The sequence below is a fragment of the Oxynema mangrovii CENA135 genome, from assembly GCF_016632315.1.
Classification (GTDB): Bacteria; Cyanobacteriota; Cyanobacteriia; order Cyanobacteriales; family Laspinemataceae; genus Oxynema; species Oxynema aestuarii.
In genome coordinates this window covers 580,879-634,047 of sequence record NZ_JAEOXH010000003.1, presented here as the reverse complement: position 1 = coordinate 634,047, position 53,169 = coordinate 580,879, and the positions used below count along the sequence as shown (strand labels likewise).

At 54.0% G+C, this 53,169-nt stretch carries 36 protein-coding genes and 2 pseudogenes (1 of these 38 only partly in view); 16 read left to right on the top strand and 22 right to left on the bottom strand.

Going from position 1 to position 53,169, the window contains the following annotated elements; genetic code table 11:
- The 4 genes and pseudogenes from JJD41_RS22295 to JJD41_RS22280 all read left to right on the top strand — a co-directional run.
- Positions 1 to 1,549 (top strand): annotated as a pseudogene (locus JJD41_RS22295) (S-layer family protein); the annotation flags it as partial.
- Positions 1,550 to 1,659: 110 nt separating this feature from the next.
- Complete coding sequence (locus JJD41_RS22290) at positions 1,660 to 3,693, top strand: carotenoid oxygenase family protein (RefSeq protein WP_200669700.1); 2,034 nt, start codon at positions 1,660 to 1,662, stop codon at positions 3,691 to 3,693.
- 182 nt (positions 3,694 to 3,875) lie between these two features.
- Positions 3,876 to 6,401 (top strand): two-partner secretion domain-containing protein, encoded by a 2,526-nt coding sequence (locus tag JJD41_RS22285; protein ID WP_200669699.1) that lies wholly within the window; start codon positions 3,876 to 3,878, stop codon positions 6,399 to 6,401.
- A gap of 30 nt (positions 6,402 to 6,431) precedes the next feature.
- Complete coding sequence (locus JJD41_RS22280; RefSeq protein ID WP_234489060.1) at positions 6,432 to 8,450, top strand: CHASE2 domain-containing protein; 2,019 nt, start codon at positions 6,432 to 6,434, stop codon at positions 8,448 to 8,450.
- Between the two features lie 102 nt (positions 8,451 to 8,552).
- Here JJD41_RS22280 and JJD41_RS22275 read toward each other — a convergent pair whose 3' ends face one another.
- The gene (locus JJD41_RS22275) at positions 8,553 to 9,860 is read right to left on the bottom strand and encodes a M16 family metallopeptidase (protein WP_200669697.1); all 1,308 of its coding nucleotides are present in this window, start codon (positions 9,858 to 9,860) and stop codon (positions 8,553 to 8,555) included.
- A 191-nt stretch (positions 9,861 to 10,051) separates the two neighbouring features.
- Here JJD41_RS22275 and crtD point away from each other — a divergent pair, with 191 nt between their 5' ends.
- Positions 10,052 to 11,575 carry a C-3',4' desaturase CrtD gene (gene crtD, locus JJD41_RS22270; RefSeq protein WP_200669695.1) on the top strand — a complete coding sequence of 508 codons (1,524 nt, stop codon included), beginning with the start codon at positions 10,052 to 10,054 and terminating at the stop codon, positions 11,573 to 11,575.
- A gap of 53 nt (positions 11,576 to 11,628) precedes the next feature.
- On the opposite strand, the gene JJD41_RS25835 is transcribed toward crtD, so the two are convergent.
- Positions 11,629 to 12,381: a 4'-phosphopantetheinyl transferase family protein gene (locus tag JJD41_RS25835; RefSeq protein WP_200669693.1), complete on the bottom strand. Its 753-nt coding sequence runs from the start codon at positions 12,379 to 12,381 to the stop codon at positions 11,629 to 11,631.
- Between the two features lie 323 nt (positions 12,382 to 12,704).
- On the opposite strand from JJD41_RS25835, the pseudogene JJD41_RS22260 reads away from it, so the two are divergent.
- A pseudogene (locus JJD41_RS22260) lies at positions 12,705 to 13,178 on the top strand (IS701 family transposase); the annotation flags it as partial.
- A gap of 173 nt (positions 13,179 to 13,351) precedes the next feature.
- On the opposite strand, the gene JJD41_RS22255 reads toward JJD41_RS22260, so the two are convergent.
- The 4 genes from JJD41_RS22255 to JJD41_RS22240 form a co-directional block, all read right to left on the bottom strand.
- Entirely contained in the window at positions 13,352 to 14,563 is a 1,212-nt protein-coding gene (locus JJD41_RS22255) for a M20 metallopeptidase family protein (RefSeq protein ID WP_200669691.1), read from the bottom strand.
- Between the two features lie 159 nt (positions 14,564 to 14,722).
- On the bottom strand, positions 14,723 to 15,421 hold the full coding sequence (bioD, locus tag JJD41_RS22250) for a dethiobiotin synthase (protein ID WP_200669690.1): 699 nt from the start codon (positions 15,419 to 15,421) through the stop codon (positions 14,723 to 14,725).
- Between the two features lie 496 nt (positions 15,422 to 15,917).
- Positions 15,918 to 17,918 carry a serine/threonine-protein kinase gene (locus JJD41_RS22245; protein ID WP_200669689.1) on the bottom strand — a complete coding sequence of 667 codons (2,001 nt, stop codon included), beginning with the start codon at positions 17,916 to 17,918 and terminating at the stop codon, positions 15,918 to 15,920.
- Positions 17,919 to 17,957: 39 nt separating this feature from the next.
- Complete coding sequence (locus tag JJD41_RS22240) at positions 17,958 to 18,416, bottom strand: GatB/YqeY domain-containing protein (RefSeq protein WP_200669688.1); 459 nt, start codon at positions 18,414 to 18,416, stop codon at positions 17,958 to 17,960.
- Between the two features lie 519 nt (positions 18,417 to 18,935).
- On the opposite strand from JJD41_RS22240, the gene JJD41_RS22235 reads away from it, so the two are divergent.
- Complete coding sequence (locus JJD41_RS22235; protein WP_200670260.1) at positions 18,936 to 19,928, top strand: ribose-phosphate pyrophosphokinase; 993 nt, start codon at positions 18,936 to 18,938, stop codon at positions 19,926 to 19,928.
- A 144-nt stretch (positions 19,929 to 20,072) separates the two neighbouring features.
- Here the strand turns inward: JJD41_RS22235 and JJD41_RS22230 are convergent, their stop codons facing one another.
- Complete coding sequence (locus JJD41_RS22230) at positions 20,073 to 20,540, bottom strand: hypothetical protein (protein ID WP_200669687.1); 468 nt, start codon at positions 20,538 to 20,540, stop codon at positions 20,073 to 20,075.
- A gap of 400 nt (positions 20,541 to 20,940) precedes the next feature.
- Between JJD41_RS22230 and JJD41_RS22225 the strand changes: the two genes are divergently transcribed.
- Entirely contained in the window at positions 20,941 to 21,135 is a 195-nt protein-coding gene (locus JJD41_RS22225; RefSeq protein WP_200669685.1) for a hypothetical protein, read from the top strand.
- A 93-nt stretch (positions 21,136 to 21,228) separates the two neighbouring features.
- On the top strand, positions 21,229 to 22,191 hold the full coding sequence (locus tag JJD41_RS22220; protein ID WP_168568036.1) for a protochlorophyllide reductase: 963 nt from the start codon (positions 21,229 to 21,231) through the stop codon (positions 22,189 to 22,191).
- Between the two features lie 117 nt (positions 22,192 to 22,308).
- Here the strand turns inward: JJD41_RS22220 and JJD41_RS22215 are convergent, their stop codons facing one another.
- The 3 genes from JJD41_RS22215 to patD form a co-directional block, all read right to left on the bottom strand.
- A complete protein-coding gene (locus tag JJD41_RS22215) occupies positions 22,309 to 23,973 on the bottom strand; it encodes a dipeptide ABC transporter ATP-binding protein (protein WP_200669684.1) in 1,665 nt (554 codons plus the stop codon).
- A gap of 87 nt (positions 23,974 to 24,060) precedes the next feature.
- Positions 24,061 to 24,672, bottom strand: coding sequence for a zf-TFIIB domain-containing protein (locus JJD41_RS25830; RefSeq protein ID WP_200669683.1), 612 nt, complete (start codon positions 24,670 to 24,672; stop codon positions 24,061 to 24,063).
- A 118-nt stretch (positions 24,673 to 24,790) separates the two neighbouring features.
- Entirely contained in the window at positions 24,791 to 25,159 is a 369-nt protein-coding gene (gene patD / locus JJD41_RS22205) for a heterocyst frequency control protein PatD (RefSeq protein ID WP_200669682.1), read from the bottom strand.
- 297 nt (positions 25,160 to 25,456) lie between these two features.
- Here patD and JJD41_RS22200 point away from each other — a divergent pair, with 297 nt between their 5' ends.
- A complete protein-coding gene (locus JJD41_RS22200) occupies positions 25,457 to 27,742 on the top strand; it encodes a RelA/SpoT family protein (protein ID WP_200670258.1) in 2,286 nt (761 codons plus the stop codon).
- An 83-nt stretch (positions 27,743 to 27,825) separates the two neighbouring features.
- Here the strand turns inward: JJD41_RS22200 and JJD41_RS22195 are convergent, their stop codons facing one another.
- The 6 genes from JJD41_RS22195 to JJD41_RS22170 all read right to left on the bottom strand — a co-directional run bounded on the left by JJD41_RS22195 (position 27,826) and on the right by JJD41_RS22170 (position 35,763).
- A complete protein-coding gene (locus JJD41_RS22195; protein WP_200669681.1) occupies positions 27,826 to 28,197 on the bottom strand; it encodes a hypothetical protein in 372 nt (123 codons plus the stop codon).
- A gap of 66 nt (positions 28,198 to 28,263) precedes the next feature.
- Positions 28,264 to 29,421 (bottom strand): gas vesicle protein GvpN, encoded by a 1,158-nt coding sequence (gvpN, locus tag JJD41_RS22190; protein WP_370583926.1) that lies wholly within the window; start codon positions 29,419 to 29,421, stop codon positions 28,264 to 28,266.
- A gap of 70 nt (positions 29,422 to 29,491) precedes the next feature.
- Positions 29,492 to 30,436, bottom strand: coding sequence for a hypothetical protein (locus JJD41_RS22185; RefSeq protein WP_200669680.1), 945 nt, complete (start codon positions 30,434 to 30,436; stop codon positions 29,492 to 29,494).
- A 406-nt stretch (positions 30,437 to 30,842) separates the two neighbouring features.
- Positions 30,843 to 32,657: an AAA family ATPase gene (locus JJD41_RS22180; RefSeq protein WP_200669679.1), complete on the bottom strand. Its 1,815-nt coding sequence runs from the start codon at positions 32,655 to 32,657 to the stop codon at positions 30,843 to 30,845.
- 377 nt (positions 32,658 to 33,034) lie between these two features.
- Positions 33,035 to 33,628: an alpha/beta fold hydrolase gene (locus JJD41_RS22175; RefSeq protein ID WP_200669678.1), complete on the bottom strand. Its 594-nt coding sequence runs from the start codon at positions 33,626 to 33,628 to the stop codon at positions 33,035 to 33,037.
- 17 nt (positions 33,629 to 33,645) lie between these two features.
- Positions 33,646 to 35,763, bottom strand: coding sequence for a DUF4139 domain-containing protein (locus JJD41_RS22170; RefSeq protein WP_200669676.1), 2,118 nt, complete (start codon positions 35,761 to 35,763; stop codon positions 33,646 to 33,648).
- A gap of 150 nt (positions 35,764 to 35,913) precedes the next feature.
- Here JJD41_RS22170 and JJD41_RS22165 point away from each other — a divergent pair, with 150 nt between their 5' ends.
- Positions 35,914 to 37,047, top strand: a complete 1,134-nt coding sequence (locus JJD41_RS22165; protein ID WP_200669674.1) for a saccharopine dehydrogenase family protein — start codon at positions 35,914 to 35,916, stop codon at positions 37,045 to 37,047.
- Positions 37,048 to 37,154: 107 nt separating this feature from the next.
- Here the strand turns inward: JJD41_RS22165 and JJD41_RS22160 are convergent, their stop codons facing one another.
- The gene (locus JJD41_RS22160) at positions 37,155 to 40,208 is read right to left on the bottom strand and encodes a hybrid sensor histidine kinase/response regulator (RefSeq protein WP_200669672.1); all 3,054 of its coding nucleotides are present in this window, start codon (positions 40,206 to 40,208) and stop codon (positions 37,155 to 37,157) included.
- A 433-nt stretch (positions 40,209 to 40,641) separates the two neighbouring features.
- Here JJD41_RS22160 and JJD41_RS22155 point away from each other — a divergent pair, with 433 nt between their 5' ends.
- The 3 genes from JJD41_RS22155 to kaiC all read left to right on the top strand — a co-directional run bounded on the left by JJD41_RS22155 (position 40,642) and on the right by kaiC (position 43,615).
- The gene (locus JJD41_RS22155) at positions 40,642 to 41,577 is read left to right on the top strand and encodes a circadian clock protein KaiA (RefSeq protein ID WP_200669670.1); all 936 of its coding nucleotides are present in this window, start codon (positions 40,642 to 40,644) and stop codon (positions 41,575 to 41,577) included.
- A gap of 67 nt (positions 41,578 to 41,644) precedes the next feature.
- Positions 41,645 to 41,956, top strand: coding sequence for a circadian clock protein KaiB (kaiB, locus tag JJD41_RS22150; RefSeq protein WP_168568047.1), 312 nt, complete (start codon positions 41,645 to 41,647; stop codon positions 41,954 to 41,956).
- Positions 41,957 to 42,058: 102 nt separating this feature from the next.
- Positions 42,059 to 43,615: a circadian clock protein KaiC gene (kaiC, locus tag JJD41_RS22145; protein ID WP_200669668.1), complete on the top strand. Its 1,557-nt coding sequence runs from the start codon at positions 42,059 to 42,061 to the stop codon at positions 43,613 to 43,615.
- A 738-nt stretch (positions 43,616 to 44,353) separates the two neighbouring features.
- Here the strand turns inward: kaiC and JJD41_RS22140 are convergent.
- From JJD41_RS22140 to JJD41_RS22130, 3 genes are all read right to left on the bottom strand, one after another.
- A complete protein-coding gene (locus tag JJD41_RS22140; RefSeq protein ID WP_200669666.1) occupies positions 44,354 to 45,805 on the bottom strand; it encodes a coiled-coil domain-containing protein in 1,452 nt (483 codons plus the stop codon).
- Positions 45,805 to 46,182, bottom strand: coding sequence for a hypothetical protein (locus tag JJD41_RS22135; RefSeq protein ID WP_200669665.1), 378 nt, complete (start codon positions 46,180 to 46,182; stop codon positions 45,805 to 45,807). The genes JJD41_RS22140 and JJD41_RS22135 overlap by 1 nt, the downstream gene beginning before the upstream one ends.
- Before the next feature lie 465 nt (positions 46,183 to 46,647).
- Positions 46,648 to 49,602, bottom strand: coding sequence for a CHAT domain-containing protein (locus JJD41_RS22130; RefSeq protein WP_200669663.1), 2,955 nt, complete (start codon positions 49,600 to 49,602; stop codon positions 46,648 to 46,650).
- Between the two features lie 237 nt (positions 49,603 to 49,839).
- On the opposite strand from JJD41_RS22130, the gene JJD41_RS22125 reads away from it, so the two are divergent.
- Positions 49,840 to 50,205: a hypothetical protein gene (locus JJD41_RS22125; RefSeq protein ID WP_200669661.1), complete on the top strand. Its 366-nt coding sequence runs from the start codon at positions 49,840 to 49,842 to the stop codon at positions 50,203 to 50,205.
- A gap of 418 nt (positions 50,206 to 50,623) precedes the next feature.
- Complete coding sequence (gene pirA, locus JJD41_RS22120) at positions 50,624 to 51,034, top strand: arginine synthesis PII-interacting regulator PirA (protein WP_200669660.1); 411 nt, start codon at positions 50,624 to 50,626, stop codon at positions 51,032 to 51,034.
- A gap of 214 nt (positions 51,035 to 51,248) precedes the next feature.
- Here the strand turns inward: pirA and JJD41_RS22115 are convergent, their stop codons facing one another.
- Together JJD41_RS22115 and JJD41_RS22110 are read right to left on the bottom strand one after the other, a co-directional pair.
- A complete protein-coding gene (locus tag JJD41_RS22115) occupies positions 51,249 to 52,133 on the bottom strand; it encodes a F0F1 ATP synthase subunit gamma (protein WP_200669658.1) in 885 nt (294 codons plus the stop codon).
- A 23-nt stretch (positions 52,134 to 52,156) separates the two neighbouring features.
- Positions 52,157 to 53,169, bottom strand: partial view of an alternate F1F0 ATPase, F1 subunit alpha gene (locus tag JJD41_RS22110; RefSeq protein ID WP_200669656.1) — the 3' portion only. It continues 517 nt past the right edge of the window; 1,013 of the gene's 1,530 nt are visible here — the last part of the coding sequence; its start codon lies off the right edge, out of view — the gene reads right to left on this strand; the stop codon is at positions 52,157 to 52,159.

Genomic DNA, 53,169 nt, shown 5'->3' with positions numbered 1-53,169 from the left:
CGAAGCCGTCGGATCCGGCTTATTCGGGGCTACCCTCGCCAACGGTCGGGCGGGAAACCTCGAACTCGACGCCCGACGCCTGGTGATTCGGGACGGTGCAAACGTCTCTACCGTCACCTTCGGTTCATCTCCCGGAGGCAATATCAAGATTCAGACCACGGACAGCGTCGAGATCCGATTTACACCGCCGGGGAGTTTGACTCCGACGGGCATTTTTACCAATACCATTGGGGGAACCGGGGCGGCGGGGGATCTCGAAATTGCTACGGCCCGCCTGCAAGTCGCTCAAGGGAGTCAGGTACTGACCAATAGCGGCGCCAATACCCGGGATGGGGCGATTCCCTTCGGCGGTCCCGGGGGCAATTTAACGGTTAATGCCTCCGAATCGATGGAACTGAGCGGTATTGCTCCGGACGCGCGGGTATCGACTTCTCTGGGAACTTCGACCTTCAGCGCATCGGATGCGGGCGCTTTGAATATTTCTACCGGACGACTGCTGATCGAGGGCGGGGCTGGGGCGTTTGCTTCGACGGAAGGATCCGGACGGGGCGGGAGTATGACCGTGACCGCTTCCGAGTCGGTGGAAGTGAGGGGGATTGAAACCCGAGGTCGCTTGCGCCGTAGTGGATTAGTCGCTAACTCCGGGCGCAATTTGGTGCCGCAACCCGCCACGGGGGTTGCAGGAGACTTGCGACTGACCACTCCGAGATTGGTGATTCGCGACGGTGGCGAGATTGCGGTCAACAGTCGCGATTTGGGCGATGCGGGGACGTTATTTATCGAGGCGCAGACGATTCGCCTGGAGAATGGCGGACAGATTAACGGGGCGACGGCGGCGGGGAGTGGCGGTAACTTGACTCTAGAGGCGCGCCAAATCCAATTGCGCGATCGCAGTCAAATTACCACCGACGCGGGCAGTAGTAACGGCGGTAATATCGCGATCGCCGCCGACACCTTGATCGCCCTGGAAAATAGCGACATCACCGCCAACGCCCGGGAAGGACGGGGCGGACGGGTCACGATCGCCGCCTCCGGCATTTTCGGTACCGCCTTCCGGGAAGTCCAAACCCCCCAAAGCGATATCACCGCCAGTTCCGAACTCGGGCCGGAGTTCGGCGGAACCGTCGAAATTAACGCCCCCGAGGTGAACTTACTCGACGCCTTGGCCCAACTGTCTACCGAGTTCGTCAATGCGGAACAATTGGTCGCCGAAAGTTGTTTGGCGCGCCGCAACCGCGACAGTGGCAGCTTTACGGTGACCGGAACCGGGGGCTTACCCGAGGATCCTTACGGTGCGACGAGCGATCGCTACGACCTCAGTCCGATTCGGGGAATTGGGGACAACCCCTCCAATTGGCGCCAGAGACCCCCTTCGAGTTCCGGATCTGCTCGCGAAACGACCTGGAAAATCGGCCAACCGATCCGCGAAGCCCGGGGCATCGCGACCACCGCCGACGGACGCACCCTGTTGAGAACTTCCCCACGGGCGATCGCCCCCGAATTACTCGATCCCGACGTCTGCGACCGCGTTGGACAGAGCGATTTATAGTCGGACGGGCGATCGGCTTCCATTCTGCTTCAATTTTCCCCAACTTTTCTCGACGATCGGCGATCGCGCGACGACAATAAGACGAGTTGTTGTATTCTCCCAAACCTCTTATGAGTCAAGTTCCGCGCGACCCTTGCACCAGCGCCCCCCTACCCGAAGGCTTGATGAACCTCGGCGCCGAGGAAATCGACGTGCGCCTCGATGTCATTGAAGGCGAACTGCCCTCGGATTTGTACGGTCACGCCTTTCTGATTACCGCCGCCGGATCCGTCGCCGCCAAACCGCAATCCCCCAACGCCGTGTTTACCTCCGGCGGCGGCAATTCCCTCTTTAATGGAGACGGGTTGATTTACCGTTTCGACTTCGATCGCCCCGGAGAAGTCCATCTCAAAACCCGCCTCGCCAAAACCCCCTGTTATTATGCCGATTTAGCCAGCACTCCCGGCAATCCCGACGCGAATTTAGGCTTTGACAATCTCGGACTGGCCCGCCTGTCGTTCCCCTTGGGATTCCGCAACGAAATCAATACGGCGTTTGTCCCCATCAAGCGATCGGATGAGGAACATTGGCGACTGGCGGTGACCTGGGACGCCGGACGCCCCTATGAAATCGACCCGGCGACCCTGGAAGTCGCAACCCCCATCGGACGTACCGACGAATGGAAGGCGGCGGATTTGCCATTAGGCATGAATAACGTTCCTTTTCAGTTAGCTCTCACGGGCGCTCACTGCTTTTTCGACCCCAAAACCGACGAATTTTTTGCCGTCAATTGGTCGTTTTCTTTCTTCAGCTTATTTGCGAAGATCATTGCTTACGACTGGACTAAACATATTTCAATAAAATGGTTGAAGTATGCGATCGCCCGTTTAGTGATGACCGTCACTCGTTTTATCGAATGGCTGTTGAAACCAATCCTGCACGGCAAATTTGAGGGATTTTTATATCTGCTTCGCTGGGACGGCTGCGAGCAAGATTTGAAATTCTGGAAGGTCGTGTTACCCAATGGCCGAGCGGTGGAAATTCAACAAAGTTTGCATCAGTTGGGCGTCACGGAAGATTATGTCATTTTAATGGATACGGCGTTTAAAATTGGGCTGGAACAACTGCTCAATTATCCCTTTCGCCGGAATCTGGATTTAGATAGTAAATTACGCAATATTATCGATACGCCCCAGTTGAAAGATACGCCGATTTATATTATTCGTCGTCAAGATTTAACGGGCGATCGCGATACGGTCACCGCCCGCAAAGTCAAGCTCAAACGAGAAGCCGCTCATTTCCTCGTCGATTACGAGAATCCCGAGGGTAAAATTATCCTCCACACGGCCCATAATTGCGCCTGGGATCCGTCGGAATGGGTGCGGGATTGCGATCGCACCGAACGGGCGGCGGACAACCCTCACACCTTCGTCGGGATGCCCGTCGGCAGTACGGATGTCAACTGGGTGGGCCGCTACGCGATCGACGGCGAAACGGGTCGCATCGACGAGGTGCGATCGCACTGTTTTTACGACCGACAATATACCTGGGCGACGTCCCTGTACGCTTACAATGGCGTTTTACCGCCGAACAAACTCGAATCCGTTTATTGGATTTCCTGGGGATGTTGGCCGGAATTATTAACCGAATTCATGCTCGATATGTATGCAGGTTACAAGTATCGGGAAATTCCGGTGGAGGAGGTGAAACGGATTACAGGGGAAGGACTACAAACCAATTTATGTCGGTTAGATACTACCTCGAAAGAGGCATTTGCGATCGTCGATTCCTATCAGTTTCCGCCGGGGTATTTTGCCAATTCGCCGCAGTTTATCCCCCGCAAAGATAGTGAAGGAGAACCGGACGCGGGTTACCTCGCTTGCGTCGTGGTTTATCATGACGAATCCTCGGCCAAACACGGCGAGGTTTGGCTGTTTGATGCGGCGAATTTACAAGCCGGACCGCGCTGCAAGCTCGCCCATCCTCAAGTGAATTTGGGGATTAGCATTCATACCACTTGGCTGCCGGAAATTGCACCACGGAGTGCCCTTTACTCGATTCCCGTTCGGGAGGATTATGGGGAGTTAGTGGCGAAGTGTTCGCCGCAAGTTCGCGAGTTTTTTGAGAAAGCGGTCTATCCTTATTTCGAGCGATCGCCCATCTAATTGCGATCGCTCGAATCGAAGCTGAAAGATTGGATCTCCGCCGAAATCGACTATAGAATTAATTTATAGATCGATTTGCGGCGGGTTCCTGGATTGGCGAACGAACGTATAAGACGTGCATCTACCCCGACTCGTCGCGAGAGTGCGATGGTTCGTCGAGATCGATTGAGGGTAGACTTTTGATGCAAAAGATAAATCTCGTAAAGACTGTAAGCGTTAGCACTTGGACGATCGCCACGATCGCGATCGCCGTACCGGGGACGACACAAGTACTTCCCGATCGCAGTTTACCGGAGAACTCCCGGGTGACCGCCGTGGGCGATCGCCTCTCGATAGACGGTGGGACGGCGCGGGGAACCAATCTATTTCACAGTTTCGCCGAGTTTTCAGTTCCGGCGAATGTCACGGCGGTGTTTGAAAATGGGCCGACGGTCGAGAATATTTTTACCCGGGTCAGTGGGGGACAGATCTCGCGCATTGACGGGGCGATCGCCACTCAAGGACTGGCGAATCTGTTCCTACTCAATCCCCAGGGCATTGTCTTCGGTGCTAACGCCCGTTTAAATGTGGGCGGTTCGTTCGTGGCGACCACGGCGGACCGCTTCGTATTTGCCGACGGGAGTGAGTTTGGCGCCGTTGACGCGACGACGGCGACGCCGATTTTGACCTCTAGTGTTCCCGTAGGCTTGGGATTCGGCAGTCTGGGGGCGAACGGGGCGATCGCCGTGGGCGGACCGGGGAACAGTACGATTTTATCCGACGGCGTGCAAGCCCCCATTCGCAGTAATTCGCCGTCGGGGTTAAAAATGTCGCCGGGTCGCACGTTAGCCCTGATCGGCGGCGATTTAGTCCTGGATGGCGCCGTCATCGAAGCGCCCCAAGGACGGGTCGAACTCGGCAGTATCGCCAGCGAGGGGGTCGTCTCCGTCGTCCCCGATCCGGCGGGATGGGCGATCGATTACGAAGGCGCGGGTACGCCGACGGGCTACGGTAATATTACCTTAGAGAATCTGGCGGTAGTCGATGCGAGCGGTCCGGGAGGCGGCGATCTTCAAGTGCGGGGGAACCGCATTCTCCTCACCGACGGTTCCCAACTGATCGACAATACCTTGGGTCCGGTTCCCGGCGGGACGCTTTCGGTTTATGCGGCGGATACCTTAGAACTGGTGGGCAAAACGGCGATCGAGCAGCCGACCTATAGCGGCTTATTTGCCAGTAGTTTCGGACCGGGGGCGTCTCCGGATATCGACGTGCGGGCGCGACGGGCGATCGTCCGCGAGGGCGCCCGGATTTCGGCGTCGAATTTCGGCGACGGACCCGGTGGCGATTTATCGGTGCGGGCGACGGATTCCCTAGAGGTGGTCGGTGCGGCGCCGGGGGGCGAGTTTCGTCAGGGGTTCGAGGTCGAAATTTTTGCGTCGAGTTCGTTAAATGCGGGGGCATTTGCAGGGGGCCCGGCAGGGAATACGATGGTGGAAACCGGACGCTTGAGCATCCGCGACGGCGGTTATATCGCCACTTCGACCTTTGGTTCGGGCACGGCGGGCAATCTGACCGTGCGGGCGAGGGAATCGGTGGAAGTGGCGGGGGTTTCGGCCAATTTCCAAAGTCGTTCCGCCCTGGCGTCGAATTCCTTTGCCGGGGCCGTGGGTAACTCCGGCGAATTAAGGCTGGAAACCCCCCGCTTGAGCGTTCTCGATGGGGCGGTGGTCTCCTCGTCTACGGCGTCGCCGGGGCGGGGAGCGAATTTGACGGCGATCGCCCCGGAATCGATTCTCGTGAGCGGTTCCCAACTCGACGGGGTGTTTGTCAGTGGGATTATTGCCAGTTCGGAGGGGGTCGGACCTTCCGGGGAGATCCGCTTGGAGACCGGGCGCCTGACGGTCGATCGCGGCGGCGAAGTCGCGGTTTCCGGCTTGGGAAGCGGGGATGCGGGACGCTTGACGATCGCCGCCAACGAGATCGAGTTGAATCGAGGGGGGACGATCGATGCGAGTACGGTATCCGGTCAGGGGGGCAATATCGACCTCCTCGCCGAGGCGATCGCCTTGCGCGGGGGCAGTCGGATTGCAACGAATGCGGGCAATACCGATGGGGGCAATATCGCGATCGCGACGGACACGTTAATCGCTTTGGAGAACAGCGATATTACCGCCAACGCCCGCGAGGGTTTCGGCGGTCGGGTGGAAATCTCCGCCTCGGGGATTTTCGGGGCGCGCCAACGCCCTCAACAGACGCCCCAAAGCGATATTACGGCGACGTCGGAATTGGGGGCGCAGTTTAGCGGTTCGGTGAATATCAAAACCCCGGACGTTCAGCTAGAAAGCGGTCTCGAAAGTCTGGCGACGGCGTTCGTGGGGTCCGAACGAGTAGTCGCCGACAGTTGTCTGGCCCGTCGCAATGCCCGACAAGGTCGCTTTACCGTGACCGGAACCGGGGGATTGCCCGCGACTCCCTACGGCGCGGCGCGCGATCGCTTCGATCTCAGCGCGATCGCCGGGGTCTCGTCGCCAACCCCCACTCAAGGAGCAAACCCGGTGCAGGAGGTCGCCAGCGCCAGTCCTGAGTCTTGGCAAGTGGGAGATCCGATCCGAGAAGCGCGGGGGATAATGAAAACAGCAGGAGGTGGGGTTGTGTTAGGGAACCCATCCCAGACGGGGAACTCCGTAGATCTCTCTGAAGGGGAATGTCGAACCGATCGCCGTTGATAGAGAATCCCAGGAGCGAGGTTATGCTCGATGCAGAAGCTTCCACCATCCCAAGTGCGATCGCCGAAATTTATGGTACTGGAAAAGTGGTTCCCCCATTTGCGAGTTTCCCATTCAAAATCGAGGGATGTGGGGATGCCGTGGGCAAAAATAGTCAAGGGAGTTTGGGACTGGCGTGGGGTCTGGATGACGGCCCCCGGCGTGGCGATCCTCGTGGTGGCTTTGCGCTTTGCTGGGGTCTTACAACCGTTAGAATGGCTCGCCCTCGATGCCTTGTTTCAACTGCGCCCCCTCGAACCCCAGGACAAGCGCGTGGCGATCGTCGGGATTACGGAAGCGGATATTAATACCCTCGGACAGTGGCCGATTTCCGACGCCGTCCTCGCCGAGGCGATCGCCAAACTCAAACAACACGAACCTGCGGCGATCGGGTTGGACTTGTACCGCAATTTACCCGTCCCTCCCGGTCACGAACGCCTGGTGGAACTGTTCGAGTCTACTCCCAATTTGATCGGCATCGAGAAGGCGGTCGGCGACGACGTTGGAGAAGCCGTGGCGGCCCCTACGGTTCTCCAACAGCTCAACCAAGTCGGTTCTAACGACGTCCCCCAAGATGGCGATGGCAAGATTCGGCGGGCGGTTTTGTTTTTAAAAACCCCCGACGGTCGATTTTTAGAAAGTTTGGGTCTCAAACTGGCATGGCTGTATTTGGAACAGCAGGGGGTGACCCCGGAGGCGGCGGCCATCAATTCTCGCTGGATGCAACTCGGTAACGCCGTCTTTCGCGAGTTTAAAGCCAATGATGGCCCCTACGTGCGCGCCGACGATGGGGGCTATCAAATTTTATTGAATTTTCGCGGCGGGGCGGGCTCGTTCGAGATCGTTTCGCTGTCGGACTTGCTCTCGGGAACGTTGCCCCCGGATTGGGCGCGCGATCGCGTGGTGCTGATCGGCCCGCTTGCGGTCAGTTTAAACGATTTTTTCGAGACCCCTTATAGTTTTAACTTCATCGGTTCTCCCGAACGGATGACCGGGGTGGAAATTCAAGCGAATTTGACCAGTCAGATTATCAGTGCGGCCCTCGACGATCGCCCCTTAATTCGGGTGTGGCCCGACCGCTACGAGGTTGCCTGGATCGTCGCTTGGTGCGCCGTCGGCGCGATCGCCAGTTGGTCGCTCGGTCGCATCGGTCGGATCGTCGTTATCGTTCCCCTGTTGGCGGTGGGGTTAACGGCGGGATGTTTTTGGCTGTTCCTACAGGGGTGGTGGATTCCACTCGCCCCGCCGTTACTCGGTTTGACGGCTTCGACGATCGCGATCGTCGCTTATATCGCCAACCAGGAACGGGAAGACCGCCAATTGGTGATGAATTTATTCGGGCGTCACGTTACCCCGCAAATTGCCGAGGCGATTTGGCGCGATCGCCACGAATTGCTTAAAGAAGGTCGTCTGATGGCGAAAAAAGTCCAGGCGACGGTTTTATTTACCGATATCAAAAATTTCAGCTCTCTGGCGGAAGAAAGCGACCCGGAAACGTTGATGTTATGGCTTAACGAGTATATGGAGGAAATGGCCGGATTAGTCTTGGCACATGGCGGCGTCGTCGATAAATTTATCGGCGATTCGGTGATGGCGGTCTTCGGCGTCCCCATCCCGCGATCGACTCCCGAGGCGATCGCCGCCGATGCGGTCGCGGCGGTCACTTGCGCGGTAGACATGGCCAAGAAGTTGCGATCGCTCCACCGCAAGTGGCACGCGGAAGGTCGCCCCATTGTCAACATGCGCGTCGGGATCTCCACGGGAACCGTCGTCATCGGCAGTCTCGGCAGTGCGGAACGCGAAGACTATACGACCATTGGCGATAGTGTCAATGTCGCCGCCCGTCTCGAAAGCTACAACAAGGAAATCGACGGCGGAATTTGTCGCATTTTAATCGGCGAGGAAACCTACCTGCATATCGAGGGCAAATTTCCCGCCCAATATTTAGGCAGCGTCATGCTCAAAGGTCGTCAAAAACCCGTCAGAATTTACCAAGTTTTGGCCGATTAGGGGATTGGGGATTTTAGATTGGGGGCGAAACATGGTTCGCCCCCAGGATAACCCTTCGATTGAGATCTCTTGATTCAGCAAAGCCTGTTCCCCGGCGACTCCCTAGCCTTCTGTCGGCTTCATCACCACCACCCCATACGCCTGCGGCGATAAATATTGACGGGCCGCATGTTGCAGGTCCTCGCTGGTGACCGCTTGAATGCGCGCCGGATAGTTCAACGCCGGGGTCAAATCGCCGAGCATCGATTGATAGTAACCGTACAAGCTGGCGCGATCGCTCGGCGTTTCATTACTGAAAATAAAGCGATTGGCCACTTGGGTTCGGATCCGGTTGATTTCTGCGGGGGTGACGCCTTCTTCGGCGATTTGGCGCAGGTGTCCGAGAATCGCCCCTTCGACTTTCTCGATGTTCTCACTCGGGAGTTGGGCGGAAATATAAAAGGTTCCCTGCCAACGATGACTCATGTTACTGACGGAGAGACCGGATACCCATCCTTTTTCTTCGCGTAAGTCTTGAATTAGGCGGGTCGTGCGACCGCGCCCCAAAATCGAGGCCAGCACGTCCAAGGCATAGGTATCTTCAAAATCGATCGCTCCGGGAACGCGCCACATCATCACTAAGCGCGCTTGTTGCAAGCTGTCGTCTACGAATTCGCGACGGACGACGGTTTCAAAGGGGGATTCCGGTTCGTGATTCACTGGGGCGATCGCGCGATCGTCCTGGCGAGGGGAACGCGCTTGGTAGTGGCGATCGAAACTCTCCGCCACGCCGTCGATTAATTCTTCTACAGGCAAATTGCCGACTGCTACCGCCGTCAGCGATCGCGGTCGATACCAGGTCGCATGAAAATCGCGCATTTGCTGGGGGGTCAGCGCCGCCACGGCTTCCGCCGGACCGAGTACCTTACGGCGATACGGCAGCACGTCAAAGGCGGTTTCCATCGAACGGTAGTAGGTTCGGCGTCGCGGATTGTCTTGGGCTCGGCGAATTTCTTCTAACACGACCAAGCGCTCGCGCTCGAATGCCTCGTCGGGAATGCTCGGATTGAGGACGACATCGACTTGTAACGGTGCGAGATCCGCAAAATCTTTGGGGGCGCAAGTGATGTAGAAATAGGTGTAATCCTGGCTGGTGGCCGCATTGGTAATCGCGCCGCGCTCTTCGATCTGCCGCTCGAACTCCCCGCTTGCCAATTGTTCGGTGCCTTTAAACACCATGTGTTCTAAAAAGTGCGCCATGCCGTTAATGGGGTCGGACTCGATCGCCGAACCGACGTTGGCCCAGATACTCAAATTCACCGCTTCGACAGGCATCTGCTCGGCAACGACGGTCAAACCATTCGGCAGTTGGCGCACCGTTGGGAAGTTCAAACGGGGGAGCGAGGAGAAATTAACGAGGGTTGAGGTCATGCGTCAGTGGTGATATTGAAGATCCTTCGATCTATCTTAAACAGTCTGAACGAAAGTTGGCGTTTTCCGGGGGTTTGCCGCTCGCTAAGGTGGCAGATCCCAAGGGGAAAGGACGGGACGAACCTGCTTCGTCTGTACCGACTCTTTTATTATTAAGGAGATTGTTAACAAATGTAAAGGCTTCGATCTCCATGACAACGATAAATCACAAACCGCGCGCGATCGTTATTGGAGCGGGAATTGGCGGCTTGACTGCCGGAGCGCTCCTCGCCCGTCGCGGCTATCAAGTGAGCGTTTACGACGGGGCGATCGTTCCCGGCGGTTGTGCGTCTACCTTCCAACGGCGGGGATTTATCTTTGATGTCGGTGCGACCCAAGTCGCCGGACTCGAACCCGGTGGCATTCACCACCGCATTTTCGCCGAACTCGGGGTCGAAGTCCCGGAAGCGACGGCGTGCGATCCCGCCTGTGCGGTGTTTTTGCCGGGGGAAACCGAGCCGATTTGCGTGTGGCGCGATCGCGCTCGCGCTCGTGCGGAAAGAGAGCGCCAATTTCCCGGTAGCGAACCGTTCTGGCAGTTGATGCAGGTCTTATTTAAAGCGAGTTGGGCGTTTCAAGCGCGCGATCCGGTATTGCCGCCACGAAATACCTGGGATGTTTGGCAATTAATCAAAGCGATGCGATTGGATACGGCGGTAACTTTTCCATTTACGTTGATGACCGTCGGCGATGCTTTGCGTTGGTTTGGATTGGCAAAAGATCGACGGCTCAAAACTTTTTTAGATTTACAACTCAAACTCTATTCCCAAGTTGATAGTGACGAAACGGCTTTATTATATGCGGCGACGGCGTTGGGGGTTTCTCATGCTCCACAAGGGTTGTTCCATTTGAAAGGGAGTATGCAGGTGTTGAGCGATCGCCTCGTGGAAGGACTGGAAAAATACGGCGGCGAACTCTTCATGGGTCATACGGTCAAACAAGTTACCGTCAACCGTCACGGGGCGAGTTCGGTACTCGTTCGCGATCGTAAAACTGGAGAAGTGCGAACCGAGTCCGCCGATGAAATTGTCGCCAATGTCACCGTTCAAAACTTAGTTAAACTGCTCGATTATCCCGAAACGGAAGAACCTTTTTTACAACGAATTTATCGCCGTCGGATTGAAAAGATCGTCGAACCGTCCGGCGCTTTTATCGTCTATTTAGGGGTTAAAGAAACGGCGATTCCCGAAAATTGTCCGCCTCATTTGCAATTCCTTTACGAAGAAGATGGCCCGATTGGGGAGAATAATTCGTTATTCGTGTCCGTGAGTCGTCCCGGGGACGGGCGATCGCCTGCCGGAATGGCGACGATTACCGCGTCCTCCTTCACCGATGTGAGACGATGGGAAACCTGCGAGGATTACGATCGCCTCAAACAGGAGTATACAGACGCCGCGATCGCCCGCTTGGCGCAATATTTCGATCTAACTTCAGATAATATCGTCCATCGAGAAGCGGCAACCCCTCGCACATTCATCCGCTTCACCGGGCGCGATCGGGGCATCGTCGGCGGGGTGGGACAACGAATTTCGACCTTCGGGCCGTTCGGTTTCGCCACCCGTACCCCGATCCCCCATCTCTGGTTGGTGGGAGATTCCACCCATCCCGGTGAAGGAACGGCGGGGGTGAGTTATTCCGCTTTAACGGCGGTGAGGCAGATCCTCGCCGCAAGATAGAGAAAACGGGCCGTTTTTGGGGAGGGATGACAGGTTTCTCGTTCGAGACGACGTTAACGAAAATTGCCGTCGAACTCCCAGCAACTCAATTCGAGGCGATCGCCGCGAACCGCGATCGCGCCGAGATAACCGTCTTCCGGATCGAGGGAATACAGCGACCACAGAGACGTCAAATAGGGATTGTTGGCAATCTGTTTGAGTCGAACCTGGCGATCGCCCGTCACCTCCAGTTCGACCCGAGACAGTCCCGCCAACCCTTCTCCCGTGGCTTTGAGATAGGCTTCTTTTCCGGTCCAGAGTTTAAAAAAGAGGGCTTGTTTTTCAGTTTCGGGTTCCTCGGCGATCGCCGCCGCCTCGCGATCGCTGAAAAAACGGCGCGACAACGCATCCACCTTCACCGGACGCAGATATTCGAGATCGACCCCGACCTCGCGACCCAAAGTGAGGGCGTAGAGAACCCGTCCGTAAGAATGGGAAAGATTAAATTGCAGCAATCCCCCCGGACTGGTGGTGACCAGAGACGGTTTCCCCTTGTCCGTGTAGCCAAACGCCAGCAAACTCGGATCCCAACCCAAATAACGGGCTAACAGGGTTCGCAACAAACCCCGCGCCGCGATAAAATGACGGCGATCTCGATCGAAGTAAAAACGGCGCGCCCGTTGCCACTCGTCCTCGGACAGCAAAGACCCGAGGCGATCGAGGGTTTCGTCACCACAATCCAACGAAGCCCGCCAAACATGAACTTCATTTTGAGATAAAATCGACGCCGACTCCGCCCGACGCCAGAGGCTTTTTCGGTTAACCACGATTGGATTTTACGAGTTTAGAGGTTAGAGTCGCCATTGAGAAACCGGGTCAAGCGAACGAACCCGGTTTCTTATATAGCATTTTCCTCTGCTATGCAAGACATTTAGATCCCCCTAAATCCCCCTCGCCAGGTAGGGGTTTGGTAACCCAACCCCTACTTTCCTCGTTCCCCCCGAAATCCCCCCAACCCCCCTTTCAAAGGGGGGCGAAGGGGGGTTAGGGGGGATCGGCGGTCAATTTGTTCGCGGGACTTAAACGGTAAAAAAGGTAAAATCAAAGCAAAACCCTTGACTGACAAGGATTTAAGGTGGAGAGCGACCCCATGAGAGAGACCACCCCAGCCGCCATGCCACCCTGCTTTGAGAAGTGGTGCAAGCGTTTCGACCCCGACTTCAAAACCCAAGCCCAAAAAAAGGGGTTTAGACACTATTTGGGAGGATTACTCGGAGAAAGCGAGCGAAAAAACATAACTCAGATGGCAAATGACTCGGTGGGAGTAGTTTACAACCGCTTACATCATTTTATAACGGAATCCCCTTGGGAGGAGAAGCGTATTAACGAACGTCGGTTAGCGGTGATGGACTCGTGCCATCAAACCCGAGTGGGTCGGGGATTTGCCTTGCTGCTCGATGATACAGGACATCGAAAAAGCGGCAACTTCACCGACGGCGTGGGAAGACAGTACATCGGAAAAATCGGCAAGCTGGACAACGGAATCGTGGCGGTCACGACCCATCGCTATGATGGCCAAAAAAATTTGCCTCTGGATGTAGAAATCTATCAGCCAGCCAGTTCCTTCCCCTCAGTCATCAAAAAAGTGGGGTTGGGCGTTCGCCTCACTATAAAACGCGAATCCCGTAACGGGAGGAGAAGCCCGCGCCGTACCGCTTAGCGGTCGGCGTCGGGAGTACGTCACCACCCATAAAATCGAAGGAAAAACTACCGTCAATCCCTCGCTATCAAAACCACTTAACTACAGAACTTTTCAACACAACGCACGAACATTTCCACCCCCATCCCCAACGCCGTCTCGTCAAAATCGAAACGGGGGTGATGGTGGGGATACGCCAAATCCTTCGACTTATTCGCCGACCCTAAAAAGAAATAACATCCCGGCACTTCTTGCAAAAAGAAACTCATATCTTCACCCCCCATCGTCTGACATTTCGGCACGATGCCCGCCGGAGTTTCGACCACATGTTCCGCCACCGATCGCACCAAATCCGCGATCGCGCGATCGTTGACCACCGACGGATATAACTGCCAATAATCTAAATCGTAACGGGCGCCGTGACTGTGACAAACTCCCGCAATAATTTCCGCAAACCGATGACGAATTAAATCCTCCATTTTCGGATTAAAATAACGCACCGTACCACTCAATTGCGCTTTCCCCGCAATCACGTTTTTCGCACTCCCGGCGTGGAACTCGCCCACCGTCACCACCGCCGACTCGATCGGATCCACATTGCGCGCGACAATTGTCTGTAACGCCTGCACCACTTGAGCGCCGACGACGATCGCATCTACCGTTTGATGCGGCATCGCACCATGCCCGCCCTTACCGAAAATCGTGCAACGAAACAACTCCACCGCCGCCATCAACGCCCCACTGCGAACCCCCACCGTTCCTAACGGTAAGTTATTCCACAAATGTAAACCGACGATCGCATCCGGGCGTGGATTCTCCAAAACCCCCGCTTCGATCATCGGTTTGGCGCCGCCGGGACCCTCCTCCGCAGGTTGAAAAATAAACTTCACCGTTCCCGCAAAATCGTCGCGATGTCGGGAAAGATAGTAAACCGTTCCCAGGGCGATCGCCGTGTGACCGTCGTGACCGCAAGCGTGCATGATCCCGTCATGACGCGATCGATACGAAACCTCATTCTCCTCCTGAATTGGCAAAGCATCCATATCGGCGCGAATCGCCAACACCGGACCCGGTTTGCTGCCGCGAATCGTCGCGACAATCCCCGTTTTAGCGATTCCCGTCTGATGTTCGACGCCCCATTCTTGCAACTTTTTTCTGACAAATTCAGCCGTCTGTACTTCTTTAAACCCCAATTCCGGATGTTGGTGCAAATGACGGCGCCATTCCACTAATGTCATTTGCAAATTGTGGATTTCCGGTCGCAATCGGGATCCATCCGCGCAATGGCGATCGAGTGGTGTAGAAAGCATGAGTTTTTTTGTAAAAATGAGTACAGTTTTTCTTATTTTATTCAGGAAACCTCGAAACTTAACAATCGCGAGCGATCGCCCCTCCCGCGAGACCCCCAGAAAACCCCAGGAAACGGCGATCGCCCCGTTTATTTCCCCATCTACTTCCCCGTCTACTTCCTATCCCTTCGCCACTAGAGAAATCGGTAGCAATCGCTCTAAATCCAATTGCGCGGCGGCGGCAGCCAGTTTCGGCAAATCTTCCGAATTCTCAAAATAGGGTAAAACCCCTAAAATAGGCACCTGCACGAACGATTCGATCGCCTCAATAGGCGTCAGATCCGCAATTTCCTCCTCCGTGCGCGCCTCGGTACAGTTGAGAACAATTCCCCTCAGTTCCACCCCCGACTGTCGGGCCAGGGCTACATTCGCCACCGTATGGGCGATCGCCCCCAAGCGGACCGGAACCACCAACACCGTCGGTAAGCGCCAATCTCGGGCTAAATCTGCCACAGTCAGTTCCGGAGTCACCGGAGAACCGAGACCGCCGAGGGCTTCCACCAAAACCAACGCTTTGCGCCGTTCCAACTGCTGGAAAATCGGCCAAACTCGTTCCAACTCCACCCGCCGTCCTTCCTTTTCGGCAGCCACCGGAGGGGCGAGGGGGGCTGAAAAATAGAGCGGATTGAGTTCTTCGGGAGATTGATCTAAATCGAACAAGCGGCGGTAAATCTCGCGATCGCCCGTTCCCGATTGAAGCGGTTTGATAATACCGAGAGGCCGATCTTGACAATACTGTTGCCAGTAAGCGGCGATCGCCGTCGTTAAAACTGTTTTACCCGCATCGGTATCGGTCGCAGTAATTAGTAATGCACTCATAAGATAAAGAATTGAGGAATTTATCGCGGTTGTCACACCTATTTTCAAACAAAATTAGACAAAGCGAGAGTGAAGATACCTCAAAACCTTGCCTAACCCCCTCGATCTAATACCATTTTTCTAAAACCTCGATAGAGATGGATTGCCTGTAGGAATACGGCAATGCCGCGTCCCTACCCTCGCTGTCTCTCATTATTTTTGAAAAATGGTACAGCAGTTTTCGCTGTTGGGCGGTACATTTCGATCCCCCTAAATCCCCCTTAAAAAGGGGGACTTAGGGGGATTTAAGGGGGGTTGGGGGGATCTTTGCCTCTTGTACCTCATGACAGCGCCAATTGCTGTATTAACCCAACACTCTCGACAGTCTATTGTGCCTTTTAGGGGTTTGGTCACCCAACCCCTATGTTTCTGGGGTTTGGAAACATGTCTCTGGGGTTTGGAAACCAAACCCCTACTAGATTTTTAATATTTTCGTGATAAACAGTCTCTTACTCACTTACTCGCTGACGTCGATCGCAATGGCATAACGAATTCCCCCCGAACCGACCACATCGATTTGATACTGCCCACTAACCTGGACTTCCCCTTGCCACTGCACCAACTTTTCGGCATTCTCCACTAAAGTGCCGTCGGGATAGCGAATACTCAAACCGACCGCCCCTTCCAACAGTTCCACCTTGAGGGCTTGTCCCCGTCGAACGCTGACCAAATAGCGCTTTTGTCGAGCACTGGTCGTCCCCGAAACCGTCGTCCTCCCTTGCGGGGGCAGGGGTACCCGTTCGAGATCGATCGCCGCCCTCGGCGTTTCCGTCGGTTGTACCGTCGGGATCGGTTCCGGGGTCGGTTCTGGGGTCGCAGTCGCGATCGGTGTCGGCGTCGGTTCTGGGGTCGAGGCTTCTTGCAAGCGCAGATTTAATTCAAAATTGCTATTGGGAAATCCCGGTAACGGAAGTAGCTCGATCGTGTACTGACCCGCCCCATCTAACGGTCCTTCCCACAACGATACCCCTCTCGAAGCCCCCGGAAGCGGTTCTCTGTCCGGTCCGACTACGTTCATTAACACCCCGTCCCCACTGAGGTAGGCACTCAGACGGTCTCCCGCTTCTGCGTCGATCGTGTATTGGATAATTTCATTTTCTTTAACGTTCCCCTGTACGGATTTGGCGTTTTCCCCCTCCAGGCTGAGGGCGACGGTGGAAATCGACGGTTCGGCGGGGGGCAGTTCCGGCGGTTCCGACGGCGTGGGGGAAGCGGTGGGACTCGGGGAGTCGGTGGGACTCGGTGTCGGCGTTGTCGTCGGGGAAGCGCTGGCGGTGGGAGTCGGTGTCGGTTGTGCGGTCGGGGTATCGAGGTCGGAGAACAGGGGAGAAGCGGTCGAGATCGGCGTAGGCGGTTCGTTTTGGCGATTTCTGGCATTGCTGACGATCGCCCAGGACCCAAACCCGGCGATCGCGGCGAGGAATACCATGGCGGCGGCGATCGCGATCGGATTGCTCCAAAATGCGTCATCGTCGCCGTCGTTTCCCGTCGTGGGAGAAATTTGGGGTTGAGTCGTATTGCCAGGGCTTACCGGGCTGTGTCCTACGGCTACAGTCCGCATTTCCGAGGGGCTGGTCGAGCTGGCAGCCACCGCAGGCGGCGCGATCGCGGGTTGGGCGGCGATCGCGGGTTGCAACGCCAAGACCACTTCCCGGGCATACTGATAGCGATCGCCCGGTTTATAACTGAGCATTCGATCTAAAACCGTGGCCACTTCCGTAGAAACCGGAGACTTGACAAACGCCTGCCAATGCCAAACCAATTGGATATCGTCGAATAATTCTTGCGGTTCGCGGGCGCTGAGCAACACCACGGACGTCACCGCCAGGGAGTACAAATCGCTACTCGGATAAGCCCGTCCGGTTTGGATTTGTTCGCTGGGCGCATAACCCAACTTCCCCACACTCGTCGCTTGCGGCGTACTCCCCTGCAAGCGGGTTGCAAGTTCTTTAACGACGCCGAAATCGATCAACACGGGCAGGCGATCGCGATCGCGCAAAATAATATTGTCCGGGGAAATATCTCGGTGAATAATTCCGCGCCCGTGGATATATTCCAACACGGGTAAAAGTTGCTGCATCAATTGCAACACTTCCCCTTGAGAAAATGCGCGACCATTGGCTTTGTATTCTTTGAGCAAGCTGCGATAGGTCTTGCCCTCGACGTAATCTTGCACGAGGAACAAACGGCCATTTTCTTCAAAAGTCGCTCGAAATTGAGGGACTTGAGGGTGTTCGAGTTGATAGAGGGTGCTGGCTTCCCGCGCAAACAGTTCTTCCGCTTTCTCAACCGCGTAAGCGCTGCTTTGACTGGGGATGAACTCTTTGAGGGCACAGCGTTCGTTAAACCGTCCCAAGTCTTCAGCCAGATACGTTCGACCAAATCCTCCCTGACCTAAAATCGCGATCGGGCGGTAGCGATTTTGCAGGATCGTACCAGTGGGAATCGGTGGTTGCATAGCAATTTATAAAGAACAAAAAACAGGGAGTTTGGTCAACTAATTGCCCAGTTTGGCTTTTACCAGTTCTTGGACTTTTTTACCGTCCGCTTTACCTTTGAGGTCTTTCATGGCTACTCCCATGACTTTACCCATATCCTTCGGCGAACTTGCGCCGACTCGGGCAATAATTTCGTCGATCATCCCTTCGATTTCGGCATCGGAAAGCTGACGGGGTAAGTATTCTTCGATAATGCTCAATTCTTGCGCTTCTTGCTCGGCGAGATCGGTTCGTCCGGCTTTTTCGTACTGTTCGATCGAATCCCGTCGCTGTTTGGCGAGTTGGGCGAGCAGTTCGATTTCTTGGGCTTCGGTCAAATTTTCTTGACCCGAAGGGCGCAAGCTAACTTCTTTTTCCAGCAAGAGTTTTTTGATACTGCGGACAGTTTCCAGGCGCAGTTTGTCTTTCGCTTTCATGGCGGTTTTGAGGTCTTGCGCAATCCGATCTTTTAAGCTCATAGAACGATCTCCTAGTGATGGGTACTCGAATCAGTTATGGGGTGGGGGATGATTTTTGCGATCGCGCGATCGCCTCCCCGACCTCAACCGGGACAGGTCGTCCCCGGATCTTTTCTAAAAATTTGTGTTGACAATGCACTGTATGGCCGCGATCGCCCCCGGGAACGGTCCGCTCGGTCTCGGTCTATATTCGTTCTAGCATTCCGTCACCATCCTATAAACTCTATGGTAACTATAGAGAACCATCCAGAACAACCGTCTCTTATTTTCCCGAGCCACACCGGAAAAGTGGAGAAAACGCCACCGCGACCGCCAACAAATAGCAGGCAAATTTATCGAAAAACGGCGATCGCTCCCCCCAGAGTTCCCCCGCGATCGAATCATAAAAATTCTTTTAAATTGGCGCGCACGATACAGAAAATATTTTCATTTTTTGGTAATTTTCGTAAAAACTCGCATGTATATGTAGCAATCGAGATGATAAGATTGCGTTGAATGAAAGCGCTTCGAGGGTCTGCCGTGATCCGTTCTGCTACATTAACTCGTCATCCATCTCTGGCTACCGTCACCGATCATAGCCGACTGCGGCTATTCTCCGGCTCGGCGAATACCGTACTCGCTCAAGAAGTCGCCCGCTACTTGGGAATCGACCTCGGGCCGATGATTCGGAAGCGGTTTGCCGATGGGGAACTCTATATTCAAATCCAAGAATCGATTCGAGGATGCGATGTCTACCTGATCCAGCCGTCTTGCTACCCGGTCAACGACCATTTAATGGAATTACTGATTGTCATCGATGCTTGTCGTAGAGCATCCGCCCGACAAATCACCGCCGTAATTCCTTACTACGGTTACGCCCGGGCCGATCGCAAAACTGCCGGACGCGAATCGATTACTGCCAAATTAGTCGCTAATTTGATTACCGAAGCGGGCGCCACGCGCATCTTGGCGATGGACCTCCACTCGGCTCAAATCCAAGGCTATTTTGACATCCCCTTCGATCACGTCTATGCCTCCCCTGTCATCTTAGATTACCTGGCCAGTAAAGAACTTCACGATATCGTCGTCGTCTCCCCAGACGTGGGCGGCGTCGCCCGGGCGAGAGCCTTTGCTAAAAAACTCAACGACGCTCCCCTGGCGATTATCGACAAGCGGCGCCAAGCTCATAACGTCGCTGAAGTCCTCAACGTCATCGGCGATGTCAAAGGAAAAACGGCTGTTTTAGTCGATGACATGATCGATACGGGAGGCACGATTACGGAAGGCGCCCGCTTGCTGCGTCAAGAAGGAGCGCGTCAGGTTTATGCTTGCGCGACTCATGCCGTCTTCTCGCCACCTGCGATCGAACGGCTTTCCAGTGGCGTATTTGAAGAGGTGATCGTCACCAATACCATTCCCGTTCCCGAGGATAAACAATTCGAGCAACTGACCGTCCTTTCTGTTGCCAACTTACTCGGCGAAACGATCTGGCGGGTTCATGAAGACAGTTCGGTCAGCAGCATGTTCCGGTAATTGGTTTCAAGTTTCCTGAATTGCGCTGAAACGACCCAGCAATTTTTCGATTTTTTTCGATCTATTTAAATTGCCCGAACTCGGTACGTCCATCCTCCCGAACAGGGAGCGAAATCCCGTACCGAGTTCGGGCTTTTTCATCGTTCAAGGACTGAGGAATAATCCCAAGCGGTCTTTAATTTCGTTATCGACTTCTTCTGAGGGGACGTACCAGACATGCAGCATCATCGGCCAATTCCAATATTGGTAGTTGGTAGGTTTGCACTGCTCGAAAATCAAGCGCATTAAGTCGAGATCTTCCTCGGAAATGGGCAGTCCCGGATCGTCGGAAATCATGCCCCCGACAATTTGACCGTTGACCCGCGCATCCAAGGCAGCAACAGTTTCGCAAATTCCCGTAGAACTGGAGTTGAAACAGCTTCCCGTACCGCATTGATCGCGCCATTCAAAGAGCTGGCGCAGTTCTTGTTTGACTTGTTCGACGGATTCAATCGAATTGACTCTTTCTTGTAAATCTTGCTGGGCGAGTGCGGGCAGTCCCCAGGCGGCTAGAGTGGATGCCAGGATGCCGCAAGCGGCGAATAGCAAGAATGTTCGGCTCGATTTTCTCATGATTTTGATTCGACTCCTCAATCCCCCAAGCTTTCCTAATCTACTTCACGGGCGATCGCCCGTGATTCCTCGATGGGGTCGCTTGATTCTACCCAAGTGAATCGGGGGAACGATCTCGCACGGCAAAATCCCACGACGATCGCCGTGGGACTGCAATCAATTATTTTAAGTTATTTTAAGTCCGAATTATACAATTCGAGTTCGCGTGGGCAATAACCAACACAGAAGCGGACAGTAAACGACCGTAAACAGAACGACGATGGCAACCATCCAAAGGGCATTGGCGAGATCGGGAGTCATCATAAGCGTCGATGGCTAGCTTCTCGGCCTGAGAATCTGACAAGAGAAGGTTCGCCCCCTCCAAATCAACAGTTGAGGTTACCTTCATTAAGCCACGAGAATGGTAAAAAGTATCAAAAATGACAGAAAATTTAATATCTTTGTCGTAGGCGCTGCCGGATACAAGGGTCGGCCCGATCGCCGCGATCGCCGAGACTCCCGAAACAGCCTCGAAAATATGACGCTTTTGGGCGCCATTGTCAAAAAAACGACGGCGATCGGCGGTTGCGATCGCACTGTTTTCCCCATATCCTAATAAGTTTAGAAACCTCCGAAAAATCAACGCCAGAATCTCTCTCTTGCGAGATTCTGGAGACAATCAACGGCGGTCAACGGAGTTGCAAAAAGAATGGAACAAGATCGGATGAAAACAGCTATCGTCACGGGTGCCTCATCAGGGGTGGGATTGTACGCCACCAAAGCCCTCGCCAAACGCGGATGGCACGTGATTATGGCGTGCCGCAATTTAGAAAAAGCCAAACAAGCCGCTCAAGACCTCGAAATTCCCGAGGAAAACTACACGATTTTACACGTTGACCTCGGTTCCTTGCAGAGCGTCCGCAAGTTTATCAGCGATTTTCGCACGACCGGACGCCCTCTCGACGGCGTGGTATGCAATGCGGCGATTTACATGCCCTTAATCAAACAGCCATTACGCAGTCCGGAAGGGTACGAGTTGACGATGACCACCAACCATCTCGGTCATTTCCTCATGTGCAATATCTTACTCGAAGATATGAAGCGATCGCCCGGTACGGACAAACGCATGGTGATTTTAGGAACGGTCACCCACAACCCCGACGAACTCGGCGGTAAAATCCCCCCGCGTCCCGACTTGGGCGAACTCAAAGGCTTTGCCGAAGGTTTCAAAGAACCGATTACCATGGCAGACGGCAAGAAATTTGAACCCGTTAAAGCCTACAAAGATAGCAAAGTCTGCAACGTGCTGACCATGCGCGAACTGCATCGCCGCTATCACGACGCAACGGGGATTACCTTCTCCTCTCTCTATCCCGGTTGCGTCGCGGATACTCCTCTGTTCCGCAATCACTATCCCCTGTTCCAAAAACTTTTCCCGATCTTCCAGAAGTACATCACCGGAGGCTACGTCTCCCAAGAATTAGCTGGGGACCGGGTGGCGGCGGTAGTCGCCGATCCCGAGTACAAGCAATCCGGAGTGTACTGGAGTTGGGGCAACCGCCAGAAGAAAAACCGTCAGTCTTTCGTGCAGAAAGTCTCTCCACAGGCGCGCGACGACGAACGCGGCGAAAAAATGTGGGATTACAGTCTCAAGTTAGTCGGATTGGCTTAACTTAGAGAATTTCTAGAACTGTAGGGCGAACCGGGGTTTTCCCTCAATTCTCCACGGGGAATTGAGCGGCTGGCTACAGCCCCGGTTCGCCCTTTGGGTTCGACCTCTTAAGCGGTTTTAAGCGGTTTTGGCTAATAACGGCGCCGCAGCTAAGAGGGTTTGGGTGTACGGATGTTGGGGATGGTTGAAAATTTGGTGCGTTTCGCCCATTTCGACAATTTGGCCGCGATTCATGACGGCGATGCGATCGCACAAAAAGCGCGCCACCCACAGATCGTGAGTAATAAATAGATAAGTTAAATCGAATTCTGTTTTCAAATCCAACATGAGCTCCAACACTTGACTCTGGACGCTCGCATCGAGCATACTCACGGGTTCGTCGCAAATGATGAGTTTGGGATGGGTAATCAACGCCCGGGCGATCGCCACGCGCTGCTGTTGACCCCCGGAGAGTTGGGACGGATAGCGATCGCAAAATTCCCCCGTCGGCGTCAGTCCCACCCGTTCGAGCATTTCTTCCACCTCTCTCCTCGCCTGCGCCCCCGTCGCCAACTTGTGGACGAACAGGGGATCGGCAATACTTTGGGCGATCGTCATCATCGGATTGAGACAGGCTAACGGGTCTTGAAACACCATTTGCATCTGGCGCCGATGGCGACGGACTTGTTCGCGGGTTAACCGGGTCAAGTCTTCGCCCAAAAAGTACACCTGGCCGCTCGTCGGGCGGATTAACTGCAAAATCGTCCGCGAGAGCGTACTTTTGCCGCAACCGGACTCGCCGACTAAACCGAGGATTTCACCGGAGTTCAACTCGAAACTGACGCCATCGACCGCTTTAATCGTTTGTGCGGGTTTACCCAACAAACGCTCGATGAGATTCGGTTCGAGGGTGTAGTGCTGTTTTAAATCTTCAACCTTTAATAAAGGGGCGGCGGATCGAGGTTCGTCGAGGGGAACCGCATTCGGGGATTTTTCCTCGATCGCGTGAACGTGTAACGCCGCTTCGAGGAGCGATCGCGTGTACTCGTGTTGGGGATCGAACAAGACGCGATCGGTCGGACCGAGTTCGACCATTTCGCCATCGTACATCACCGCAATGCGATCGCAATATTCGCCGACCATCGCCAGATCGTGGGAAATTAACAACAATCCCAGATCGCGATCGCGACACAAGCGCGTCAACTCCTGCAAAATTTCTGCGGAAACCGTCACATCCAAACTCGTCGTCGGTTCGTCCGCAATAATCACCTTGGGATCGAGCAGCAGCGCCAGGGCGATCGCCACCCGTTGGCGCATTCCGCCACTAAACTCGTGGGGGTACTGAGTCCAGCGATCCGCCGGAATTCGTACCGCCTCCAACGTGGCGATCGCCTTCTGCTTCGCCTCGCGCTTATTTAACTGCGGTTGGTGCGCTTGCAACGTCTCCAAACAGTGATCCCCGATGGTCATCAACGGATCGAGGCGCGTCATCGGGTCTTGAAACACCAACCCCACCACTTCGCCGCGAAATTGCCGCAACCGAGCTGCATTTAAGTCGAACACCGACTCGCCGTTAAACTCGATCCGACCTTCCACCCGGGCCGATCGCGGTAATAAGCGCATCAACGCCCGTCCCAAGGTCGATTTCCCGCAACCGGATTCGCCGACCAAACCCAAGCGTTCCCCGCGCCCCAAGGAAAACGAGACGCCGTCGATCGCCCAGTTGGGTTCGACCCTCGTCGCACCGCGTCCCCCCGCGTAGGCGACCCGGAGATTTTCAACAGAGAGTAAAGCTTCGCTCATGGAAATTTTCAAGTTGAGAGTTGAGAGTTGAGAGTCAAGGCGATTTCATTGAGAGCGATCGCCCCTCGCACCGCAGTGGGATCGCCGTTAAAACAAGCTTGGCGGTGGGTTCGTCGCGCGATCGCCCGCCGCTTCCTGGGGTTTGTCGAAACGGCGCATCAAATAGGCGACGCCAAACTCTCCATTCGGGTGATTTTCTAACACTTCGGCGAGATCGAAGACCATTTGCGCCACTTCCGGGCCTAATTTGTCGATGGTCGCCTGACGTTCTTTTTGATTGTGATGCAGCGATCGCATTTGTGCTTGCCAGTCTCCTGAAAAGAGTTGTTCGATCGATTCGTGCAGTCCTAACGCTTCCAAGATCTCCCATTCGCCGCGATCGCACCAGATTCCGTTGCAGTTGGGACAGCGTTCGACATAAAAAGGTCGCTCCACCATCACCCGCGCGCGGGTCATGTAGCGCTTGCACTCCGGACACAGTGCCGCTTTACTATCAAATTCCGACGGTCGAAAATTGAAATCGCCTTGGGCGGCGATCGAGTGGACACTCACCCCAGAAGGGCGGCGATCGGCCTGCCAGCGTTCGTATTCCGCCGAAGAAATCCAATTTCCCTGACATCGCGGGCATTCGTGGGCGCCAAGATCCCCCGAGAGTACCACATCGACTAAGGTAACCGTTTTATCTTTCGGACATTCCACAATCTTTGCTCCTGGCTTTGAGATTTTAGATTTTAGATTTTAGATTTTGGATTTTAGATTTTAGATCGAGCAGTTAACCCTTTCGTTCTGAGTGACCCGGCGGCGATCGCCTTGCGTCCTACGGACTCCCTTCTCCCAAAACCACCGCCAGATAACGACTCAACGCCTCCAACCGTTCCCGGATTTGGGTCAGTCGTCGGGCCCGACTTTCGGGGTGCTTGCAAGTTTGCAAGAATAACACTTCATTACCGAGCAAACGCTGCTGTTTGTGCATTTCTGTCTGGTAAGACTGTATGGCAGAGGCAACACTCGGGTCGAGATCGTCGATCCCCAATCCTAAAATTTGCTCTTGAAAAAGCTGTTGCATCTCCAAGACTTTTGGTTTCAAGGTCTTGCTATCCCCTTGAGTCTCGCTGGCGAGTGCGAGTAACTCCTCGACGACTTGCTGAAATTGTCGATACTTTTGACAGTGAACTTGAGGCAGCATGATGTAAAGAATTTTGTTTATAGTAGTAGAGTAGAGGCTTTAGGAAACGGCATAAAGCTCCTCAACGCCTTCATAGTTTTGAGCCGTTTTGTTGATAAAAAATTCAACCTACCGTTAGATCCGGCTAACGGATCTCAAGCGTATCCCGTCGAGCATTCCTTTTCTAGAGTGTCCGCTTTCGCGTCTTTATTAAACTTTATCGAATTTTCTGTATCCTCCGATACAAGAAATGCCGTAAAATTGGGCAAATTATTGATTCAATTGTCCTTCTATTCTTAATCTTTAAGCATTATGGTTATGAACCCCCCCGCATTGAGTTGTTCGTTTGAAGTCGAAATTCCCGACTGGTTGAATTCCTGTTTGATCGAACGCGAACAGGGTTCGGCGAACGGTTCGGCAGATTGGTCGTCCGAAGAAAATGCCTTAATTTGTGGGGCGTTTGAGTTTGCCTATCGCCTGCACGAATGTCAGAGAAGACGATCGGGCGAGCCTTACATCATACATCCGATCGCCGTTGCCGGATTGCTGCGCGATCTCGGAGGAAGTAGCGCCATGATTGCGGCAGGATTTCTGCACGACGTGGTGGAAGATACCGATGTCACCCCCGAACAAATCGAGGAAATGTTCGGGTCGGAAGTGCGACAACTGGTCGAAGGGGTGACGAAGTTATCTAAATTTAACTTTTCGAGTAAAACCGAACGACAGGCGGAAAATTTCCGGCGCATGTTTTTGGCGATGGCGAAAGACATTCGCGTGATCGTGGTCAAATTGGCCGATCGCCTGCACAACATGCGAACCTTAGAATCGCTTCCCGATGCCAAACGACGGCGCATCGCCTTAGAAACCCGAGAAATTTTCGCACCGTTGGCGAACCGACTGGGGATCGGTCGGTTTAAGTGGGAGTTAGAAGATCTCGCGTTTAAATATCTCGAACCGGAATCGTACCGGGAGATGCAAGAGTTAGTCGCGGAAAAACGAACCGATCGCGAAGCGCGACTCGCCAACGTGACCCAAGTGCTGCGCGATCGCCTCAAACAAGTCGGCATCGACTGCATCGACGTAAGCGGACGGCCCAAGCATTTGTATGGAATTTACCAAAAAATGCAACGGCAAAATAAGAAATTCCAGGAAATTTACGACGTTGCTGCAGTACGGACGATCGTCAAGAATAACGAAGAATGCTATCGGGCTTTGGCGATCGTTCACGACGTGTTTCGTCCGATTCCCGGTCGGTTTAAAGATTATATCGGCTTGCCCAAACCCAACCGTTACCAGTCCTTACATACCGTCGTCATCGGTCAAACCGGGCGCCCGATCGAGATCCAAATTCGTACCTTAGAAATGCACCAAGTCGCGGAGTACGGGATCGCGGCCCATTGGAAATATAAAGAAACCGGATCGAGCGTCGCCCAAATGTCCTCGGATGACGAGAAATTTACCTGGCTGCGGCAACTGCTCGAATGGCAAAGCGACCTCAAAGACGCTCAGGAATATTTAGATAACGTCAAAGATAATTTGTTTGACGAGGATGTTTACGTTTTTACCCCGCAAGGAGACGTGATTTCCCTCAAACGGGGGGCGACTCCCGTGGATTTTGCCTATCGCATTCATACCGAAATCGGCAACCACTGCGCCGGGGCGAAAGTCAACGATCGCATGGTTCCCCTAGACACGCCGTTAAAAAATGGGGATATCGTCGAAGTGATGACCCAGAAAAACTGTCATCCGAGTTTGGATTGGTTGAATTTTGTGGTCACCACCGGGGCTCGCAACCGAATTCGCCAGTGGTACAAGCGATCGCACCGGGACGAGAACGTCGCGCGCGGGCGAGAAATGCTCGAAAAGGAAATGGGTAAAAATGGGTTTGAATCCTTGCTCAAGTCCGAATCGATGCACCAAGTGACCCAACGCTGCAACTATCAAGAGGTCGAGGATTTACTCGCCGCCTTGGGTTACGGGGAAGTCACGTTGAAGTCGGTGGTCAACCGCCTGCGCGAGGCGGTCAAAACTCACCGCCCTACGGAAGAGGATACGGAGAGTTTAGATTACGAACAAGTCGAACTGACCCCCTCGACCTCCTCGCGGGCCCTGCGCGAAGCGCCGCGTCTGTTACCGTCGGGCAAATCGCCGATTATTGGCGTTGAGGGATTGGTGTACCATTTGGCGGGCTGTTGTAGTCCGGTTCCGGGAGAACCGATCGTCGGGGTCGTCACCCGACGCGATCGCGGCATTTCGATTCACCGTCAGGGTTGTCCCAACTTAGACCGCATTTCCGGCGATCGCCTGCTTCCGGTCAGTTGGAATCCCACCGACGAAGAAAGCGGTCGCGCCCAAACCTATCCCGTCGAGATTTCGATCGACGTCCTCGATCGCGTCGGCGTCCTCAACGATATTCTTTCCCGCTTGAAAGATAATAATGTCAACGTCCGCAGCGCCAATGTCAAGACTTACATGGGTAAACCTGCGGCGATCGAATTGGGGCTGGATATCTGCGATCGCCACCAACTGGATCGCACTTTCGCCCAAATCCGACAAATGAGCGACGTTCTCAATTTGCGCCGCATGGGACAGATGGAGGATTGAGGCGATCGGATGTTAGATTGTCGATTGTCGATTTTCTCTGGGCAGGGTAACCCTTTCGTTCGGTTCCCTTGAAGCTTGCGGACTCAATCCTGGCGCCCGGAACCGTGGCAGGCGTGACAGTAAAATCCCGTGGATCCTTGCCGTCCCGTGCCGCCACACGCCTTACACGGTGCCGATTCGGGCGATCGCCCCTGCACGCCTTTGCCCCCGCAAGCGAGGCAGGGGTTGCGGGCGCCGATCGGCGAGGCGCCCGTTCCGCGACAGTAGGCACAGGGAATCAGAGGTGAGGGGAGTTCGTGCGATCGCCTGCCGTGACAGACCGGACAGGTGGATAACGGGGACATGATCTGATATCGGTCTTTTCCCGTACCCCGACAGTAGGCGCAGGGGACGTGAGTGAGCGCCGTTTTGGGGGTGGCGCGTTCGCCGATCGAGGAGGGTTCTTGTTTTGTCATCAGTTCGATTTGAATTGGATTTACAATTTGAAATGCATGGGAACCTTGACTCAAAGGCGATCGCCCCTAATCGAGTCCAGAACTGGAGACGTACAAACGGGCGTCTTTGTGAACCACTAACCCTTTTTGAACCAGCGATCGCAACCCTCGAACTGCTTCGACGCGATCGATTCCTAACGCCGATTCGATCTCCGAAACTCTCACCCCATGATTGTGCTGCAAATAATCGTAAATTTCGAGTTCGTAAGCGACCGTCGGCGCGATCGCTTCCTCGGGACTCTTCCTCGAAGATTCCGGCTGCTTTTTAACGGGAATATCGCCAGCTCGATCGGCATTTTCTCCCGCCGTTTCGGGGGTCAAACAGTCTAAAAGCGCATCGAGGCACCCTTGAGCTTGGGATAAACCAATTGCAGCCCGCGAGAGCAAAACATCGCCACACAAATCGCGAAACGCTTCGCAATCTGACCGAATCGGGATATCGTGAACTTGGCAAATTTTGGCGATCGCCAATGCCGATCGCAATCCCGATGGGTTGTCGCTTTCTGTTTCTTGATGAAACCTTTTAACCAGTCGCACGATCGTTTCCGCATCGCGGCGATCGAAGGAATATTTACACACTAACATCTCGATCTCGCTCAGTTCGTCCGGTTCTTCTAACTCGATCGTTACTAAGCGATCCACGAGGGCATCTTGGGTGTCGTGAATGCCGCAATATTCCGCCGGGTTGGAGGTAAAAATAACCCGAAATTCTGGATGGACGCGAACGTATTCCGATCGCTGAATATTCGGAGGTAGAACCAGTAATTTTTCTTCTAATGCGGACAGTAAAACATTATTGACTTCCGGGCGCGATCGGTTAAATTCATCGTAAACGAGGGTAAATCCTTCCCGACAAGCTAAGGTCAGACGAGAATCGAGCCAGTTTTCTCCAAATTCATCTTCGATTTTAACGACGCTGTGAATGAAGCGATCGACCACTTGTTTGCGGTGGTAACCGGATTGAGTCCCGATTAAATCGGAACTTTTCAGTTGTTCGTCGCCAAAAATTAAGACCGTGGGACGATTGAGAAGGTCGGCTAAATGTAAAGCTAGAGTCGTTTTTCCCGTTCCCGCCGGACCGCGCAAGTGGATCGAAAAACCCGATCGCAAATAACGCAGCGATCGCGTGACCAGGCGATCGATGGAAGGCGTGTTAACAAATCCTTGGGGATGAGTTTGTAGCACGATAGTTAGGAGAAAAAAGGCAAAACAGAGAAGGGAAAAAAGAAAGATCTTAAAAAGATTCTGGACTGAATTACTGACTCATTTCTTCTTGAGTATAATAAATGCGATCTCGTTGAATAATAATACCTTGGACGAGGAGCGATCGCAGAACTTGTACGGTTTGGATGCGTTCGATTCCTAAAGCGGATTCGATGTCAGCGAGACGGGCGCCCCGTTGTTGGTGAATGTATCCATAAACATCGCTTTCTAAACTGGCGGGAATTTTACGATCGAACGGACGAATAGAAACTGATGGCGAACTCCCGACGGAGGAATAGACTTGTCCCGGATAAGTGAGTAATTCCCGGGCAAATTCCAGCAAGCGATCGCGCAATTTATAGAAAGCTTTGCGGCGATTGTACTCCATTTTATTGAGGACTTCTTCGATTCCGCGTAGCCGTTCTTCTTGCAGTTGTTCTAATTGTTGCAGACGATTTTCGATATCCGATCGCAGGATTTCGACGAAGTCGTTTAAGTCTTCTTCGAGGCGATCTCGGGTCTGCTGTTTCACGTCGCTATCTTCATCGAAAGATCGATCATTTTCAGACGGGCGATCGCGCTCGAATTGAATTCTAAAATATTGTAACTTTTGCGATAATTGTAACCATTGCAGTTGTCGGTCGCGACCTATTTCACCCCCTGAAAAATTGGTATTTTCCGCGAGCGATCGCGAGAACAAGGCGAGTTCTTTAGCCAATTTCTCAGCTTCTTCCTGTCGGAAATTGCGGCGATCGTCGATAAATTGCCTGACTTTACGATCTAACTCGTCACAAAACTGTTGTAATTCTTCCTGTTGGCGTGTTTCTTCCTCGGCGAGTTCGGCGAATAACTCGCTGAGGTGATGCTCTAGTTGAGTGCTGTTGGCTTCTCGTTCGCTTTCGAGGACATCTAACATCGCCTGTACTTCTCGCTGGCGATGTTGAATTTGCTGTTCTCGATCCCATTTTAGGGTATTCCATCGATCGACTAACGCCATTTTTCCCGTTTCCTCCTTGACCGATCTCCCTAGCACTCCCGGCGATCGCTGTGGCGACGTTCTTTATATCCGCACGCCTGGGGTAATTTTACTGGATTTGGGCGATCGAAGTTAAGAAATACTCATAAATCTTATTATTTTAAAGCGGCATTGCGATCTCCCTTGTCCCTACAGGAATTTAGCTACTTTCCAAGGTCGATCTCAGATGCAACGGATTGAGAACCGCTATAGGAGATCGATCGCGATCGATCGATTGCACCACACCGATCGGGGGGTTATCTTGACAAGGTTTTGAATTGATTCAATTGTAGTTATTGTTAACTAGAAGTTAAGCAGAGCAAAATCTACCTCGATCGCCCATCTTTCGAGGATATTTTAGAGTTTAGATAAACAGGGAGCCGACAGTTCAGGTTCCCAAATGTCGATCGCCCACCTCTGCACGGGCGTTCTCGAAATCTTCAGGGGCGATCGTAATTTGCGCCGGATCCGTAATTCCCTGACGACGATAACGGCGGATGGCGGACAGGGCGGCCCGATCGCTCAACAAGGCCAAATCTGCTCCGTTCCAGCCTTCCGTGCGATCGCTCCACGCGCCGAGATCGACGCCATCGAGGGGACGGTTTTTATTGTGAACTTGCAAGATAGCGAGCCGGGTGGCGCGATCGGGTAAATCGACGGTTAACTGCAAATCCAAGCGTCCGGAACGCCGCAGGGCCGGATCGATCGCCTCCGGTCGATTGGTCGCCGCGATTAAAATCACGTTCGGGGTGGAGTGCAACCCGTCGAGTTCGGCGAGGAACTGACCGACGACGCGATCGCCGACGCCGGAATCGCCGACATTCGACCCCCGAGATGGGGCGATCGTATCCAACTCGTCGATAAAAATGACGCAAGGGGCCGCCTGTCGCGCTTTGGCAAATAATTCGGCGATCGCCTGTTCCGACGCCCCCACCCAGCGACTGAGTAATTCGGCCCCGGTGACGCTGATAAAATTGGCGTTAGCTTGCGCCGCCACCGCTTTCGCTAACAAAGTTTTCCCGGTTCCCGGCGGTCCGGCGAGCAAAATGCCGCGCGGTGCTTTGGCTCCGGTTTTTTGATAGAGTTCGGGGTAAAGTAACGCACCTTCGACGGATTCTTGTAAAATTTGCTTGATTTCGTCCAATCCGCCGATCTCGTCCCAGGCAATTTGCGGCACTTCCAGGGCCAGCGATCGCAACACCGACGGTTCGATCGCCCTTAACGCCTGCCGAAAATCCTCCCCGGTGACGGTCATCTGTTCGGGAATCGGCGCGTCTAATTCGGGAACTAAACGACGCAAAGCGAAATAAGCGGCTTTTTGAGATAGCGCTTTGAGATCTGCACCGACAAAACCGACACATTTAGCGGCGATCGCCTCTAAATCGACAGATTCGGCTAAGGGCATCGATCGCGTCAAAATCTGCAAGATCTCCAGGCGGGCGCGATCGTCGGGAACCCCAAAACTCACCTCGCGATCGAAGCGTCCCGGACGCCGCAGGGCCGGATCGAGATGGTTGGGGCGATTGGTCGCCGCCAGGACGATGACCCCCTCTGTCGGCGCGAAACCGTCCATCAAGCCTAATAATTGTCCGACGATCCGTTTTTCGACTTCTCCTTCGACTTTGGCGCGATCGGGGGCGAGGGAGTCGATTTCGTCGATGAAAATCAGACAGGGCGCCGATCGCGCCGCTTTCTCAAACAGTTGGCGCAAGCGGGCTTCCGCTTCCCCGTAATACTTCCCGACGATTTCCGGGCCGTTGATGGCGATGTAGTTGACCCCGAGTTCTTCGGCGAGCGATCGCGCCGTTAGAGTTTTCCCGGTTCCCGGCGGTCCGACGAGTAACACCCCGTGCGGCGGTTCTAAACCCAATTTTTCTAATAATTCCGGACGTTTGAGCGGAATTTCTACCAATTCTCTCAATTCTCGGATCGCTTCACTCAAGCCGCCGATCTGAGATAAACTCGGCGATCCATGGGACGGGCGATCGCGGGTGGGGGGCGGTCCCGTCTCTCCCGGCGGCGGTGGGGTGACGATGACTTCCGGTTCTGGCGTCGGCGGGCGCCGGGGAATGCTGCCTTGACGGGGAATCGTACTACTCGATCGCACCCGAACGTCCGTGCGAATTTCCCCTTGTTCGATTTTTTCTTCCAGGGTTTTAGCGAGTTCTAAAAGTTGCTCGAAACCTTTAAATAAATCGTTCATCTAAAAAATCTCACTTAGCTTGTTTCTTAAAGTTACAGCAGTTCTGGTAAAGATGCAATAATTTTGAGCAAAAGTGCGAGACTTTAGTTTGTGCCTTTGCATCTATACTTTTATTTGTCTACCTCACTCATCTGAGAAACCCTTTATAGCGTTTCGTGATTAGATCCACGATCCCCCCCAACCCCCCTTAAAAAGGGAGGAGTCCGGTAAAGTCCCCCTTGTTAAGGGGGATTTAGGGGGATCGGATTTCTACTAACAACGGGAGAGTCTAGTAAAGTTCCCCTTAACAAGGGGAGGGTTCGGTAAAGTCCCCCTTGTTAAGGGGGATTTAGGGGGATCGAATTTGTACCTCATTTATTTTAAAAATCCTCGATCGCCTAAGTGTAACGTTCCAAAAACGCCAAGAGTTCCTCGTGAAATGCATCAGTTGCCCTCATGTAACAAGCATGTCCGGCATCTTTAAAAATGACTTTTCGCGCATTCGACATCGCCTTAACGAGTAAATCCGCTTGTTCGGGGCTGACAATGCGATCGTTGCTGCCCCAAACTGCTAACGTCGGCACGGGATTATCTTGCAGCTTTTCTATAAAATTAGGAATCCCGACCGGGGCGATCGCCACAAACGCAGACAGGCGATCGCCATGGCCGACGAGGAAGGGCAAACTAAACCGACCGCTCATCGAAGGCGAAACAACTGCCGTTTTCTCTACTTTTAGGAAATCGAGACAGTCCAGCAGAAACGTTTGGGGATTGGCGTTGACGGTTTCCGATTCGCCGTAGCCCGGTAAGTCTAACGCGATGGCTCGATAACCGCGATCGCTCAATAATTGCAAGGTTCCCAATTCTTGCCACGTTTGAGCTTTAAAACTGGCTCCATGTAAAAACAGTACGGTTTTGGCCGCGATCGCCCCAACTTCGAGATAGTGCAAACGGGTATTTTGAAACGTTAGAAATTGCGATCGCACGGACATCTCCCTGTCCTCCTTTCTTATTCCCGACGATTGCCGCCGAGTAATTCGCTATCGACGAAGGTTTTAATCGTATAATCGACTTCTAAATTGAGGCGATCGCTTGCCGGAACTTCAACTTTCCAGCGATAGCCGCCGCGTATGGGCCGACCGCGTTCTTGTTGATTGTAAGCTTCCCACTCGGGGACGACGCGATCGATTTGTACGTCTACTTTAGCACCTTCTGCCGGGACGGGCAGGCGATCGCGCACTTCGATCGCGATCGCCCGTTGCAAATTATTGACGATCGCGATCGCGATTTCGTGGCGCAATTCGTTAAACGCCACTAAGGTTTCTCCAGAACGAACTTCGCGATAATTCGTATTGCGGGCGACTTGGATAGCTTGTTCCACCCCCAATCCCAATTCCATTTCCCCCCGTGGTGGAATCGTCGGCATTTCTGTGGATAAAATATACTCGCCATCGACATAAATATCGGTCATTCCCGCTAACAGGGGAGCATCGAGAGGGTTGAGTAGTTGGGCGATCCGAAAAACGTTGGGGTCGATACGCGGGACGACGATATAACGCAGCTTCACCTCGGCGTCCCGACTCAGGAGGGCGATCGCGTGAAATTGTCCGTCGCTGGGAATATCGAGGCGTCCTTCGGCAGCATAGGCATAATCGAAAGATCCGGCGCTTTCTCTCACTTCATGAGAGCCGTGTGGCAGATGTACCATCAAACAGCGCTTGGCTTCGGAAAGGGCGTTATTGAGCGCCCCTCGAATTGGGAAGGCAACCTTGAGATGTTGCCGTTGTAGGAATTCCAGATAGCGGTCTTCAGGGCTGGAAACCTTGAGTTGTCCGCGTTCTGCCCCATCTTCGGGAGCGCCGAGACGCATGGTAGAGTAGGCGAGGCGATCGATGGTTTCGACGGTCTCGGGGAGCGGGCTGGGAGTCGTGGAGACGGACGATCGCCGTTGCATCTGTTGTCTAACCGATCGCACTTGTTCGATCGACGCCTTTGGAGAGCAAGCAAATGCCCGGGCCGGGGGTTCGGATAACAGATCTTCAAGCTCTTCAAACCGATCTTCATCTACAGCTTGCTCGGAGGCGGGAGCCGCAAAACTTTCGCTGGCTGTGAGATCGAGAGAGGCTAAGGGCGCGATCGCCGCTTGGAATGAGGGAGACATGGCGATCGCCTCGGCAGAGAGGGCCAATTTAGCGGCTTTTTTCTGGCGGTCGTAATCTTCAAATAAGCTTTCGGCGCCGACGGGCGGGCGCCGCCATCCCGAGGGCTTGGGTGCGGGTTGCGATCGCCCGATCCGTAGGGAGGCTAACTCCGGTAACTCGCACCAGCTCGACGGTTCGGCGGTGGACAGTTCGACGCGCACCCCGCTCCAATCTTCTCCGCTTCTTTGGCATACCGAGGCGCGCACGGCGATCGTGGCGCGATTGTCCTGGCGGTTCAAGCGACAGACATAACTCGGCGTCCAGCGCGCTCCGGGGACGAAGTATTCTAAAACGAGTTGAAGGGGAGACTCGGCGGCGCGATCGCGCCAAGAAAGGCCGATAACGGCGGTTTTTCGCAGTTCGTGCGGTTGCGCTTCGCGCGCTGAAGAGGCTTGCTGTTGTTGTTGTTCCAAGTCGGCGAGGTCTTGAGTCGCCGCGCGCAAGACGATCGCCACTTCCCGTTTTTCGGTGAATTTGGCTTGCACTTGCTCTTGTGTAAAGTGCGATAACGCCAGACGCGCCCCCATCGGTGAAGGCGGCGGCGATTTTCCCGCTTCCCCTCTCGGGCGATCGGGGACTTGCAAGGCATTGAGATTGGCGATTTCTCGTTCGATCGCGAGAAGGGTATCTTGTAATTGTTTAACTTTAAAGCGCGCTTTTCTCACTTCTGTTTCTAGGGGCGCTTCCCCAGGGTCTTCGCGGGAAGGAACGGCGAGACCGATCGCGATATCGCAGGCGATCGCGCTGTCGCTACCTTCAATCCGGGCGCGGACGCTGCGATCGTCTAAAACGAGGGGAAGTCCGGCGATTTCGACGCGATCGCCCCTCCAATCGGGAGGCAATGGAGCGATCCGAGTCACTGTAGCGCCGGAAGCGTAAATTTTTACGCCGTCGATTTTGGAGTCAAGCGGGAGAGGGGCGGACATGGGATTTTAGATTTTAACTAAATGGGGAGTTCGGGGGGGCGATCGCACCGGAACGATTCAATTTTAGCGCTGATTGCTGGAGGCAATTTGTCCGATCGCCGCAAATGAGAGACATTAAAAGCATCGTGTTATCAATATTCTCAAATCGTAATGAGCGATCGTGTTTTGATTGTTGGGGGAACTGGACGAATCGGATCGAGTGTGGCGCGGGATTTACTCGCACATACCGACGCCCACCTTACCATTACCGGGCGCAATGCGGCCAAAGGGGAAGCCGTTCGCCAGCAGTTAGGCGAACGGGTTGATTTTCTGCAATTGGACTTAAACGATCGCGATCGCCTCCCGGAGGCGATCGGCGATTCTCACCTCACGATCCACACTGCCGGACCGTTTCACGATCGCGACGGACGAGTTCTCGACAGTTGTATCGCGGCTGGCGTTAACTATCTCGACGTCAGCGACGATCGCACGTTTACGAAAACAGCCCTTGCCAAAAGTGAGTTAGCGCGCGAAGCCGGGATGACCGCCGCCATCAATACGGGGATTTTTCCCGGCGTTTCCAACAGTTTGACCCGTTACGGCGTCGAACGACTCGACGAAGCGGAAACCATCGAAATCGCTTACGTCGTCGGCGGGTCCGGTGGCGCGGGGGTGACGGTGATGCGAACTACGTTCCTCGGGTTGCAAGCCCCGTTTGAGGCGTGGATTGACGACAAATGGCAGGTCGTCGAGCCTTACAGCGATCGCGAAACCGTAGATTTCGGCGCGCCTTACGGCAAGATCGGCGTGTACTGGTTCGACATGCCGGAAGTTTACACCTTGCCCCAATCGTTCCCGGTGAAGACGGCGATCGCCAAATTCGGCAGCGCCCCGGATTTGTATAATCGGTTAACCTGGATCGTCGCCCGATCGCCCGCCGCCTGGTTAAAAAATCATGCCGTCGTCGAATTTCTTTCTTATGTGAGTTACGCGATGACCGCACTGACCGATCGCGCCTTCGGGATCGGCGTCGTCGTGCGATCGCGGGTATCGGGACGGAAAAACGGCCAACCCGCCACCGTTTGCACCAGCGTCGCCCATCCGGAGACCGCGATCGTCACGGGGATGGGGGCCGGGGCGATCGCCCAACGCCTGTTAGAAGGAAGCGTGGGACAACCGGGGGTCTTTCCCGTCGAACGCCTCTTGCCGACCGATTTATTTTTAGAGGGAATGACCCGTCGGGGAATCAAAATCGAGCAAACGTGGGAGTCCTCCGGAGCGATCGCCCCAGATCGGCCAAACTGAGCGCCGAACCGCGCGGATCGAACTTACGAACACAAGCGAATCAAGACAGACCCTCCTACTGTGGTCGGCGATCCGCGTAGCGCTTCACTCCTGAGTCGCCTCAACCCTTACCCCTTCATCGTTTTCATCGTTTCTTCGATCGCCGCCAACAATTCACCCATGGACGCCGAGGGGGGCAAAATGCGCGTCGCGATCGCCCGTAAGCGGGCTTCGAGAGGGTCGCGATCGGTGTCCGACGGGGCGGACGGTTGCACTTCGCGGCGGTCGAAGACTAAAATCGGCGGGCGGTTGGGGGTTTCGCTGAGGCGATCGAGGACTTCTAGCACTTCGGGACTCGCCGGGGAATCGCGCCAGCAAATGGAGAGCAGATCCACACTTTGAGTTTGGATGCGATGCCAGATTTTGGCCCAAGACCGGGCAAAAGCGCTTTGAAACCCGGCTTTTTCCAGATATTGAATTAAGGCGGAAAGCCATTCATTTTCGCCACTGGATCGAGTAGGGGCGATCGCGCCGGGTTCGGCGATCGCCAATTCGGCGACCAAAACGGTCGGTTTGGAATGTTTCCCCGTCGCCAGGTGAATCACTTGGACTAACGCGGCAATATTGGGGGTAGAATGCCGTTCGCCGTCCGGGCGATATTGCAAACAGGGAAACACGTTCAAACCGGGAACTTGATAGGCGGCGCGGGTGGTTTCCGATTCGAGAGGAATGAGAGGAAGACCTGCCAAAATCGGATATTGGCTGAATTTGCGTAAAAAGGTGACCGGATCGTGCAGATGTTCGCCACTTTCAAGCACGATCGCGTCAATTTGCCAGACACGCGCCAGCAGTTCCGCTTGTTCGAGGTCGTCGGCTTCTAACACCCGGTAATGGAGACCCCGTTCTGCCTCAATTTGCGCGGACAGCAGGGAGTGAAGGGGTTGGACGTCGAGACTGCTGGGGGCAAAGTCGGCCCGATCCAGAGTTTGCCAAGTTTCGAGGGGGCGCAAATGCAAGATGGTCAAGTGGGTCAACGGTCCTCCCGGAGAATCGGGGCGATCGTGGCCGTCCTCTGAGGAGGGGATGACCTGAGCCATTTGAGCGGCTAAGGCCCGTTCGTCAATGGGGGTTCGCACGAAACCGTCCGCCCCCGCCAGCAGCGCTCGTTCTTTATCCGCTTCGGTGGCGACGACCACGATCGGGATTTGGCGAGTTTGTCCCTGGGATTTGAGTAAGGTCAGCACGTCCCAACCAGAAAGGAGGGGCAGTAAGGGATTGAGAAAGATGGTTTGCGGTTGGAGGCGGCGGGCTTTTTCGAGGGCTTCGGTTCCGGTCCGGGCGATCGCCACCTGATAGCCCAAGGCGGTGAGTTGTTCGCTCAACTGGTCGATGGATTGGGGAACCACTTCCACGAGTAAAACTAAGCGATTCGAGAGGGGTCCGGAGTCGCCGAGGGCGGTGGTCGGTTGGGGGGGAGAGGGGGGCAGGAGTAAGGTAAATTCACTGCCTTTGCCTTCTGTGGAAATAAAGGTAACGTCGCCGCCGTGAGCCCGGGCCAGACGTTGGGTGAGGACTAACCCCAACCCGGTCCCTTCAAATTGGCGGGTGAGGGGATTTTCTAACTGTTGGAATTTTTGGAAAATGAGATGCTGTTTTTCTGCGGGGATGCCGATGCCCGTGTCGCTGATGGTGAAGGCAATCCAGCCGCCCCAGCGATTGACTTTGAGTGTAATGGAGCCTTCCGGCGGGGTAAATTTGGCGGCATTGGAGAGCAGGTTATAGAGCATCTGGCGCAAGCGCAGTTCGTCGGCGACGACGGTGGTGAGATCGGGTTCGATTTCCAAGCTGAATTGGTTGGGAATGCGATCGCCCGGTTTGGAGGGGGCGTGTTCTTGTCCTTCGCGTTGTTCGGCTTCGGGAAGGGAGAGATGGGCTTGTTCGAGGGCGCGCTGACAGACATCGTGGAGGTTGACGGGTTCGAGAATCAGTTCCATTTGCCCGCTTTCGATGCGGGTCAGGTCGAGAATGTCGTTGACGACGTTCATGAGGTGGCGCCCGCTTTGATAAATCATTTGGGCGTAACGTTCTTGGCGATCGCTGAGCGGCCCGAGGGCGCGGTCTTTGAGCAAGGTGGACAGACCCAGCACGGAGGTGAGCGGGGTTTTGAGTTCGTGGCTGATACAGGCGAGAAATTCGTCTTTGAGTCGGTTGAGTTGGATTAAATCGGCATTTTTGGCCGCCAGTTCTTTGGCGACTTGTTGGCGATCGCTGACATCTTGAGCCAGGATCAGCCACAAGGTTTCGTTGGTTTCCGAGGGGTTTTCGGCGCCGGGGCAATCCGGGGGCGCTCTGAGATTGGGATTGGAGCTTTCGATCCCGGGTTGGGGGTGTAACAGTCGCAGATTTGGGGTTCTGGCGATCGTTCGATTCGGCGAGTCGCCGCCGATGACGACGCCGATCGGAATTTGGACGAACTGCCAGACCGCATTTTGACCGTCGGGCATCGAACACGATCCCGCACTGTCTTTTTGCGGGCGATCGGCTTGCTGGGGATGGGGTTCCCCTGCGACCCCCGCGCTAAATTGCTGTCGCCATGCCCGATTTTCGGATAAAATGTGCCCGCCGTGGGTTTGTAATTTCATCGGCAAGGGCATCTCTTCGAGCAGGTCGCCCAAGGGGGGCAGGGTATGGGAATCGGTCTCGACGGGATTGCTGGCGGGATGGATCCCGGGTGGTTGCATCTTTTTGGCCGCAAAATCGAGGAGACAGAGCGCATCGAGGAGTCCGAGGATTTCTCCAGTGGTTTCGACGATCGCCCACTGGCTGGCGCTATGGGTTCCGGGGGGTGGCGAGTGCAAGTGCTGCCAAAATTCTACCCAGGGCACTCCGGCACCCCAAATTTCCACGGGTTCGATCGCATCGGCGGCCCATTCGCATAAGGGATCTTTTGGAGCGGGTTTGGGGTCGAGATCGCGCGGTGCGAGCAGATATGGCAGCAGTCGGGCGAGGGCGATCGTCCCTACGGGGGTCTGTTGGCGGTCTACGAGAATCAGGCGATCTGCGGGTCTCTCGCTGGCGCGGCAGTGACCCAAGCGCGAATGCAATTCTGATATACTGACCGTTTGCGCGCAAACCCAGGTAGGGCGGACAAAGGCTTTGAGAGTTAAGGGGATTGTGGACACGATCGATCTTATGGGAATCTTAGGGGAACAATAGCAACTTCGACACGGGCGATCGGGTCGGGTTTAGTGCGCTTGTGGGAACTTGGCACGCGGCGATCGCCGAACCGCCCCGGTCGTCTCGTTGACGGCGATCGAACCCAAGCGCGATCGCGACGGGCCAGCGACCCCCAGACCGAAACTCCACCGTCGCTTTCTCTGACGCCAACACGATGCCCTCGCACGGTATGGCCGCCCAAACTAGAGAACTAGAACGTCAGGAGGTACAACTCAATTATGGATCTCGATCGCAAAGGACGAGGATATTGCTATTACAATAAGTTATAGAGCTTCTTTATCGGTTTAAATCAATCTTAAGTTGACTGTTTTAGCGGGTCGCCATCGGCTCGGGACTGTTTAAATCGGCTGTTATTTATTTGTTTAATCGGGTAAGGCTTTGCATTCCCAACTATCGATTTGCATTTTCACCACCGAGGAGAACCTCACCCAGTCGCTCGATGCTTACTTGACGGGCGATCGCTACCTCGTGAACTCTTTTCAGTCAGTCGAAGAGTTTTTAAAGTATGTTTTAGCCCACAAACAGCAGCTCGATTGTTTGATTTTACAATCCGATTCGGCTTTAAAAATTCTCTCGGAAAAGTTGCACGCCGAAGGAATTCTCCTGCCTGCAACGATCTTGCATTTACAAGAAGAAAGCATTCCCCTCGATGCTTCCTCAGACCCCGGCGAAGCGCGAACGCCGACCCCCGTCGCCGGGGGAGCCAGAAATGGCAGCAAAGTTTATCCTAGTTTGTTTTATCACACGGCAGAAGTTCACTTGTGGGTTGAAAATCTCGACGAACTTCCCCGCACCATCGAACGGGCGATCGCCGAATTTCTCAATCTTTCCCCGAGTGTGAGCCTCGGCGATCGCCCCGTGGCTAACTCCCAAACCCCAACCAATCCAGCCACTCAAAATTTTCTGCTGAACCAACAGCGTCGTCTCGCCGAAAAACTCAGGGAGCGACTAGGATACTTAGGCGTGTATTACAAACGAAACCCACAGCGTTTTGTTCGCAACCTTTCTCCGGGAGAAAGAGACAACTTTTTAAAACAATTAAAGGCGGATTATCGAGAAATTGTCCTGAACTATTTTGCCGATGACGGCACCCTCAATCAACGGATTGACGAGTATGTCAATACCGCCTTTCTCTCCGATATTTCCGTCACCCAAATTGTCGAAATTCACATGGAGCTAATGGACGATTTTTCTAAACAATTAAAATTGGAAGGTCGCAGCGAAGAAATTCTCCTGGACTATCGGCTGACCTTGATTGACATCATCGCTCATTTATGCGAAATGTATCGACGTTCGATCCCGAGAGACTCGTGATGTCAATCCCAACAATACGCCATGTTCGGTTTCGCTCTTCCCTCAATTTACGACCCAGATCTTATCTATGAGTCCTCCTAAAAAAACTTACGTCCTCAAGCTCTACGTCGCGGGCAATACCCCCAACTCGGTTCGCGCTTTAAAAACTCTCAAAAACATTCTCGAACAAGAATTTCAAGGGGTCTACGCCCTCAAAGTGATCGACGTTCTCAAAAATCCCCAATTGGCCGAAGAAGATAAAATCTTGGCCACCCCCACCTTATCGAAAATCTTACCGCCTCCCGTGCGTAAGATTATTGGCGATCTTTCCGATCGCGAGAAAGTCTTGATCGGTTTGGACTTACTGTACGAAGAACTGCGCGATCAAGAATTGGATTGATAAACGACTCAACCGGAGATTGCCGCATCCGGCGATCGCCACCCTCCCACAACCACCTATCATTTGTCCGTGGTATTCCTGCCACTGTGAATCACCAAAGCTATGAATTCTAAGAAGCCATCCGGACTAGGAGAAGAACTACCCACTGTAGGAGTCCCCAAAATTCGGACCATGATTGAGGGGTTTGACGATATCAGTCATGGCGGAATGCCCGTCGGTCGCACCACCTTGGTTAGCGGAACGTCAGGCACCGGAAAAACCCTCTTTGCCGTTCAATTCCTCTACAATGGCATCACCTACTTCGACGAACCCGGCGTATTTGTCACCTTCGAGGAATCTCCCACCGATATCATCAAAAACGCCTCCAGCTTTGGTTGGGATTTACAGCACTTAGTCGATGAAGGCAAACTCTTCATTCTCGATGCCTCTCCCGACCCCGAAGGTCAAGATGTCGTCGGAAACTTCGACCTGTCCGCCCTGATCGAACGCATCCAATACGCCATCCGCAAGTATAAAGCGCGCCGAGTCTCGATCGACTCCGTTACCGCCGTCTTTCAACAGTACGACGCCGCCTCCGTCGTCCGTCGCGAAATCTTCCGCCTGGTCGCCCGCCTCAAACAAGTCGGCGCCACCACGATCATGACCACCGAACGGGTGGAAGAATACGGTCCGGTCGCCCGCTTCGGCGTCGAAGAGTTCGTTTCCGATAACGTCGTCATCCTACGCAACGTGCTCGAAGGCGAACGGCGCCGCCGCACGATCGAAATTCTCAAATTGCGCGGGACTACCCACATGAAGGGAGAATATCCTTTCACCATGACCACCGACGGGATTAATATCTTTCCCCTCGGCGCCATGCGCCTCACCCAGCGATCGTCTAACGCCCGGGTGTCCTCCGGGGTCAAGACCCTCGACGAAATGTGTGGCGGCGGTTTCTTCAAAGATTCGATCATTCTGGCGACCGGGGCGACGGGAACCGGGAAAACTCTGCTGGTGAGCAAGTTTCTCGAAGATGCGTGCATGAATGGGGAACGGGCGATGATGTTTGCTTACGAAGAATCCCGCGCCCAACTGCTGCGAAATGCCTATTCTTGGGGCATCGATTTTGAGGAGTTGGAGAAAAAAGGCTTACTGCGGATCATGTGCGCCTATCCCGAATCGGCGGGTTTGGAAGATCACTTGCAGATTATTAAAACAGAAATTGCCGAGTTCAAGCCGTCGCGAATCGCGATCGATTCCCTGTCCGCGTTGGCGCGAGGGGTGAGTAACAATGCTTTCCGTCAATTCGTGATCGGGGTGACCGGATACGCCAAACAAGAGGAAATTACCGGGTTTTTCACGAATACCACGGACCAGTTTATGGGGTCTCATTCGATCACCGATTCCCATATTTCCACGATTACCGACACGATCATCATGTTGCAATACGTGGAGATTCGCGGTGAAATGTCTCGGGCGATCAACGTGTTCAAGATGCGCGGATCCTGGCACGATAAAGGGATCCGCGAGTATACGATCAGCGAACACGGACCGGAGATTAAGGATTCGTTCCGCAACTACGAACGGATTATTAGCGGTTCGCCGAGTCGGATTTCCGTGGATGAAAAGAGCGAACTCTCGCGCATTGTCAAAGGCGTACAGGGGAAGGTCGGCGAGTAGGTTGCTCAGTTAGCTTAATCGGCGGGAAGCCCCGCACTCTAAGCGAAGCTGTCGGGATGAAAGCCGAGGCGATGGAGTGGAACGGAGTCGCCAATCTGGTAAACTTGAACTGGCACGGCAGCAATGCCCTTGATGGCCAAGACTAGCGGCGGCTTTCTGTCCCGACACCAACGTACAGCCATGCAATTCGGCTGGTGAACAGTGCGGCGGATAGGAAATGCACCCTCAAAACGAAATCCTCCCAATCTGCGGCTGGACGGGTCGTGGATGTCAAACAAAATGCCTGTGGACGGGTTCGGTCGGGGGCGTTGCCTAGACCAGACCGGATGAAACAGGAACTTCCCAAGACGCCGGGGCAGATGGACTTCTGTCCGTGAGGTGGGAAGCCCGCGCTGTACCCTTGGCGAAGCCTGCGCGAAGCGCATAGGTCAGCGTCGGGAGAACGTCACAGGGAAATAAAAAAGGGTGGAGTCAATTCCACCCTTTTTTATCGTATGTTTTACGTTATTTTGCTTTATTTTGCTTTATTTTGTGTGTTTCGCGGGGGCGATCGTCTTGTGGATTGACATTTAGATGGATTTTGCCCATGTTCGTCGCTACTCTGTAGAAATTTATCCAATATTTTTCGATCTTCAAGGTGACGCACAATTTAGCGTCGCACGGATTTGACGTTGCACGGATTTAGCGTCGCACAGATAGGGCTGGAGACAGGTATGCTACCCATTGCCCGTGGTGCTTTTAGCGGGATTTCTGCCACCATTTGGCGAGACTACCGTTGAGCCAAGCGGCGATCGCAAAGAAAAATATACCAATTCCCCCACTGACGAGTAAGGTGAGAACCCCCGGGTGAATATCTTGCCAATTCCCCGTGAGTTTGAAGGTCATGCCCGTACTGATGTGACCGGACAGGGCCGAGGCGGCGATCCCACCTGCCCCCAAACCCGCACCCAAGTTTTGAATGGTATTCTCGATCGCCCGATCGCGCTTCGCCTGGTCAATTTCTACGATGCCCCGAATGGAGGCGATCGCCCCCTCGATCAAATCGGTGCCGTGTTCGTAGTAGCGCAAATCCGCACTAATTTGTCTGAGGAAATGGGGCGCGGTAGCCTCCGAGACTTGACTTAAAATTGATAGTTCTTCCTTATCGACTTCGAGTTTACCACAAATCTGCGCTAACTTCTCATTATAATTGTAAAGATTTATCTCAATCGTGGTTTGATAATCCTCCAACTTTCGCAACGATCGCGTGTAGCTTAAAGCGTCTGTCGCCAGGACTTTTAACTCGCTTTGGAACTGTTCTAATTGCCGATGGTCAATGCGTTTTTGAGCTGTTTCGAGTTTGCCGTGCAGTGAGTCGAGCTTTTGTTCGACTTCGGTGTAATCGCGATCGAGGTTTTGATAAACTTTACGGCTATCTTGAAACGCTCGGATAACTTTATGGCGATAAAAGAATAGTTCGGTGAATTGTTGATAGCAATCACTAAACTTTTGGTCGGCGTTCTCGTCGCGGAAGAGCCAAATCAAGACGCGATCGCAACGATCGCCGTTTTTGGGTAATTCATATTCATAAATCGTACTTCCAAATAACTCCCCACGGCGGGGGAGGGGTGGCGGCGTTTGCCCGATTAATTCCGTATAACAGGCATCGCTTAAATCGCGCAGGTAGTCAAAATTGAGTTGTTTGTTTCTCGTCGTCAACCAGGCGGTGACGAGTAAAGTTGAGCCTAAAAATAAGGGCGTATCGGGCGCAATTAATAATTCTTTGTTGGGATTGAAGGATCCTAGAGAAGAAATCGGCACCTGAAAGCGCGAACTAGCCGACTCCTCATTGTCGGGATAGCCGACATTGAGGTAAATGACATAACTATCGTGGAGTTGTAAGGGTTGAATCGCTCCTTCTAAATCCGGGTTATTGCGATCGCGGAAATCTAAACTATTGGTATCGTTGGGTAATAAATCAATGCGGATCTCATCGGTGGGATCTTCGGGAAACTGGAGCTGGGAAGTCAGTTGCTTGTCGTCAAAAGATTTTAAAAATCGATCGCACCATTGCCATAACGGGTTATTCCCCTTAATTTTATCGGTGTGTTCCCGATTTTTTTGCAAAAAAGAAGCGAACAGGTAGACATTGGGGGCGTCAATCGACTCATCTGAAGCAGGATGAGACTTCGGTCTTTGGGGCGCAGTCATTACGAGTTCCCCGTGTCAGGTGTCGAGACTCGTTCGTTTAAATTTTGATATAATTCGGGATAGCGATTGGTGAGAACCTGGCTCCGATCTTCCGGTTGTGTTCTGCTGAGGTTGGGTTTGCGGGTACTCCGATCTTCCGGTTGTGTTCTGCTGAGGTTGGGTTTGCGGGTAGTGTCTAAAACTTCATTGCGTAAAGGTTTGTAAGTCTTGCACCATTTTTTGAGGGTTGTCGCGACGGTTTCATTGTCTTGTCCGCGCAATTCGATGATTTGACTTTGCAGACTTTCCAAACCATCGACAGCGCCCGTTTGTTCAAATAACTCCGGTTGAGTCTCCCAAACTTCTAAGAACGCCTTAATCGTTATTTCTGGTGTCATTTTTCCTACGGAAGGGTTGGTTTGTACGGGTAATGCTTCTGTCTGTCTATCTATATATTATTTTCCTCTGCTATGCAAGACATTTAGATCCCCCTAAATCCCCCTCGCCCGGTAGGGGTTTGGTTACCAAACCCCTACTTTCCTCGTTCCCCCCTTTTGAAGTGGGGGGATATGTGCCTCTTGTCTCTCACGAGAGTGCCAATTGCTGTATTATTTTCCTCTGCTATGCAAGACATTTAAATCCCCCTAAATCCCCCTTTGAAAGGGGGACTTTCACTGCCCCCTTAAAAAGGGGGACTTTCACTGCCCCCCTTTGAAAGGGGGACTTTCACTGCCCCCCTTAAAAAGGGGGGTTGGGGGGATTTAGGGATTGGCACTGTACCTCATCAGATCGCCCGAGTGCTATATATTATTGGATCCGCCGTAGGGAGACGGCATTGGTGTTTTTCCCATCGCTTGCTTGTCTTATTGACCGACTGCGGTAAATCCAGCCCAAAAGTAAGGAGACTCAAACGGGGTTTCGTGTAAATCGTACCAATCCAAATCGTCTTTCAACTTCTGTTTCTCCTCGCTATCGATGTATCGCGAATCTTCAACCCACTTTAACAAGTCACCCATGGTAGACTCGCGCAACCAGGCTTGGGCGGTTTTCAACGCTACAGCTACCGATACATCGGACTCCCGCGATAGGAATAACTCGTAAAAGCGGACGGTCAACAACGCCGTCGAAACATCGTTGACCGCCCATAAGGTGCCCAGAACATTCGGAGCCCCGGCGAACAGAAACCCAGCCACCAAACTGATATATTCATCGCTGGTTTGTTCGATATCGACAATGGCAGTTTCGCAGGCAGAAAGGCTGACTAGGCGACAGTTTGGCAGGCGGAGATTGAAGATTTCCGGGAGGGTGAGGCAAGCTTCGGCGTCGAAGTCGCCTCGGCGCGATCGAATCGAGCGCCGTCCCGACGGAGGGGGGGTCGAACCCGTCTCTATGCGAGCATTGGCGAGGATGAGGGCGCTATTGCGCGGTTGGAGGAAGTCGAACAGACCGTGACAGGAAAAATGCGCCACCGCCGCCGTTTTCAAGGCGTCTGTCTGGGCGCTAAAGGCGGGTTTCGTGGCGGTTTCGCCTGCTAAAATCTGGGCGGGATCGAAGTTTTTGGAGATCGCTTGCACCTCTAAATCCGTGTACGGCAAATCTCCGGTGGGATTTTGGATGGCAAACAGGGGTAAGGGCGACCGCGCAACATTGCCCTGTCTGGCCGACAGGTGTAAGATTTGGCTGCTGGGGGCGTAGCGAATCCCCCGAGAGAATAGATCGCCGAAATACTGACCCGGAGTCTCCCCTAGGGGTAAAGCGTGGAAGGGGAACAGGTGCAAGTTGCGGTGAGGGATGACGATTAATTCGTCGCAATTGCGCAGCTTGGCGCCGATCTCCTGGAGGGGTAAAATCGCCGCCAATCGTTGCAGAACCTCGGGTAACTTTGCCCGCCAGTTCTTTTCAGAGTTAATGTAATTGTTGAGATATGCGTCGGTCAACTCGGTTAAAGCGGCGGCGCGGTCGGTGGCGAAATGTTGGGGGCCGTCGTGGTCGCGGGTGACCAGAAAGCCGTGGATGGCATCGGGGGTAAGGTACCATTCCAACAGGGCAGTCCGTTCGCCGAGGAGGGCTTGAATGTCTCCATATCCCATCGGTTGGACTTGTTGTCCGAAACGAAATTGCGGGTCGTGGGGAGCGATCTCACGTTCGACGAATGCGTCGATTTGCTGCCGTAACTGCGTCAAGGTCGGTCCGTTAGGGGCCGGGGTTGCGGTATCGCCGGGGTGAGAACGGCGGACTTGGCGCGCTTCCCCGTCGTCACTGGCGCTGAAGGTCGGCCCGGGGTTGCCGTTTTGCGGTCGGTTTTGTTGGGATTGCAGCCATTGTTCGTGTAGTTGACAATAGCGTTCCCACACCTGTGCGGAGACGCCGTCGGGTTTGAGTCGGGTGGCGGCGAGCAGTTCGACCAAGTTGCGCGCTTTGCTGCGTTCGACGTATTCCAGGGCGGCGGCGTACTGTTCCAACTCCAAACAGACTTCGACGGTATTGCGATAGAGCTTATTCCATTCTTCGGCTAATTTCTGGCGGTCCGCTTCGCCCCCTTCGATGATGCCACTGCGGATGAACTCTACGGTATCGATGCCCTCTTTAAAGGTATCGTAAGCATCGTGTAATTGGGAAGCTTCGCGATAGGCTAAGCCTAGATTGAATAAGGTTTCCGCATTGTTTTGGGGAAAGGCGTCGCGGGTACGCACTTGTAAAGCCTCTCCGTAACAGGCGATCGCCGCTTCGAGATTCTCCCCCCGTTCCCCTCGGATGCGGTATAAGTAGGCATTCCCCAGATTGTTTTGGGTCATGGCCCACTGTTGGGGAAAGGCGTCGCGGGTATAAACGTGTAAAGCCTCTCCGTAACAGGCGATCGCCTCTTCGAGATTCTCCCCCCGTTCCCCTCGGATGCGGTCGGAGTAGGCAGTCCCCAGATTGTTTTGGGTCATGGCCCAATCTTGGGGAAAGGCGTCGCGGGTACGCACTTGTAATGCCGCTCGGAAACAGGCGATCGCCGCTTCGAGATTCTCCCCCCGTTCCCCTCGGATGCGGTTTCTGTAGGCATTCCCCAGATTGTTTTGGGTCATCGCCCAATCTTGGGGAAAGGCGTCGCGGGTACGCACTTGTAATGCCTCTCCGTAACAGGCGATCGCCTCTTGGAGATTCTCCCCCCGTTCCCCTCGGATGCGGTTTCTGTAGGCATTCCCCAGATTGTTTTGGGTCATCGCCCACTCTTGGGGAAAGGCGTCGCGGGTATAAACGTGTAAAGCCCCTCCGTAACAGGCGATCGCCTCCTCGAGATTCTCCCCCCGTTCCCCTCGGATGCGGTCGGAGTAGGCATTCCCCAGATTATATTGGGTCGTGGCCCAATCTTGGGGAAAGGCGTCGCGGGTACACACTTGTAATGCCGCTCGGAAACAGGCGATCGCCTCTTCGAGATTCTCCCCCCGTTCCCCTCGGATGCGGTCGCTGTAGGCAGTCCCCAGATTGTTTTGGGTCGTGGCCCACTGTTGGGGAAAGGCGTCGCGGGTATAAACGTGTAATGCCGCTCGGTAACAGGCGATCGCGATTTCGAGGTTGTTCGCCCGATTGCCTAACGGAAATTGATATAGATCGACAGCAAGGTAGAAGATCGACGTTAGGGCTTGGTTTCTTTCTGACTGATTTTTGTCGAGTTGGGAGTTAAACCACTGTGTGGCAACTTCGGCAAAAGTCAAATCGAGTTTATCTTGGTGTCGTGCGAGGAGGGGATAAACGACCTGTCGGTTATTGTTGCTTGCAATGATTGCTTGCAGCACCTCTTGCAAAAACCTGAGATAGTCTTCTGCGTTCATGGGGTCGGTGTTCTCACCTATGGCGGGGGGCGACTCATGTTTCGATGATAGCTCATCGATCGCCCGTACAGCACTTTCCTCTGCTATGCAAGACATTTAGATCCCCCTCAATCCCCCTTAACAAGGGGGACTTTGTTGGTGGGGGGTTGCGGCGGATGCTAACGGAGGCGATCGCCCCTCCGGGATATGTGAGAAATTACAATCAAGGGGAGACCTTCTCAAAACGGGGGCGAGGGGATGGCGCAGGAAAAAGCAAAAGACAAAGAAAAAGATAAGAAAAAGGTCGATCCGACGACGGCGGCGATCGCCCTGGGGTGGAAGCTGTGGATCTTGTTTATGTTTGGCTTCTACTTCCTCGGCTATTCGGCGATTTTGAGTATCGCTTTGGGGGCGATCGCGGCGAGTTGTGGCGGGTCGATCCTGCGCTGGTGGTACGATCCCGAACCGCCGAATTTTGACTTACCGGACCAACCGAAACGGCGCACGTTGGCGGTGGTCACCCAAGAGAGGATCGCCAAAAAGCAAGCACGAGCAAAAGAAGAGAAACAACCCAGCAAGCGCCGACAATTGCAAGATTTACGCAAAAAGCTACTAGGGAAATGAGGCGCCGCCGGAGGGGCGATCGCCTCTGCAACCCTCGAACGGTCATTTTTTTATCGATCTCCTGACTTTCGCTCTCAGTTTGGCGATCGATTGGTAACAAAATTCAACTTGTTTCTTATCACGAACGCAATCGACTGTCAACGGCGCGATCGCCGAGCTTATCGCCGTATCTGCCCGTAAATCGGAGAAGGCGCAAGATCGATGGGCAAATGGGGCGATCGCCTCTCCCAAGTTCTTCCGTTTTTCTGAAAAACTCAACCCACGGAAAATCGCCACTTGCGCCGCTTAATATAAATTTTTTTAAAGATTGTTGACATCCGAAATAAACAGTAAAATAGAATACAGAAAAAAGAAGTGAAGCTGTCTTAGCGTCGCAAACTCTCTTTACTATATCTGTAATATGAACGGGACACCTGATATGAAACTGACTTATCGCGGCATCGGTTACGACTACGAACCCCCCACGATCGACATGATGGAAAGTGAATTCGGCGGGAAATATCGCGGCAACGCGTGGACCGTGCGCTATCCGAGACACGTTCCCGTACCCCAACCCGTTGCCACGCTCAAATATCGCGGCGTGCCTTACCAGACGGGACAGGACCTCGGCAGCCGCACCCCAGTCACCGCCTCGGTTCCGGCGGCGGCGATCGCGCTTTCCATGGAGAACCCCCACGAGGAAATGTTGGCTGAAGTCGCCAAAGCCCATCGCGAGAGCATCTGCCGCAGTTTGGAACGGCGCTTGGAAGCGGCGAAAGCACGGGGCGATCGGCATCTGGTACAAATGCTCGAACAAGAGTCCCAGCAATTGACTTGCTCGATTGGATAACCCCGCGATCGATGCGTATGGGTTATGAGAAAAGGGCGGGCTACGAGTTCGCCCTTTTCTATGGGTCGATGAGACCTGTGGTCTCACGAGGGGAGAGATCCCCCCAACCCCCCTTCACAAGGGGGGCTTTTATGTGGAGATTGAGGCAGAGATCCCCCCAACCCCCCTTCACAAGGGGGGCTTTTGTTGGTGGGCGATCGCTGGGGCGCCGCCGTCAGGATTGCTCTCTTAAAGCTTCAAATCCGGAGACAATATCGAGCAGTTCGCTGGTAATTGAGTTTTGGCGTTCGTACTGATACTGTACGTTGAGGTCTTCGAGACGATCGCCGATATTTTTTTCGGCAATCTGCATCGACGCCAACCGACTCGCATTTTCACTGGCGAGGGATTGCGCACAAGCGCGAAACAGCGAAACAAAGCAATATTCGCGAATTAAAGCCGAAAACAGACGATCGGGGGCGAGGGTAAACTGAGGAAGCATCCGCGTCGGCCATTGGCTGGATTTAAGCCCGTCCAACCAGGGGCGATCGAGGGGTAAAATTTGCTGCTGGTAAGGGCGATAGGCGGAACTGCCGCGAGATTGATTGTAAAACAACGACAGGCGATCGATCGCCTGCCGTTCCTGCCACGGATCGATCGCCAGCAAAATTTCGCGCACTAAAGTGGCGATCGCACTGGCGGAACTGGGAACCGCAAACTGTCGGTCTACCGGGAGTCCCGCCGCTTCCAAAGCCCCCGCCGCGCGCAGTCCCACCACCAAAATCCGGCGATCGCGCGATCGCTCCGACTGCCGATCGATCGCGGCGATCGCCACACTGGCAATTTGTTCGTTAAATTGACCGCACATTCCCCAATCGGAACCGAACACCACCGCCGCAAACGACTCGCCTGCACTGGGACGGGGCGATCGCGGTTGCACCTGAGTTCTCAAGACCACCTGCAACCCCATTTCCACGGTGCGGTTGTACTCGGCGAGGGATTCGACGGCTTTCTCGTACTGCCGAATACTCACCGCAGCCAGGGCTTTCATAGTTTTGACCACCGAGAGCAAATCGCGGCTGGTGTCGATTTGCCGTTTTAAATCCTCGATATTCGTCATCGGCCCCACTCCGCGATCGAAATTTACAGGGTTTGCAAAGCGCGACGGGCTTCATCTAACAACGTATGGCGATCGCTCTCACTCAAAACCTCGTTAGCGCGAATGCGATCGCAGACTTGCGGTACGGCTTGCCGGAGGCGATCGCGAATGGCGGTTTCCGCCTGTCGGATCTCCGTTAACGGCAACTCGTCGAATAAACCGTTAGTCACCGCTAACAAAACCGCGATTTGTTCCTCGACGGGTAACGGTAGATAGGGCGGTTGCTTGAGAACTTCGCGCACCCGGCGGCCCCGTTCCAAGGTTTGACGGGTACTTTCATCTAAGCGGGTGCCGAAGCGGGAAAACACCTCCAATTCCTGAAATTGAGAATAGGACAGGCGCAAATCTCCCGCCACGGAACGATAGGCGCTCAGTTGAGTTTTCCCGCCGACCCGGGAGACCGATCGCCCGACATCCACCGCAGGTAATATGCCTTTTTGGAATAAGTCCGGCGACAGGTAGATCTGACCGTCGGTAATTGAAATTAAGTTCGTGGGAATATACGCCGAGAGATTTTGCCCTTGAGTTTCCACGATCGGCAACGCCGTGAGGGAACCGCCGCCCAATTCCTCGCGCAAGTGAGTCGATCGCTCTAACAAGCGGGAGTGAATGTAGAAAATATCCCCGGGAAAGGCTTCCCGTCCCGGCGGACGACGCAGTAATAACGAGAGTTCGCGATAGGCCCGGGCGTGGCGGGTCAAGTCGTCGTAAACCAGGAGGACATCCCGGCCTCGTTCCATAAAATATTCCCCGATCGCCGTCGCCGCATAAGGGGCGATATACTGCAACCCCGGCGGATCTTCCGCCGCCGCGACTACGACCAGACAATCTTGGAGGCGATCGCGCGATCGCAACTCTTCGATAAATTGTGCCACCGCCCAATTGCGCTGGCCGATCGCACAATAAATACAAATGACTCCGGTTTCCCGTTGGTTGACGATCGTATCGAGGGCGATCGTCGTTTTTCCGGTCTGGCGATCGCCTAAAATCAGTTCTC

Bases quoted from the DNA above. Each gene is read 5' to 3' on its own strand.
- JJD41_RS22290 (WP_200669700.1), top strand. From the start codon at position 1,660: ATGAGTCAAGTTCCGCGCGACCCTTGCACCAGCGCCCCCCTACCCGAA.
- JJD41_RS22285 (WP_200669699.1), top strand. From the start codon at position 3,876: ATGCAAAAGATAAATCTCGTAAAGACTGTAAGCGTTAGCACTTGGACG.
- JJD41_RS22280 (WP_234489060.1), top strand. From the start codon at position 6,432: ATGCAGAAGCTTCCACCATCCCAAGTGCGATCGCCGAAATTTATGGTA.
- JJD41_RS22275 (WP_200669697.1), bottom strand. From the start codon at position 9,860: ATGACCTCAACCCTCGTTAATTTCTCCTCGCTCCCCCGTTTGAACTTC.
- crtD (WP_200669695.1), top strand. From the start codon at position 10,052: ATGACAACGATAAATCACAAACCGCGCGCGATCGTTATTGGAGCGGGA.
- JJD41_RS22255 (WP_200669691.1), bottom strand. From the start codon at position 14,563: ATGCTTTCTACACCACTCGATCGCCATTGCGCGGATGGATCCCGATTG.
- bioD (WP_200669690.1), bottom strand. From the start codon at position 15,421: ATGAGTGCATTACTAATTACTGCGACCGATACCGATGCGGGTAAAACA.
- JJD41_RS22245 (WP_200669689.1), bottom strand. From the start codon at position 17,918: ATGCAACCACCGATTCCCACTGGTACGATCCTGCAAAATCGCTACCGC.
- JJD41_RS22240 (WP_200669688.1), bottom strand. From the start codon at position 18,416: ATGAGCTTAAAAGATCGGATTGCGCAAGACCTCAAAACCGCCATGAAA.
- JJD41_RS22230 (WP_200669687.1), bottom strand. From the start codon at position 20,540: ATGAGAAAATCGAGCCGAACATTCTTGCTATTCGCCGCTTGCGGCATC.
- JJD41_RS22225 (WP_200669685.1), top strand. From the start codon at position 20,941: ATGGTAAAAAGTATCAAAAATGACAGAAAATTTAATATCTTTGTCGTA.
- JJD41_RS22220 (WP_168568036.1), top strand. From the start codon at position 21,229: ATGGAACAAGATCGGATGAAAACAGCTATCGTCACGGGTGCCTCATCA.
- JJD41_RS22215 (WP_200669684.1), bottom strand. From the start codon at position 23,973: ATGAGCGAAGCTTTACTCTCTGTTGAAAATCTCCGGGTCGCCTACGCG.
- patD (WP_200669682.1), bottom strand. From the start codon at position 25,159: ATGCTGCCTCAAGTTCACTGTCAAAAGTATCGACAATTTCAGCAAGTC.
- JJD41_RS22200 (WP_200670258.1), top strand. From the start codon at position 25,457: ATGAACCCCCCCGCATTGAGTTGTTCGTTTGAAGTCGAAATTCCCGAC.
- JJD41_RS22195 (WP_200669681.1), bottom strand. From the start codon at position 28,197: ATGACAAAACAAGAACCCTCCTCGATCGGCGAACGCGCCACCCCCAAA.
- JJD41_RS22185 (WP_200669680.1), bottom strand. From the start codon at position 30,436: ATGGCGTTAGTCGATCGATGGAATACCCTAAAATGGGATCGAGAACAG.
- JJD41_RS22180 (WP_200669679.1), bottom strand. From the start codon at position 32,657: ATGAACGATTTATTTAAAGGTTTCGAGCAACTTTTAGAACTCGCTAAA.
- JJD41_RS22175 (WP_200669678.1), bottom strand. From the start codon at position 33,628: ATGTCCGTGCGATCGCAATTTCTAACGTTTCAAAATACCCGTTTGCAC.
- JJD41_RS22170 (WP_200669676.1), bottom strand. From the start codon at position 35,763: ATGTCCGCCCCTCTCCCGCTTGACTCCAAAATCGACGGCGTAAAAATT.
- JJD41_RS22165 (WP_200669674.1), top strand. From the start codon at position 35,914: ATGAGCGATCGTGTTTTGATTGTTGGGGGAACTGGACGAATCGGATCG.
- kaiB (WP_168568047.1), top strand. From the start codon at position 41,645: ATGAGTCCTCCTAAAAAAACTTACGTCCTCAAGCTCTACGTCGCGGGC.
- kaiC (WP_200669668.1), top strand. From the start codon at position 42,059: ATGAATTCTAAGAAGCCATCCGGACTAGGAGAAGAACTACCCACTGTA.
- JJD41_RS22140 (WP_200669666.1), bottom strand. From the start codon at position 45,805: ATGACTGCGCCCCAAAGACCGAAGTCTCATCCTGCTTCAGATGAGTCG.
- JJD41_RS22135 (WP_200669665.1), bottom strand. From the start codon at position 46,182: ATGACACCAGAAATAACGATTAAGGCGTTCTTAGAAGTTTGGGAGACT.
- JJD41_RS22130 (WP_200669663.1), bottom strand. From the start codon at position 49,602: ATGAACGCAGAAGACTATCTCAGGTTTTTGCAAGAGGTGCTGCAAGCA.
- JJD41_RS22125 (WP_200669661.1), top strand. From the start codon at position 49,840: ATGGCGCAGGAAAAAGCAAAAGACAAAGAAAAAGATAAGAAAAAGGTC.
- pirA (WP_200669660.1), top strand. From the start codon at position 50,624: ATGAAACTGACTTATCGCGGCATCGGTTACGACTACGAACCCCCCACG.
- JJD41_RS22115 (WP_200669658.1), bottom strand. From the start codon at position 52,133: ATGACGAATATCGAGGATTTAAAACGGCAAATCGACACCAGCCGCGAT.